This is a genomic window from Chryseobacterium sp. WX (genome assembly GCF_029542485.1).
Classification (GTDB): domain Bacteria; phylum Bacteroidota; class Bacteroidia; order Flavobacteriales; family Weeksellaceae; genus Chryseobacterium; species Chryseobacterium cucumeris.
On sequence record NZ_CP120710.1, the window covers coordinates 4,265,936 to 4,323,606 of the forward strand.

Sequence of the window (57,671 nt, forward strand, 5' to 3'; positions counted from 1 at the left end):
ATCATATTTAACAAATAACGTAAGTCCTTCTCTTGTTATACTTTCTGCTCTATGACTTTTGATCTCAAAAACATAACAAAAGTTGTTAACAAAAATATTTTTACTTTCTTTAATAATAACAGGTTCTCTTAATGTTGTATCATAAATCTTGGTGTGTATATTTCTTATTAAATGACTTTTTAGTTTACCAATTACAATTAAATCTATGTCTTTAATTTCTTGCCCATAAAGAGTTGCAGAGGGAATAATTATTATTTCTCCATTATCATTTTGATTGAAATATTCTTCAAATGTTTTTTTTAGTTTTTTAGCTTCAGCATATTCAGAGGTTTCCTGACTGCCCTTTATGGTTATTTTTACTGACATAAAAAATATTTTCAAATATAAATCTAATGTTTTCCTCTGAATAGTTAAATATTTGTTTGTCAATTTTTTAAAAAATTACTATACATTATCAAAATGGTTGAACTAATTTTTTTAAAATATTTTAAGAACATATTCTAATACGAATCTCCCCACATCAAACACCCTCATTTATTCCTAATACTCAGAAAAAATTTATACAAAATAAAATTTTAGAGGGTTTATTCTCTCGCAGAGGTCCTGTCAAAACAAGCCCCCTGTACATTTTCTTTCCCCAATATCCCGCACCCAATTCCAGAGAAATCTTTTTTCTGAGAGGAGATATTGATTTCAAAACAATTTAAGATAAATTTTATTCTTAAAGATTTGTTTTAAACACATTTAAACTTGGATGCTATTTTTAGTTTTTATGTCATGAGTTTCATAAATTTTTAAAATTGTTGACTTGTAAGACTTAAGTTTTTAATCAATCAGATGTTTTTTTATTTTAAAGCATAATACCTTTTTTCTCTATGTCACCCCCACCAAACACCTCCACTTATTCTTAGGTCTTAATAAATCAGGCTGTCCATTTAATATTTAACTCAAAAATCAAAAACAATGGTAAGAATTTTAGGCTACAAACAAAGACAAAAAGAAGATGGAACAGAGTTTTATCTTTTAGAAGTACAAGGTGGTATTGAAATGGTATTAAGTAAAGCCACAGGTCAATACTATGCTACAGCTAAGAAAGCTACTGTATCAACTACATTTGATGAAGAAACATGCAAAGCTTTGGTAGGAAGTCAGATGCCTGGCAAAGTTTCAAAAATTAAAACTGAACCATATCAGTATGTAATCAAAGAATCTGGGGAAACCATTTCTTTGGAACATAAATACATTTACCTTCCTGAAGGTGTAGAAAGTTCCGAAGAGAAACTGGCAAAGCAACTTGAAGAAGCTTTTGCATAAAAATAATCTGTCCATTTTTCCTAAATCCATATATTGGGTTTGAGAATTTTGGACGGATTTTTATGTTACTAAAATGTCCATTTTGTGTACCAGTATATAGTATTATCACATAAAATGGACATTTATTCAAAAATTATTTACTCACAAACACCCTTTTACCACATGAATCAAAATTTAAAAGTGGCAGAATTACTTGTTTCTTATTCTCCCAATATAATATCTGAACAAAAAATAAGTAATAGCAGAGAAACATACAGTTTAATCACAAACCATTGGAATCTTGATACAATGGAAATGTATGAGGAAGTTAAAATAATTCTTTTCAACAGAGCAAATAAGGCTTTAGGTGTCTATGATTTATCCAAAGGAGGTATGTCTTCTAGCATCATTGATGTGAAGATTATACTTTCAATTGTTCTGAAAACCTTAGCTAGTGGAATTATTTTAGTTCATAATCATCCAAGTGGAAATCTTGTCCCTAGCAAATTTGATATTGATGTAACCCAGAAATTAAAATCAGCTTGTGATTTGATGGATGTAGCATTTCTGGATCATTTAATTATTTCAAAAGAAAATTATTTCAGTTTTGCTGATGATGGATTGTTATAATTATATATTTAATTTTCTTTAGACCACTGTAAGGGAATTTAAATTTGGATGATTTTAGATATTTTTTATACTACATAAAAATATCACTACATATATATCATAGCCAAATCATAACTCTTTTTTAGCCATTAAGTTAATGGATTGAATAAACTCTACTAAGAATAATATTATTCTGAGCTACTAGATTAAAGTGGAAACAAACAGGATAAATAAGAAGTAAAGCTTAATATAATTAACAAATAGCCAAATTTTAAATTTCAGTAGATTCAAGATTTACTAAATCTGCAAGCTTCATATCCATTGCTTCTGCAATTCTGAAAAGTGTAATTACTGTAGGATTGGTTCTACCAGCTTCAATTCTTGAAATATTTGTAGGATCAATATTTCCATCCATTTTGCCAACTAAATCAGCTTGTGAGATTCCTTTCTGTAATCTCACCTCTTTAATTCTTTTACCAATTTTTTTAAGAATTTCAGATTTATCCAACTTGCCATATTTGTCAGGTCAAAGGAACTTAATATATTTACAGATTGTAATGCCATATATGGCAACATTGAATTTTATCTCGTTATGGATTCCCGTAATGTGTAAACATGAATTATAATTAATTTGCTAACTAAACTTAAAACAATGAAAAAAACTTTATTCCTAATCATTCTATTTTTCTCAACTTACCTATATTCTCAAACATCTCAATATGTTGAATTTCCGAATATAAATACAGAGGTTCTTCCTAATAAAGCAAGAATTTATGTTATTAGACCAACAGGGAAATTAAGCCATTATTATATAACCCTATCATCTAATGGAAATATGATAGGAAGGCTTGATTATAAAAACTATCTGTGTTGGGATGTAGATGCAGGTAAATACAATTTAGAAGGAGCTTTTGAGGGCAACAAGATTAGAAAGGATCAGACTGAAAATAAAGATTTCTTTACTGTAAATGCTAAAGAGGGAAAGACTTATTACATAAGGCTTAGTCCAGCTTATGGTCTAACAACAGGAAAAGCTTCATTTGATATTATTGAACCAGAAAAGGCTCAAGAATATATCAAAAAATTTCCTAAGCCAAAAGTGAAATATGTTGATTAACAAAGGTTACAATCTAAAATATTCAACTGATAACTAATTTTTAGCATGAAAAAATACTTTATTTCCTTAGAGGGTCAACAAACAGGACCATACACAATAGAAGAGCTAAAAGCTATGAACTTAACAAACAAATATTTGGTATGGACTGATGGATTTAATGGATGGAAAAATATTCAATCTGTTCAAGAGCTGAGAGAAAGTATTACAAAGCTTCCTCCCAAAATTGAAAATCAAAAACTGCCCCAAATAAGCAATTCTATTCTTAGCAGGATAGTATTATTTTCTTTTTTGATTTCAGCGAGTTTATTTTATTATTTAGGAGGGTTTACAGAAAAGAATGAACTGATGGAATTATATTTTGGAGAAAACTATCTATATAACACAAATTTAAATTCTTATGAGTCAGCACCACAAGTAAGGATGATAATTGCAGGTTTTTCTCTACTTCAAGGCTTGTTGATAGGACTTTTGATTTACTATGTAATTAAGATTAATATGTACAAAAAATTATATCTGAAGCTGTAAAATGAAACCACCTCGAAGCAGGTGGTTTTTTTAATCTCAAATGTAAATGAAAGATCTATTTCTATCTTTAGAAATAGGAGAGGATTATGAAAAATATGAATGGAATCTGGAAATATTAATTTGTGAAGAGGTACCAATGTGTGATAAGTATTTATGGGTTGGATCTAAAGTGAATAAGATTTTTAACTTAAAGCCAAGCATAACAAAAGTAATATTTTATTGGGATAGGCTTGAAGTAGTCATTCATGAATTTGATAATAAACACAGAACTGCCTACAATAAACTTAATGCTAATTTATCAAAGAATTTTTCAACATTAAGTAATGAAAATCTAAAATATGGTATTATCATAAATAAATTTTTTATGGGTAAAATAGATTTTTGGAGTCTATATCTGCCCTCTACTAATCAGATTAAACTAATATCTTTTTCAAACTCTTTTCCTTACACAAACAACTTAATTGGTTCAATTTTAAAAATCTAAAAAATATAAATACAAATGGGAAGAATACTTATCACAACTGACAATCATGGAAACTTAAAAGCTGTAAAACAAGTCTTAGAAAGATGCAAATTCAATCCAAATGAAGACCTATTAATAAATTTAGGAGATGTAGTTGATAGAGGTATTGAAAGTGCTGAATTAGTTCAATTCTACATTGACTTAGCAGAAAAATGCTTGTACAAACCTTTATTCATTAAAGGAAACCATGATAATTACTGCCACAAATGGCTTAAATCAGGAGAAATCAGTATGGAGTGGTTAATGAATGGAGGTACGGCAACTATTGATTCTTATATAAGAACAGCCTATTTGGATAGTGAAGCACATTTAAATTTCTTTAATGAAATGTTTGATTTCTACATTGATACTAAGAACAGAGGGTATGTTCATGCAGGTTTTACATCTCCTAATGGTTTAGGAAATGATAATTCTGAAACATACTATTGGGATAGAAGCCTTTGGGAATTAGCTTTGTTAAGTAATGAAACTAATGAACTTCCTGAAGAATTGAGAATATTTGAATCACATAAGGAAATATTTATAGGACATACCCCAACATTAAATTGGAATGAAACAAAACCTATGAATAACTATAATATATGGAATTTAGATACAGGGGCTGGTTATGGAGAAGGAAAGGTCACAATCCTTGAAGCTAACTCTAAAATATTTTGGCAGAGTGATATAATAGATGAACTAAACAAATAATTAAACATATTGAAATATATATCTTCCCCTATTATGATAGTATAATTTGTATAAACACAATTAATTGAAAGATTATCTTTTGTAAATAGTGTATTCAGACAGATAACTATAATTAACAATATAATCCAGACATTTCCCTATTATGATAGTAAAAAGGTACACTTTCAGGCACACCTTTTAAAGAAATAATATATAAAATACTCAATCTCAATTTGAAACATTGTCATATTCGAGCCCAGGTGGGACCACAGAAAATCAAGCACTTACAAAAATGTAGGTGCTTTTTTTTTGTCTTAAAACTATATACTGAAATACAGGTTCAGGTTTAAATGATAATACTGTATTGGTGCAGGGCTATAAAAAAGTAGGACATACTGCCCTACATATAGATTTTTTATTAAATAACTTTATTATTCTTTTTCAATAGGATTATTGTTAAGCTTGTAAGATTCTTTTATTTCCTTCCCTTGTTTCTCAATAAAGTCCTTTACCTTCATGTCAGTTCCAGGCATTGTCATACTTAATAATTGAGGAGTTAGCTCATTTCTCATGGCAGCTAAAGGATCCTGTTTGTAATTTTCAAAGGTTTTTATAAATTTTGCTTTTTCTACTATTTTCACATTACCATTGGTGAACTTTTTAACAAGTGAATCCTCACTGTTATCTTTCGCTTTTTTATTTCCTTTTAAGGTAAATGAATAATTGTGTTGATCATCTTCTATTTTTACAATTAATCCAGGTAAACCATTAAATTTATAAGGACCCTCATTAAAAGGAAGATCAGGACAAAACCAGGCAACCCATTTTCTTCCCGCAAAATTTACTATAGCTTTTTGGGCATTATATTCGCCGATTTTTTGCTTTTCTTTCTGAACTTTCCAATCAAAATTTATTTTTTCCTGATAGCCAAAGGTAAGAGGAGTCAATCCGTTCATAATATCTTCAGTATATTGAACTTCCATGTCCGGATATTTTTTTGTTACAGAATAGGTAAATCTGACATTCGGAGGTGCTGACTGATTTTCGTAAATGCCTGTTTTTTGCATTTTTTTAAATACTTCGTTGGAGATTGAATCTGAAACAATTAATTGATAATCTTTAAAAATCGATTGATCTTTTTTAATATCTAAAACCATCATTGCAGTTTCATTTCTTGTAGAATCTTTTTTAGGTTTATATTGTACTTCATAGAAAAAACGATTGATCTCCTGAGCTTTGATTTTGATAGTGGTTAAAAAGAATAACGGTAGTATCAATAAGTATTTCATGGGTTAATTTTTAAAATTTGTATCTGTATTTTGCAAAAATTTTATACCAAAAATCCGTGAAGGGAGTAGGTAAAAAAGAGAAAAAAGAAATAATTCTCCAGGGAGAAGTAAAGTGGGCAAATATTTCAAATATTGCCTTCGAACGTACCCAGACTTCATTATCATTCACAAAATAGATGGTCTGAAGATCTATAAACTTAATTCCTTTATCACGAAGAATTTTCCTTGCTTCTTTGTTTCTTACGGAAATGATTTCCAGTGTTTTAACGTTAGATTGGCTCCATTTGGAAAACCTTGTGCAAAACTTACATTCAGAATCATAAATAATAACTTTCATTTTGTAAATTTTTAAATAGATTGCAAGTCTGGCTGCGTTTTTATGTTTTTATATTGTGATAAAATGAATAACGAAGAAAATGACCCTGCCAAAAGCCCTGTAAATATCATGACTCCACTTTGAAGAATAAATGGAATTTTTTTCATGTAATCAATATTTTTTGAGGTTACCGCATATTGTCTGGATATCATCTGCAATGTTTCAGCATATTTTAAAGACAATGTTTTATCAATTAAAGCATACACGAAAACATCAATCAAAAAAATCATGATGGCGCTAAGAATGAACGTACAAATCACATAATAAAAATTGGCGATATGATTTACCTGTTTTACCTTCTTATATTTCTTTAGTGACAGAAACAAAATAATTGCAGCGATCATAAAAGCAATAAACAATGATAGAATAGGGAAAAAAGCAACTGCAGTCATACTAAAATTATCATAAGAAAGATAGTATGCAATGCCATAAATACATCCTGTAAAGGATAAAGCGATCACTATTGAAGTAATAAAAATATACTCCAATGAAATAAGGTTATTGTCCATAGAAATTAGTTTTTAAATGCTAAATGTTGATGTAAGAGACCCAATCTTTCTGAATATCTTCTGTAAGATGTGTCCTTATTAAATGGTATTCTTCTGATAGGTAAATTTTAGCGAATTTTCCATTTTGTAAATGTCCGATATAATCACAACAATTTGTAAGAGTTTCCATAATATGAGAGCTTATCAAAACGATCTTATTTCTTTTTTTGAGGTCATCAATGATAAAATAAAACTTTTCGACACTTTCAAAATCGAGTCCGTTAAATGGTTCATCAAATAAGTATATGGGTCTGTCAATTAAAATATTACAAAGGATTGCAAGTTTCTTCTTGGTTCCTAATGAAAGTTTTTCAACAATAGCGTCTGTTGGAATATTAAAGAAATTTGTCAGTCTTGTTATCTTTTCATCCTCGTTATCATGAATAAACAGGTTTAAAATATCGTTAACCGACAGATAAGGATAAAAGTAATTTTCAGATTCCAAATATGAAATATCTCTTTTATATATGGGTTGGTCTTGTAATACTATTTTTCCATGGTATCTTGTATTTTGAAAAATAGATTCAAATAAAGTTGTTTTTCCCGCACCATTCCTTCCAAGAACACCGAATATGCTTCCTTCATTTATATTTAAACTTAGGTTATCCAAAATTTTTTTGGAGTTATAACTCAAGGTGATATTTTGTATACTAAACATACTTTGTAATTTTCTTTAAGGCTGATTTTCTATTGTTTATAATGTAAATTATTGCTGGAATTAGTAGCCCAATAATAAGTGTAAATTTGAAAAATTCAGCATCATTGATATGAGTTACCTTTATTTTTTCATTATAATTTACGTACTTATTAATAATAATAACATAATTTGAAAGAAAAAGATAAAAACTGAAATAAATTATATAATCTTTTTGTAGAGGATTTAAAAATGCAAAGCTGATTATAGCAGGAATGGAGATCATCAAGCAAATCAGAAAAGAGTATATGATTTTTTTTTCTAATCTGAATTTTGAGAATTGCAGAATGAGAATTTCTTTATTTTCCTGGAGTGAATAAACATGCAAAAGAATATGTAGCCAGCATAATCCTAATATTATCAAAGTTGCAGGATGATATCCTAAGAAAACGGAAAGTAATACAAAGGAAAAGAAAATTATAATATTCTTTCGTATATAGGCTTTCCACTCTAATAATGCATTAGGGAGTTTATTGATAAACCTTGGGTTTGCAAAATATTTTTTAAGCTTTAATAATGGTAAAATGAAGCATATAAAACCATTTCCCAAAAAGGCAAAGTTATTTTCTTTGAAAACGAAAAATAAATTTATAAATATCCAAATTATCAAATATTCTAATGCAAGGCTTATATAGAATTGCTTTCCTAAAATATTTTTTAAAAAATTAATATCCTTTCGAGTAAAATGAATGATAAATAAAACAGTTGATGAAATTAATGCATAATAGCCATTATGATTCGTTTTAAAAAAAAGTAAAAATAAAAGTATTATACTTACTAAAACACCAATATCCATACTTTGGTTTGACGCTTTAAGTAATAATTTTAATCTCAGTTTCAGATATCTCTTAAGCATATTCTTTAATAAATATTTTTCTTTTGAATAGCGATACAATTTTTTGAAAATATACTCCAGCCTTTTTCCATTCTTCATCACTTATGAAAAAACCATAACACATCATAAATAGGATTTCAAAATCATGGATCATCATAAAAATGTATATTCCCAGATGGATCATTATTCCAAGAGCAAACACAACGTATTTACCGGTTTTATGCCATGCAAGAAAAGGAAATGCTAACTCCCACATTAAAGTAATATAGGTAGAAAGTGTCACAAAAATCCCATTTTTTGCTAGTATATTATTCATTTCTGTTCCCTTAAATCTTTCTAATTGTAATGTATAATAAGTGGCAACACCGCTGAACCATACTTTAGCATTAAGTTTGAATACGGCAGAAACGAAATAAATCAAAGATAAATGAATTTTTATAGATAAAACGGATATTTGATTGACAAAATAGCTGATACTATCTTTTTTTTGTCCGGTACTGTTATTTAATGTGAAATACCTGTAGCAATCCGTAAAAATCATGTACAGTAAAAGAAATTTCAATAAATTATCACCACCATTTAATATAAAAGGATATGCTCTTTGAACAATTTCTACGGAAATATATAACAATAAGGGAGTGACATACCTGAAAATTCCAAAGGCAAATAAAATACTTAGCAACATTATAGCACTAAGAATAATATTAATATTTTGAAAAATAGAGGATTGCTGAATTCCAAATAACTGAAATATTGGATTAACAGGTGCTCCTTTCAAAAATGTAGCATCAGTGATGAGATCCTTATTAAAAAATAATTGTAAATATTTTTTAAACACGTGTATTGATATCAATATCCTGAAAATCGAAAGATATATATAGTGATTTGAATGGAATAGTTTTTTCATTTTAAAAAGGATAAGGATTGAAAGCAATTATTTTAGATTCTACATTTGGCTTTTTACTTTCTCTATTAGCAAATTTTTTAATTTCCTCAGAATTTATGTTTATCGTTACATATTTTACTGTCTTTAACTTTTCGGCAGACATTTTATCTTTTCCAACAATCTTCGCATAGTCTTTTAAAAGGAGAAAACCTTGAACTTGTTCAGGATTTTCATTGAGTCTTTGTACTGCCAGAAGATTGGCATTGTGAAGATTTAGCTCGGGTTGTGTAGTATTTATTTCAGTTCTTTCTTTCACTATTGTATTAACGATACCTTCGATAGATCCATAAATTGTATAGTCTACCATCTCGGCTCTGCCATTAAATGGCCTTGTATTTCGTTTTGATTCTATAATTGAAGAATAGACTTCGAAAGCAGCAATTTCATTTTTATTCTCATCCAGATAGGTAAAATAAAGTTTGTAGTTAAATTGTGGTGGAGGGGCAAAAAAACTCCATTTTTGAGCAAAAAAAGTAGAAAATAGTTTCATTTCTTTTTGATACTCAATTTTTATAAAATTATTGGGTGAATTGTATAAAAATGTAAAAAGCCAATAAATTGATACACAGGTAACGATAAATATTTTAATTGCTTTTTTCATAACTGTCAGGAATAAAAATGGCTCATTGTATTAATGAGCCATTAAATCATTATTAGTCTAAGTTCTGGATGTTTGCTGAAACATCATCTGTTGCGTGAAGACCATCTACTAGAGCTGAAACAACCATTACAGCAAGAAGAACGGTGCCGGCAACAGCAGATACACTTGAACCTGGAGGAAGCGCCTGGCGTGAAGTGTTAGAAGACTGTACTTGATCTCCATAGGCGATACCTTGTGCTTTAACTACATTAGGTACTAAAAAATTTAATGCAAATACGAATGCCATTCCACCTGCGAAAACTGAGTTTCTGATTTTTTTGTTCATGATAATTTTGTTTTTTTTATGATAATTAATTTTGTCATATAATCCCTGACATGGGTTTTCTGCTGATCAGGCTTGTTTCATTTTTATATTGCGCAGATATAAAAAGGTTAAGATTATTTGTGTTTCTAACCAAGGCAAAGATGCGTGTGCTTTTTCGATGATACAAGAAAAGTATAGTGGGATTTATAAATTTTGGATGAAAATCCTTATGGATTTATAAATTTAAATGAGAATTGAATGTTGTGTAAATTATTGTTTGCTAGTCTGTTGTGTTTTCAATAGTATCCTGCATAAGAATTTATAGGATACTATTGGAAAGTGTTTTTTTTTTCGGCGAATAATATCAGGAAACTGAGGAAAAAGAATGGGGTATTTTGAAAAATTCTTTATAAGAATGATTCATAAGCAAGCGTTTTATAATATCTCACTAGATAATCATAAATAACCATTTCAAATAATCTTTGCTGGGAAACAAATATTCTGTTGATATTCATATGGAAAATACTCTGAAATAAGAATTGCAGAGGCATTTCTAAAGATTGATTTTTATGTTTATGAAGAATGTTTTGTAGCGCAGTGTTCTTTTCTTCAATATTAGAAATAATAGAGCTTCTTTCTTCCAAAAATTCTTTAGAATTAATAAAGTCTACAAATTTAGGCTTAAACTCGCGGTATTTTTTGTCTAACTGGCTATTGAGTTTTTTATCGGCATTAAATTCCTGTTTAAAAGTATGATTAAAATATTTGATCCACTCCAGCTTTTCTTGGATGGGAAGATTAAGTTTATTCAACATCTCATCCATATAAAACAAGCTGACTATGATCTTTTCCTCATCATCATAATGTAAACACTCCAACGTGAACTCACTATTTTTGTGAAATAGGGTTTCTATTTCTTCCATGGTATTCTTTCCATACCTTTCAATTTCCCGTTTATAGGTGTCGACCATAATGGTAAAAATCTCTCCACTATCTATATATGGCTGAAAAATATTTTGAGCAGTGTTAAGAATTTCATGATAGTATTGGGGATCATTTAATTTTAATCTTATCCTCAAATGAGATTTAGGATCATAATACCGTATAAAAAACCATTCGGAAATATAGCCGTTCTTCTGAAATAGCTCTATTAAAGGATGTATGGCTTCTTCCAGGATTATATCAGAAGTTTTTATACCTGTATATATTTTCAAGTATAACCAATTACTTCCGGGGATAAAAGTTCGTTGCATTATTAAATATCTTACTTATTTTTTTCTTTTACGGCTTTATACAGTGGAAAAATAAACTCCTGTCTGAAATGATCGTTTTCATTCGATAAAAATTCTTCTATAATGATTGATTTTTGGCTTTTAACAGTTTCAATAAAAAGCTTTGCCATATCATAATTTTCAAGAGCCAGGGTTAAAGTATTGTCAAATTTGGACCATTGAATCCAGTCCGGAATTTTTCTTTTGTTTCTCCAGTTTTTTAGTTCCTGTAAAAAATCTTTTTTGTTCAATTTTAATTGATCTAACAAAAAAATATCTTTTTCTGTAATCTTCCACCGCGCTTTTGAAAGAATTATATTACGATATTCTACCCTTGGCAAAAATGTATAAATATATTCTAAGTCGCCCCAATTAAAATAAAGCCCGGGTTTGATATTCTGTGTATGTAAATCTGATAAGAAATGATAGACAGGTAATGTATTGGTATAGTAATTATGGGCGTTTGTGAGATAAGGAATAACCCTCCTATTTAGTTTTTTTGAACGTAAAATAATCTCATCATTTTTTAAAGAAATATATAGATCCTCTGTAGATATCTGATTTTCTTGAGGCAATAAAGATTGAGCTAAATAAGGAATTTCATACGTTCTCAAAGTAGGTCTTCTTATTATATTTCCTATCCTTGCTTCAGGTAAGTGAATGATTTCAGCTAAGATCACATCAGAGTTGAGTTCTTTTTCCTTTTCAGCAATGTTTTTGATAAGATTCTGTACTTTTGATTTTTCAGAACAGAATCGCCCCAAAAGAGTACCGGCACTAGTTCCTGTGCTTGCATTTAAGAATATTTTTTCATGATTATTTTCAGAAATTATTTCTGCCATGATAGAAGTGGTATCAGGCATATTATCCCAGTTTTCCTGGAAATCTTCAAAATCCGGATCAGTTAGTTCTATACTATATTGGTTATCTAGTAGAGCTTCCTGTAACTTTTCATTAAGTATTATCTGGATCGGAGTAAGCTCAATATTTTTATTTTGTTTTTCCTGTGAAATAGGGAGTATTAAATCTTCTATATAAGGATGAATGCCTTTTGAAGATGTATTTTGCTTATATCCTATACCTATTTCAGTATCTAAGACATATAGCAGAGGCATTTCCTGAGTATCAAACTTTTCGACAAAAGCTTTTTTAAATCTGGAAAATTGATTTTCCTTTTGTGTTAAAGTGATTTTATTCAGAAAACTTATTCCTGTTTTTAATTGTTTTTTCCAACTTGGGGATAAGTAAAAAGGAGAGATATTATAGAGATCCGTCTGAAAAAGATATTTTTGTTCATACTCCATAGTGAACGATTGTATCAGATCTCTGATTTCATCGTATAATATAGTAGGATTACCAATATTTAAATCCAGTTTCTCCAAGTTATTCTTTAAAGAAAGTAAAATATCAGTTTCATTTTTTATTTTTAATCTATTTAGAACAGTAATAATAGTATTTAAAAAATCAGTTCCTGATACATTAGGTTCAAGCTCACTTACCAGAACCTGATTAGCAATCAATTCTTCTACAAATTCTCTTGCATCATCTTCTGTTATCTCTTTATTAAGCAGGATATGAGAAATTTCACTAATGGTTTTACCTTGTTTTGAAAAATTTATTATTTGCTGTAACTCTGCAGATATTGGAGCCGAGGAAATAATGTATTCTCTTTTTCCTCCTGTATATTGATATTCTATATATCGAATTCTATTACCTATTTTATAGATGCTGTTATTAGGAAAAAATAAAAGCTTATTCTTTACTATGGGTAGTTGTGTAAAGTATTGTGCAAGAGAAACAAGAAAATGCATATCTAATCTGGTATCCCGTACTAATTGATCAGTAGGTAGTTGGTATCCTGTTGTGTTGTCGGAAAATTTTGATGCTTCTAAAGAAAATTCTCCTAATCCTATACCAGAAAATAAGCCGAATGGAGTACAACGGGTACTCATTCGGCTATAATATTTTAGAAGGGTATTTTTGAGTTTATGAAACTCTTTGGATGATAATGGTTTTTCTGAGCTAAGCCATTTGTCAAACTTTTCATATAGATGAGAGGAGGCAAGATAGATAGCCTCCCTAAAAACAGGATTGTTAAAAATCTCTTTTAAGTTTTTATCTGAAATTTCATCTTGACTAAGTTGTTCCTGAAAGCTCTTTAGTGAGAATAAAGGGGTTCGTACTATATACTCATTAAAAAAATGATAAGGGAAGCGTGACATCTAATTTTTTATTTGTTCTTTTGGTCGGTAGTCGGGATGGCCTAATTGCCAAAATGCAAAAGTAAATATATCATCAATATTAGTATATCTTTGATCTACTGCAACATTATTTCCATGACCTCCTTCAAAATCTATTTTTAATAACTGAGGATTGGAAGAAGCATCATTAAACATTAGTTTAGCAGCATATTTTACGGGTTCCCAGACTATAACCCGCTGGTCGTTTATTCCTCCGGTTATAAAAGTAGCAGGATACTTTTCTCCTTTTTTAATATGCTGATAAGCATCCATTTCCAGCAAACTTTTGAATTCTTTTGGATCGTTAACCGTTCCGAATTCTTTGGGCTGGCCATTAGGGGTTATTTCATCTCTTAACGGATTCATTACTCCTACTTCTGCAATAACTACTTTAAAGAGGTCAGGTCTCTCCGTCATGGCTCTCCCTACAGTAATTCCTCCGGCACTGGAACCCCAAATCGCTACTTTTTCTTGTGAGGTATATTTTTCTTTTATCAGATATTCTGTACAATCTATTAGATCCCTCCAGGTATTGGGTTTAGTTTCTTTATATCCTCCTAAGCGCCATTCTTCTCCTTTTTCTCCTCCTCCTCTTACATGAGCTATTGCAACTACACCACCTTGTTGAACCCATAATAAATAGGTGGGGGAAAAATAGGGATTATTAGAAATACCATAAGAACCATAGCTGCTAATAAGAGTCATATTCTTACCATCTTTTTTGATGTTTTTATTATATAGTAAGGATACCGGGATTTCTTGTCCATCTCTTGATTTCACGATGATTTCATTAACAATAATATCCTGAAACTCGGGATATTTAGTAATAGGGGTAAGATTTTCTGGCTTGAAAGAATTGGTCTTTAGGTCATATTTAAATCTTTGCTCATCATTGGCCCAGCCGGAGCAAGTTATCCAGATATCAGAATGATTTTCTCCTTTGCCTCTTAAATTAATATCTCCGGATGGATAGGGAAGCTCAATAGAATGATTTTGTCCGTTTTTATATAAGTATAGTTTAGCTTCTACTCCGTTTTTTGTAGTGGTATAATAAATACCATCTTTTGTGATGGTATAGCTTTTAATAATTTCGTCTTTTTTTTCAGGAATCAAAACTTCACCATTCTTAAAGTCAGGATTGATAATACTGGTTTTACATAGCTTATTGAGAGAAGTATTGTAACCTGATATAAAAAATATTTTATCTTTTTGAAAAGTTAAACTTTTAGCTTTATCGTCCGAATTGGAAAATAATCTCCAATTTTTTTTACCTGATAATAAATCCTGTTTACGAATGATAAATGTTTTTCTATAAGACTGGAAATCAACCAACATGCCAATATAGTATTGATCATCAGCACTAAAGTCTAAAATGATAGGAAATTGATCTTCGGTAATATGTAGATCAGGATTGTTTTTAGCAGAAAAAACGTCAACCGATTTATTAGGATCAGTTCCAATTTTATAGAATACAGTTCTTGTATTTTTATAAAAGTTTTGAGATGTTGGGTCAGTTGTAGAAAACTCGACATAGATAAACCCCGTATTATCATCTATCCATTTTATTCCATCGAAAGTAGCGGGTGCAGAGTTGGTAATAATCTCAGGATGTACATATTTCGTTTTTACATCCAGGATAATTATTTCTGATAATTCTTTTCCTTTTTCAGACATGGAAACAGCTATTTTACTGCCATCCGAAGATGGACTTATATAATTGATAACAAAAGAATGACTTCCGTTATTCTCTTTATACATAGCAGGATCATATAGCAATACTTCTTGGCCTAAAAAGCCTTCCTTATAATATAATCTTGCAATCTTTTCATCACCATTTTTCTTTAAATAAAAATATTTGTCATTATCGGTAATTTCAAAATCTGATATAGAGTACCCCTGCCTTCTGTCAAATTCTAACCTTTTTTCAACATAATAGTTTTTTTTAGGAATTTGATTTAATATAGAATTGGTATAATTGGTTTGAGACTGCATCCAATTTATAGTTCCTGCATTTTGAAGATCCTCAAGGTTTCTATATTCATCTATTATTTTAGTTCCAAAATAATTTTCTGTAACAGGTTTTGAAGGTGCTAAATTGTTTTTTTGAGCCTTTACGGGAAGTACGTATAAAATAGCAATAATGACAAATATTAAGTTTTTCATATTTATTTAAGGCTTGATTGTATGTTTAATGGGAGTGTTTGGATCAACTTCGCCATTTTCATCTAAAGATACCTGATTACCATTCCCTCCATATCCTCCATGGATTCTCTTTAAATCATTAATCTTCATAATCTGTACTTTTTTTAAAGACAATTTCTTTTGCGCGTTGTTTTCTTTTTTCATGATTGTTATTGTTTATAAAAATTAATTTTACAAAGAAAGCAATATTTCTTTGACCCCACTGAAAATATATCTATAGATTTATAAATACATATTTGTAAAATGTCAATAAAATAATAATGATCAATTAGTTAAAATCAAAATACAGATTATGTATTTTCTTGAAAAAATGAATATTTTTGTACGGTATAGAAAAATTAATGAAAAAGATATTCCTGCTTTTATTAGCATTCTTTTGTAGTCTATTTTTTGCTCAAAATAAAATTGATAGTTTAAAATTATTGAATTATGAGGAGTTAAGAAATAAATTTAATGTTTATGATGAATCTAATAAAAAGTTAGAAGCACAAGTTATTTCTCAATATTACTTAGCAAAAGCAAAAAAAGAAAAAAATATCCTTGAAATTGCAGAAGGATATAATCTTATGCATTCAACTGAGGACTTCCCTGTGGCCTTAAAGTATATTGATAGTCTGGCTATGATTACAAAAAATGCGAAAGGAGATGTATATCCAGCCAGAACATTTATTATAAAAGGAAATTTATACTATAAATATGACAATTTAAAAGCTGCCCTTGATAACTATATTTTAGGTTTGGAATATTCTAAAAAGCAAAAGAATTTGAAGCAAATAGCTTATGCTAATATGAACATTGCCTATTTAAATAGCTATATGGGGAAAAATAAAGAGGCAGCAAAAACATTTAGATATTATTTATTGAATTCCCACGATATAACAGATGAATATCAGCATGATCAGATGCGGGTAAGTCTTGCGTACTGCTATATTAAAATAAATAAAATTGATTCTGCCAGTTTTTTCATTCAGGAAGGATTGAATTCTCCCTTTGTACAAAAGAATATATATAATAGGAATCAGTATTTATATTTATCTGGACAGCTGCATCTTAAAACCAAAAATTATCAAGCTGCAATTGCTGAGTTAACAAAGGCGTATACTTATTTTTCAAGTATTAATGATAACAATCAAAATTTTGTATTATATAGTCTGGGAAAATGTTATGAAGAATTGAATAACAAACAAGAGGCGATAAAATATTTTACTCAGATAGATTCCAATGTAAAAAAAACGGAGATTACTTTTCCAGAGTTAGGAGATGTATATACTTTTCTAATAGATTATTATAGGGAAAACGGCGATAAAGAAAAGCAACTCTATTATATTGACCGTTTTCTAAAAGTTGATAAAAAGCTTGATGAACAATTTCGATACTTATCAACGGAGTTGCACCAAAAATATGATACGCCCAATCTTTTACAAGAAAAAGAAGTTATAATAAATGAATTAAAAAATAAAAAAACATTTTTGTATGTTTCTGTTAGTATTTTAACTTTAATATTACTTTTACTTACCTATTTTTATTATAAAACTAAGAAAGCTGAGAAAGAACATCGAAAAATTGCTCAGGACTTAATTCATTTGATTGAAAAAAGAAATCTTGAAGCAGCTCAAAATAAAAATGATAAACCAGTAGAAATATACGAACCGGTAAAGGTTGAAAGTGAAACCAAAACAATTAAAACGGTTCCCGAAGATGTTGCTCAATCTATCTTAAGGGATCTGGACAATTTCGAAAACAAACTTCATTTTTTGAAAAATGGGATTACATTAACAAGTCTTGCAAAAAATATTAAAACCAATACTGCTTACTTATCGGAGATTATTAATAATCATAAAGGTAAAAATTTCACAACTTATCTTAATGATTTACGTATTGATTATGCTTTAGATCAGCTTGTAAAAGATAAGAAATTTCGTTCTTATAAATTACCTGCTATTGCAGAAGAAATAGGTTATAATAACGTTCAGGCATTTTCGATTGCTTTTAAGAAAAAGACAGGAACTACTCCGTCTATTTATATTAAAGAGATTGAAAAATCAATTTCGAATTAAAATAAAACAAATAGGATTTTAGCATAAAACTTACTATGCATAACATTAAACATTTGTTTAAAAAACCATAAAATACATTTAAAATTTAGTTAACAATTTTCTTCTTCATATACCGTTGCTTTGCAAAAAAAGTAATGATGGAAAACAACCACCAATTCAACAGAAGAAGATTTCTTAAAAATTCACTATTGGCAGCCGGAGGAATTTTTCTTGCTCCTCTTATCGAAAGTTGCAGTGACGATTTTACTGAAAATGGAAATGCTCCCGATAATCTCCAAAACGGAGGTTTTGAATCCGGGGTCGCAAGTTTTGATCCGAGTGCAACAGGAATTATTATCTGGACCCGATATTCAAAGGGAACGGATGCAGAAATTACATGGGAAATTAGCAAAAACAATACTTTTTCGGAGGTGGTAAGAAGAGGGCAGGCCAATGCTATGGCAGTAAATGACTTTACTATAGCTGTAGATGTACAGAATATCTCTTCTAACACAAAATATTATTATAGATTCTATAACAGTAAGACCAAAGAAGTGAGTGTGACAGGAGAAACCCTTACTTTACCTTCAAAATCGGATGCTGTAAGTGAAGTGAAAATGGCAGTGGTGTCTTGTTCCAACTTTCCTGCAGGACTTTTTAATGTATACGGTGCAATTGCAAAATCTGAAGCTGATGTTGTAGTACACCTTGGAGACTATATTTATGAATATGCTCCGGGACAATACGGAACAAATCCTTACACCAATCAGTTAGGAAGAGCTCATCAGCCGGCGAAGGAAATTCTTAACCTCAGCGATTACAGAGAAAGATACAGGCAGTACAGAGGAGATAAAAATCTTCAGCTTCTTCATCAGAAAAAACCGTTCATCTGTGTTTGGGATGATCATGAATTTGCTAATGATACCTATAAATCCGGAGCAGAAAATCATCAGCCCAACGAAGGCGATTTCCAGGCAAGAAAAATGGCGGCTTTCCAGGCATATAGCGAATATATTCCTCTTAAAACGGGAAAAGATATGAGAATTTACAGAAGTTTCAATTTCGGGAATATCCTTTCACTATACATGATGGATACAAGGGTGATTGCAAGAGATAAGCAAATGGAATATTCCGATTATATTGATAGCACTGGGAATTTTAATCAAATACAGTTTAAAACAGATTTTTTAAGCACAAACAGAAAACTAATCGGAAATGAGCAGATGGCATGGCTGGGCTCTCAGATCAATAGCGATACTGCAAAATGGAAAGTGCTGGGCCAGCAGATTTTAATGACTAAAATGATGGTTCCAGCAGAGTTATTGATGCTGCTGAATCAGATTCTTGCAGAAATTAAGCAACACGGAAGTGCACAGCCGGCTACCATGCAGGCCCTTCAGAATACCATCACTCAACTGATTATTCTTAAAACAAGACACCAGCAGCAGGATCCAACACTGACTCCGCAGGAAATTGCAAGAATCACAACTACTTTACCATACAATCTGGATGCATGGGATGGATATTTTATGGAGAGGGAACAACTTTATTCTGTTCTTGCAGGGAAAAATGTAGTGGTATTAGCGGGAGATACCCACAATGCATGGTTAGGAAAACTGAACGATGCACAAGGGAAGTTTATCGGAACAGAATTGGCTTGCAGCTCCGTTTCTTCTCCTGGCTTGGAAGGATATCTGGGAATAACTTCAGATCCTGCAAAAGCGATAGAACTGGCCCAGGCATTTTCATTACTGATTGATGATCTGGATTATGCCAATCTTTATAAAAGAGGATATCTGCATGTGAAATTTACCACTGGAAGTTCTACTGCAGAATGGAGGTTTGTAGACAATGTCATCTCTGATACTTATAATGTAAGTACAGAAAAGACCTATACGATATTATAGTTTCGATAATCATATCTTATTTTCAATTAAGTAAAAAGAGTCACGGTGTACTGCGGTGGCTCTTTTGTATTATAGTTTGGAAGCTGGAAGCAGGAGGAGGGAAGCTATTAAGATCATAACTGCTTACTGAAGGTTATTTACTTTTTTTGTATCTTGAACAGATGCAAGAGGATGTAAGAAAAGATTTTTTGCCATTAGTTTCTAAAACATGGTGGTTCATGACCTGGCTGACCAGGACTTTTGGGGGGCTTTTATTGTTGGCAGCGTTTCTGATCATAATAGGATTGCCTGTTGTGATGAGTGATAAACCGGTTATATTTGTTATTGTAGCCATACTATACTATCCGGCACTTGCTTTCGGTTTATATCGTTTTTTTCTTTACCAAAGGAGAATCAGAAAAAGAATTGTCAGAAAGATAGAGGTTGATGATAAAGGAGTTCACTATGAGAGAGCCGATGGAACAATAGATAAAATTTTGTACAATAGCCTGAAAAAATATTCCTTTTCTGATGAATATGATGTGAGTATCAGTCCAAGGCATAAAACTTATATATTGACAGTAAATAACAATGGCTCGGTAGCAGACGTTGATTTTAATGGAATGGATGCAGGCTACACTACTTATATTGGAAATTTGAGAGCTTTACGAAGAAGATACATCCAGGGAATTGTGTATTTTCGACCAGATTTGCGAATAAATCCTTTGGTTTATGAGGTCTATTATATTAATCCTGCAGATTTTACTTTCGATCATAAAAAGTTTTGGACAGAATTTGGGGAGATTTTTGCGGTAATGATCCTATTCTGTTTAATATTAGGAATTATCATGCTCGGATTGGTTAAATGGCTTTTTTAAGAATCTTTCATTGATTAACGAAGAATTTAAATTTCATATCCTTTAATTTTATTTTTATATCTCAAAATCTTATGCTTATATTTATTTTATATTAAGGTTTTCCGGTTAATAAAACAGGGTGTATTCTCTGGAAAGTATGACTGGATTTAAAATTAAATGAATGAAAAGTTTAAAAAAGCAGCTCGGACAGTTTCCGGATGAAAAAAGGAAAGAATATTTCAGTACACTACCGAATTATCTCAACGGGCGATTTCAGAATATATTAACAACCCCGGCGCTGTTAGAAGGAGAAAGCATGACTAAGTTGCTCCTTCAAAGCTTGTGCAAAGTAGAAAATACATCACCAAAAACCGCTCTCCCGTTTATAGAGACTGACCTTAAGAATCTTCGTCCGGATGAAAATGTGTTGGTATGGTTTGGGCACAGCTCCTATTTTATACAGCTGGATGGAAAGAAATTTCTTATAGATCCTGTTTTCAGTGGAAATGCTTCTCCAATGCCCGGTTCTATAAAAGCTTTTCAGGGGGCAGATTATTACAAACCGGAACATATGCCGGAAATAGACTTTCTGCTTATTTCCCACGACCATTGGGATCATCTTGATTATAAAACCGTTCATGAATTAAAAGATAAGGTAGGTAAAGTTATTTGTGGTTTGGGAACCGGACAGCATTTCGAATATTGGGGCTGGAGCTTTGATAAAATTATCGAAAAAAACTGGTGGGAAAGTATAGACATTGCAGAAGGCTTCAGAATTACACTCACTCCGGCAAGACATTTTTCCGGCAGATTGCTGAACCGTAATATCTCACTCTGGACTTCCTTTGTTTTAAAAACACCTGCGAAAAATCTGTTTTTAGGCGGTGATAGCGGTTATGGAAATCATTTTACAGAAATAGGGGAAAAATATGGACCATTTGATTTAGCCGTAATGGAAAATGGGCAGTATAATGAAAAATGGCCCTATATTCATACGCTGCCAGATCAGTTGATCACAGAAATAAAAGAACTGAAAGCCAAAAATTTTATCCCGGTACACAATTCTAAATTCAAACTTGCCCAGCACATCTGGTATGAACCTTTGGAGCTCGCTTCGAAACATGCAGAAGAAAATAATATACCTATAACCCTTCCGATGATTGGAGAAAAAGTAGATCTGGATCAGTTGGGAACTACAGTCTGGAAAAAATGGTGGGAAGACTATATATAATTAAAACCCTTTATGTACTACTATAAAAAACTAATAACATTATTAATTTTGCTTTACAGTATTTTATCATACGCTCAATCCTATGAAAAAGATACTTTGCAGGGAGATTTTACATACCGCTTAAAAGGCAGGTTAAATAGACAAACAGATTACATTCATGAGGAGCTGTTCTCATTACAGGTAAGTAATAACCGGGCATTTTTTACAAGTGTTCAATCTCTTAAAAGAGATTCGGTGATAGAAAACTCTCTGCAGACAACAAAGAATCCGGATGGAAGCATTAGTCTTAGCCTTGCAGGAGTATCAGTACCCAAAACAAGATTTCTCTCCACCATATTACAGACCAATGAAAATATACAATATTTCCAGTTAGCCGGAATGTCATTGCTTACGTATAAGCAACCCGTTATGAACGGCTGGAAACTTATTAATGAATCAAAAATAATTAATACACTACACTGCAAAAAAGCCGAACTCAGCTATAGAGGAAGAATCTGGGTGGCATGGTATTCCACTGAAATTCCATTTCCCTATGGTCCCTATAAATTTGGTGGATTGCCGGGACTGATCATCAAAATAGCCGATGAAACAGGAGATTTTGATTTTGAACTTGTAAAATCCGTACCCACTGCTGAACTAAAAGGTAAGCCTGTTAAGATTAATAAAAGAAGATATACAGAAGCCATAGAAACTACACAGCCAAAACTGGAACAGGCATTAAAGACTGCCAGAGAAAATGCCGCTGCTGTACTGGCAAGCTATGGAACGACAATTTTAAAAGGGCAGGAAATTGTACGACAAAAGCAAAGAGAGCAACAACAAAATCTTGCATATGATAATCCGATAGAACTGGAAAAATAAAAACCGGTCCATTATTGGCCCGGTTTCTTCCTTCTTATCAAAAAAATAATCACTACAAAGGTTCTTTATGATTGACCTTGGAATGAATAATATCGTAAAATACAGATGGATTTGCAGCATCAGGTGTAATTCTGTAAGTAAATGTTGTTTCGTTCAGTACCAGAATATCTACAACACGGGTAAAAGTAGGAGTGGTAAGTGTTCTTTTCTTTCCATCCGGAGAGATAGACCATGTTCCTTCGGATCTTAATACATCATTTAACCCAAAAATTTTAAAAGTTCCGTTGGCCTTGAAGTAAGAATATCCCACAAATCCGGCTACACTGGCATCATTTAATGCAATATTATTTCCGCTTTTATCCTTAGCTCCAGTAGTTTCCCATGGAGTAGAAGCCAGGGTAAGCTGCCCGTTCGTTGGCTCCGCATGAGAGGTTCTTGTATGGATGATATCATAGTAAACTGACTGATCGCTGGAGTTAGGACGAATTCTGTAGGTGAACTCATTTCTGTTCAAAACAAGAATTTCAACATCACGGGTGAAAATAGTAGTCCCATCCGGGTTTAATGCTGCAATAGTTCTTGTTTTACCCTGAGCATCTACAGACCATGTTCCCATAGATCTTAATATGTCAGTCAGATTATAAATTGCAAACTTTCCATCTGCTTTGAAGTAAGCAAAACCTACATATCCGGCTACGCTGGCATCGGTAAGGGCTACATTATTTCCATTTTTATCTTTGGCTGCTGTAGTTTCCCATGGAGTGGAAGACAATAGCTGTGAGGGAGTCTGTTGTTCAATACTTATTTCATTGTCATCACTTGAGCATGAAACAAAAGATGCTGATAACAGTATAGCAGCAGACAGATAACATAATTTTTTCAGTGTATTCATAAGGGTATTTTTAAGTCTTTGCAAACTTATCCCTAATCAATGTTAATATGTTGTATAAAATATCTCTTTTGTTGTAAAAAACATAACAGATCCCAGTACAGAATGAGAAAAATGGTATTATGTCCAAAATTTGCATCAAAAGTACCCAATTCCCATCCTTTGGAGGGGTGGCAAAAATTCAAAGAATTTTTGACGGGGTGGTTTTTAGCATTATTTATTAAAATCAATTTCTTACCATAAAAATTCACCAAAAACTCTATTTTTGAATATGAATAACAGAAACCGCGGAAAAAATACTGGTGATGATACCTTATTTGGCTCAGAAAATCAGATCTCCAAACTGAGACTGGCTGTTGAAGACATGCAGTATCTGTTGAGCAGAGAGTATCCGGAAAAAGCGGCTTCTGATCTTGTGGGTAACAGGTATCGACTGAAAACCCGTCAGATACAAGCATTGAGGGGAGCGTCAGCATCCATTCAACAGCTTGATAACAGACAGTTGAAGCATGTTGGTACTTCAGATTTGAAAGATAAAACGGTATATCTTGATGGGTTCAATGTTCTTATTTTACTGGAAAGTCTGCTTTCCGAAGCTTATGTTTTTGAAGGATTGGATGGCTGTATCCGTGATCTTTCAGGTGTGCATGGAACTTATAAAAGAGTGAATCAAACCTTAAGAGCAGTAGAATTGGTAGCTTCTTTTTACCGGAAAAGTCAGATTGATCAATTGGTATGGATCTTTGATAAGCCGGTTTCCAACAGTGGAAGAATCAAACAGATTATTCTGGAATTTGCCGAAGAGCATCAGCTCAATTGGGATGCAGATCTGCAATACAATCCCGATAAATTCCTGGCAGAAAGTTCAGCCATCGTTATTTCCTCAGATGCCTGGATTCTGGACCACTGTAAAGAATGGTTTAATCTGATCGGATATTTGATTACAGAAGAAAGTATTCCTGTTAATCTGATCAAAATGAAGTAAAATATGAATCCGTTCGAACCTTATATTGCCCTGTTCTCCGAAACATGGAAAAGCCAATACAAAGCCATTTTAGCACAAGAACATCTGAAATATCTGGAAAAAAATATCCAGAAGTTTAAGGACAATACTTTAGAATTGCACCTTCCTTATTTTAATGAAGAAATAATTATTGACAGGAAAGAAAGCTTTGAAAAATTGATGAAGATTCTTGATAATAATGATTCAGATGATGTAAAAGCTCAACTTCTGGAAGAAATTCCTTTTGAACATTGGCTGAATGTTTTAGGACAAAGGCTCACCTCTGCCAGCATCCGTGATGAAAATGCTATTCCGCCTTTGAAAGCAACGTTGATCAATGCCTGCAAAGAACCATTCAACAATGAAATTACCATTGCACAAAGAGCCTGGGAAAAGCATATTGGAAGAATGGATGATGATTTCTGGGGAGAGATAAAAGGAAATAACCAACAGAAGCAGGAAAAAGTAATGGCAAAAATCAATGACATCCTTGATCATAAAACCTGGTGGAATGTTTTCTTCCATTACAAGCATGAGCTGGTTTTTGAAGTCCGGGAAAAAGAAGGTCATGGAATCCGTTGGAGTCACGGAGGAACAAAGCTGATCGGTTTTCTCGAAAAATTTATCAACGAATAAATAAATACAAACATCTGTGCATTTGCGAAATCTGTGGGAAAAAAAGTTCCCGCAGATTATGCTGCTTTTACTCATAAAACTATTGCACCTTTTCGTTTTTCGTCTTTTTTATCTTAATTTTTAACTGCGTAAAAACATTGCGTACCATGCTTCTAGTTTTGCAGACATAAAACAGAAGCTATGAATCAATCAGAACAAAAATTTTCAGCCGACGAATGGGAAATATGTCTCAAGGTACTTAATTCCTTGAAAGAAACCCCTTTCCTGAACCCTGATAATAAAACATTTTCAGGACTGATTACCAAAATTCATAAAAATGCCAAAAGACAAAGCCGTCATGAAAACTATTCTGAGATGAGGTCTCATGATCTGGCGATAAATTCCAATGCGGTACTGATGCAGAAAGCATTGGCTGGTATTTCTGCTTTTTATGATGATGAAAAGGAAGAAGTGAGACTTACAAAGCTTCAGATTCCCAAAAACTGCTACTGCTGTAACCAAAGTTATCAGTATGCTCATTCTTTCTATTCCAGATTGTGTCCCGTATGTGCCGGAGAAAACTATGAAAAGCGTTTTGAAACAGCTGATCTTACGGGAAGAAATTTAATCCTGACAGGAGGAAGAGTGAAGGTGGGTTTTGCTACTGCATTGAAGGTGTTGAGAAGCGGGGCCAATTTGGTTTTGACAACCCGTTTTCCGGCATTGGCAATGGAGCTTATGCAGCAGGAGGCAGATTATGAAAACTGGAAAGACAGACTTTGGATCTATGGCCTGGATCTTAGAAATCTGAAGGCAATCCAGGATTTTATTGATTTTTATAAGTTGAATTTTGATACGCTGGATATTCTGATCAATAATGCAGCCCAGACCATTAAATATCCCGACGAATACTATCTGCCAATTATAAAACGCGAAAAAGAAAAACTGATAGCATTTAAAGATATTCATACCCTGATTCCAAACCACACGGAAATTTCAAATGAAACAGCAAAACTGGAATATGCTCAAAATGAAGAAACGCAGGTTGCACTTACCCGTTTTGGACAGCCGGTAGATAACAGAGAAAAAACAAGTTGGAATTCTACGCTGGAAGAAGTTTCTATGTTTGAATTGGTAGAGGTGAACCTCATCAATCATATTGCCCCTTATTTTCTGATCAAAGAGTTGAAACCATTGATGAAAAACTCTGCTTTTAAAGAAAAATTTATCATCAATGTCACTTCATCAGAAGGAATTTTCAGCTACGAAAATAAGACGATTTTTCATCCGCACACCAATATGACAAAAGCAGCTCTGAATATGATGACCCTCACTTCTGCAAAAGAATTTGAAAATGATCAGATTTATATGAGTGCCGTAGATGTGGGGTGGATTTCTACAGGAGCCAAAGAAAGTCTTAGAAAGAAACAGTTTGAGATGGGATATATTCCCCCGCTGGATTCTGTGGATGGGGCGGCCAGAATTATGCACCCTGTGATAGAAGGAATAAAAGGAAATTACTTCAGTGGAGTTTTATTGAAAAACTATAAAGTTCATACCTGGTAAAATCCATACGGAGATAATAGTAATAATGGAAAAATACATTTTGCTAAAATGAGTTGCAGGTTCGATTCCTGCTTATCTCCCAACTATTGAAACGGTAGCTCAACGGAAGAGCTTTGACCATCCACGTCAACGGCTGCGGGTTCGATTCCCGTCCGTTTCACAGGAGTACATAGTTCAAAAGGAGAAGAATACGTCCTCAGCAGGGACGAGCTGCAGGTTCAAATCCTGCGGTACTTCCAATGCAAACAATGGAGATAATAGTTTAGCGGAAAAATGATTCCCTGCCCGGAATTGATGCACATTCGAATCGTGCTTATCTCCCTAATCAGAAAGTCAGAGCAGTAGCTTAATCTGGAAAAGCATATCCATGGAGGATAGGTTGCCGGTTCGATCCCGGTCTCTTTGGCTTTCATTTTAAAATATAATACCATGCTTAAAAAACTATTGATTTATCTGAACATTATTGATGAAATTCAGGTTCCGGTACCTATACAGAGGAGGGATAGAACTCCAATGGAAAAAGCGTTGGAGCGTTCGAGAACTGAAATGCTGAAAGAAAGAAGCAGGACTGTACAGGAACAAAAAAGAGAAGCCTCAGAAAGTTTAGTGAAAGGAAAGAAAGTGACAGAATCTATTCTGCCCGTAAGAGAAAGGAAAACCAACAGAAACTATTTGAACAGAATTAATAATCTGGCAGAATATACAAAGGATTATAAAGAATATTGTCTTGAGAAAACAAGCAACCAGCATATGTTGAAAACAGAACAATATCATATTTATGCTAAAAGCGGAACTACAGAAGCATTTCAGATTTCTGAAGATGCCTTTATCACCCATAATGAACATAAGATGCTGCGGATAGAAAGTGATTACTTTGTAAAGTATATCCAGCAGGAATATAACCCGATAACTCAAATCATAGAAAATGCATACGACTGATACCATAAGAAAATATAAAATATTCTCCGAAGAAGACTGGGCGGATATTGTTTTTGATAAATATGCTTTGATAGAAGTTTATGCTAAAAACATCACCTTTCATTGTACAGAAATAGAAGGAAGCTTGTATTTGCGTGGTGAAGGCTGCCGCTTTCCGGAGTTGAAATATATCGCTGGAAATCTTTCTATTGATGCAAAATATTGTGAACTTCCGGTACTTGAAACAGTAGAACGTCATTTTACCATGCATTGCCATACCATGATGAATGAGCTTAGAAAAGTCAGAGGTAATTTTAAGTGTATTGTGGATGCCACTTTTAAAAACCTGGAAACGATCGGAGGATGTATTGCTGTAAAGAATGCCACAGTACATACCAGAAATGGAAAGTTGCTGAAAACAAGAGATGTTATTCCTGTTCAGTACCAGTTTCAGGCAGATGAGCTTTTGAAAGATGGTATTTTTGATATCAATATTCTTGGAGATAATATTATAATTCCTCACCGGGAAATACGTGGTAAAATTACCATTGTAGGGAAAAATGTTTCATTCCCGAATCTGGAATTTGTTCATGGTACGCTTAGAATAACGAGTGAATATCATATCGGGCATAAATTTACCCATCATTTTCCCATGCTGAAGAAGTTGATTGGTAACCTGAAATTTGAAAATACCGGTGTCTCATTTCCGGTACTTCAGGAAACCAGCGGAAGTATTCATATGGAAAACGGTTCTTATGTCACTTTTCCGGCACTTGAAAAATCCGGTAATATAATGCTCAATGGAGGAAGTAGAGGGGCATTTCCGGTTTTGACTGATATTATTGGAAATTTCATGTATAATGGTTCTGAAAAGTGTGAGCTGAATGCTCTTCGATATGTGAAAGGCTTTTTCAATACCTATAATACGTTCGCTCCTAACATTGCTGAAGTGGGAGATCTGATTATCCATGAAACCCATCGTTTTGAACACCTTCAAAAAGTGAACGGGAAAATTCAGTTTTTGTATAATGTGAACCCTGCAACAGATTTTAAATCGTTGGAGTATCTTGGGGAATGGGGAGATTCCAGAATGAAAGACCTGAAGTTTCCTGCGTTGGAATGTATCAACAATTATTTGTACGGTACCTATGATGGCTTTGAACATATCGCAAAGAATATTTATTTTAAAATAAATAATAATTTGCATCTTACGAAAGATTATTTTATTATTTCACGGACATCTTTTCCTTATATTTTCCAGGAAAAGCGTTATCCTTTGAGAAAACTGGTTGCGATCTTAAAGTTAAGACACAGCAGCTTTCAGAATTTCAAAACCCGTGAGTATGAAAGACAATGGGAGTCTTTTAATACTCCATTTTTTACAAAGGTTTTAGGAAAAATTGAAAGTCTCTGGACAGAAGTGGAGCCGATGAAATATGAGGAATTCTTTAAAGCAGAAGACAGGAACTTTAAACTGTTTTGTTTCAGTTATTATGGCGTAGGAAATCTGATGAAAAAACTTGAATCCAGAAAGATCAATGAAAAAGAAATTGAAATTGCCTACGAGGAGTATGATGAAAACGGAAACGAAAAACTAATCCAAAAAGTTAACCGTTATGAAGTACATGAAATTGAAAACCGTAAATTGGGAGTGTTCATCTGGGGGAGCAGAGCAGAATATTCTTATGCAGTGAAATGTTGGTGCCCATCTACGGAAAAAGAACACTGGCTGTGGATAGAATCCGATTATAAATCCGATGCTTTAACGGCCATTGCATCTACCTTCAGAATACACAGTAATCTGATTCCTTATATAAAATGCTTGAAGAGACAGGGAGATCTGCTCATCTGCGAATTGAAAGAAAAAGTAACTCCTACCGGAGAAATACGACCTCTTACAGCTTCAGAATACTTTAATCTTCTGAGAGCAGAAACATAAACAAGAAACAGTAGTTTAACTGGAAAAATATTCCATTCAAAGGAAGGTCATCGGTTCGAACCCGGTCTGTTTCTATTTTTTTTAACTAAAATAACATTTAATAAAAAAGTAAAAAACAAATGAACACTTACATTGATATTGGCATTAATCTGACCAATAAACAGTTCTACAATGAACACGAAGAAATTATTAACCGTGCTTTGGACGAGGGGGTTGAACATATGATTCTCACCGGAACCAGCATACGTGGAAGCAAAGAATCTGCGGAAATTGCACAAGAATATCCCGAAATTTTATTTTCAACAGCCGGAATTCATCCCCACGATGCCAAATCTTTTAATGGACAAAGTATTGATGAGCTCAGAAAACTATTAAAGCAGGATCATGTGATTTCAGTAGGAGAGTGCGGATTGGATTTTGACCGTGATTTCTCTCCCAGACCTTTGCAGGAAAAATGTTATCAGGCACAGCTTGAACTCGCCATTGAAGTAAACAAACCCCTTTTTCTTCATGAAAGATCTGCATTTAAAAGATTTAATGAAATCACAGATGACTATCTTTCAAAGTTACCTGAAGCCGTTGTACACTGCTTTACCGGAACATTGAATGAAGCAAAAACTTATCTGGATAAAGGATTTTATTTAGGATTTACAGGAGCCATCAGTGATGAGAAAAGATTTAAACACCTTGAAGACGTTATAAAATATGTCCCTCTTGACAGGATGATGATTGAAACAGATGCCCCATTTATGCTTCCGAAGAATATGCCGAGAATGCAGAACAGAAGAAATGAACCTTCATTCTTACCTTATGTAGCACAAACCATTGCCCATCTGAAGAAGATCAGCATTTCCGAAGTGGCAGATGATACCACAGAAACTGCCAGAAATTTTTTCAGACTATAAAAAAGAGCTCTACTGAAGTAAAGCTCTTTTTTTATAATGAATTTAGTTCTTACAAACTCTTTATAGCTGATTCCAAAGCTAGTTCCATCATTGGATTCAAAGCTGTTTCTCTTTCATCAGCAGAGATTTTTTCGTGGGTAGGAATAATATCCGTTACCGTAAGAATAGTCGCTGCATTTTTTCCTAAATGCTGAGCATTGGCAAATAAACCAAAAGCTTCCATTTCTACTGCAGGACAGTTGTATTTGGTAGCAATTTCAGGAGTGTTAGGATCTTTTCTATAGAAAATATCGCTACTGTGGATATTGATGGCTTTAGCATTTAAAGATAAATCTTTAGCCGTTTCGTTGATGGTATTAAAGATATTCCCCTGGTGAGAAAGGATTTCGTCTTCAATTCCCCATGCATATTTGGCATACGTACTTTCACTGGCAGCTTTGTCAATATTTAAGATATCAAAAAGTTGAAGATCTGTATTGTAAGCACCACAAGTTCCGATTCTGATGATCGTGTCCACATCATACTCTGTGAACAGTTCAAAAGAATAGATTCCGATACTTGGAAAACCCATTCCACTTGCTCCTACAGTGATTTCCTTCCCTTTATAAAGACCTGTATAATAAAAAATACCTCTGGTTTTGCTTACCAGTTTAGCATTTTCTAAATAATTTTCAGCAATATACTGTGCACGAAGCGGATCCCCCGGCTGCAATACTACTTTAGCAATTTCTCCTTTTTTTGCACTGATGTGAATACTCATAATGTTTTTTTGAATGGGACAAAGATAATAACTTTTAGTTTGTTTATATAATTACGAAAATGGAAACAATGAAACCTCTTCTTATTAATAGAATATATAAGATATTATTAATAAATGCTTTAAATAATATTTAAAATAAAGTCCTTTGTATAATCCAAAACCTAACCTTGTAAACAGAGAACAATAAAAGAATAACGAAGAGCAGGTATCGTGAAAGCAGACCGGCTACTTTTGCAGAAGTAAAACATTTAACATTTTAAAAGTGAAAATAGAGCATATTGCCATTTGGGTGAAAGATCTTGAACAATCCAGAGCATTTTATCAGAAATATTTTGGAGCAGTTTCCAATGAAAAATACCATAATCCGGTTAAAAACTTTCAATCCTATTTTTTAAGTTTTGAAAATGGCTGCCGTCTTGAAATCATGACCAGACCGGATATCAAAGAAAGCAAAAACTCTTATGAATCCCAGCAGTACGGAATTATTCATCTTGCATTTTCTGTAGACAATAAACAAAAAGTAGACGAACTTACAGAAATACTGAGAAAAGACGGATATAAAGTGGCTGGAGAACCGCGTACCACAGGAGACGGATATTACGAAAGCGTGATCCTTGATCCGGAAAATAATATTATTGAAATTGTATCACACTAAGTCATTACGAGGAGCTTTAGCGACGAAGCAATCTTTAGTATAGTAATAAATATGTAGTTTCAAACATTGTAGGTTTTTAAAACCTAAAAGGTTTAGATTGTAAGAATTACCTTGCTGAAAACCTCACATTCAGCGAATTCGAAATGTTCTCACGCCTTAAAAAGTATTACAATGCTTACTCACTAGCGCCTTTGCACTTTCCAACCTTAGGATAACTTCAAATAATCCATATTTAAAAAGAATCTTCTCCACAAAAATTTTATTCTCAACGAAATAATTTTATTTTTGTTAGATCATGGAAACCAAGTCACCGTTTTTAGACACGATATTTTTGCTTCGTAAGGAAGAATGTATTACTCTTTTTTCAAACTTACAGCAAATTTCCCCTCAGGAAGAGGCGGAAGCAGGAGATTATTTTGAAGCTGAATTCGAAAAAGAAAGACTTGAATTTTTATCTGATCAATTGACCTGCAGCAAAGAAACCGCTGTTTGGGCTGCCAAGGTGCTCTACCATAGCGCACAGCTTTATCTGATCAGAGAAAATACAGAAAAAAATATTGACAATCTTATTCCCCGGTTCAAAGGAACACGGGATATTCCTTCTATCTTATCTGCAGACTTGTCACTGAGATTTTTACCACAGGTTATGGTTGCTTTACATACAGTTGATCCCGAAGATGCTTTAATCCCTATGCTGGAAAATATTCTGACACAGTTTCACTATTCCGGAGTAGGGTATGATCTTGATCTGAAGAACGTGAACTGGACAGAAGAACTGCAAGACAATACCTACAGGAAACTTTATCTGGAAAGAATTGTTGAAAAAAGAGATTATAAACTTGCGGAAATTCCGTTCATTAATAAACTACTAATAGCCGAATTCGGAATGTACAAAGATGCATTCTGGCGAGAACTAAAAACTATAACCGAACACCATAATGAAAACGTATGAGAAAGTATTTGAATTTTTAACCGACCCTACAAAAGAAACATTCCTGAAATGCCGTGAACTGGTGATCAGTAATACGGAATATGATCCCTATTCCGAAGATATTGAAAACTTACAGGATTTACTTAATGAAGGGAAATTTGAAGAGGTTATACAATATGTCAATGTCAATATTTTACTGAGTCCCAGAGCGCATATCTGTAAATATTTTGCTTACAAAGAACTGGGGGACGAAAAAGGACGGAATATTGAAATGACCATAGCACAGCTTATCTTTGATTGCCTTGAAAAAACCGGAGACGGAACCAAAGATTCTCCTTATATGATCACAAGAATTTCCGACGAAAGAGATCTGATCAGACATCACTTCAATAAACAGGATGTTTCACAAAGTCTGGTCAAGGATGGAGATAAAATCATGGATGTACTTACACTGGATGACGGAACACAGCTGTATTTCGATATCAAAGTGCCTTATCAGAGACTGGCTTTTTCATTCAATAAAAGAAATGAACAGGCAGAAAATAAAGAAGAGAAAACCCCGAAGAAAAAGTGGTGGAAATTTTAATTTTTAAAATCAATGAACCAGAATATAAATCAGCTAAATACAGTCCTTAACTACGTAAAAGATACTTTTGTAGGTAAAAATGATGTCGTAGACCTTTTAGGAATATGCCTGTTGGCAAGAGAAAATGCATTTTTATACGGACCTCCGGGTACGGCAAAATCTGCGATTGTCAGAACACTGGCCAAAACAGTGAAGGACGGAAAGAATTTCGAATATTTGTTAACCCGTTTTACAGAACCGAACGAGATTTTCGGACCTTTTGATATCAGAAAACTGAAAGAAGGTGAACTTTTGACCAATACGGAAGGAATGATGCCCGAAGCTTCCTTGGTTTTTCTTGATGAGATCTTTAATGCGAACTCGGCTATTTTGAATTCCCTTCTGACAGCACTCAACGAAAAAATATTCAAAAGAGGAAAAGAAACCAAACATCTACCTGCACTGATGTTTGTAGGAGCAAGTAACGTTCTTCCGGAAGATGAAGCACTGAATGCATTATTTGACCGTTTTCTGGTAAGAATTAATGTAGACTATGTCAATCCCGAACTCTTACAACAGGTACTTTTGGCCGGAAGAAAACTGGAAAACGAAGAAAAAACAGAAGTTCCGGAAATCCATGCTGACGAAATCAGACAGCTTCAGAGTTTGTGTAGAACCATAGATCTTAAACCCATTTATGAAGTCTACCTGAACACAATTATGAGCCTCAGAAATACAGGGATTGCTATTTCAGACCGTAGAGCGGTGAAACTTCAGAATCTGATTGCAGCAAGCGCCCTGATCTGCGGAAGAAAAGAAGCCGTACTTTCTGATTTGTGGGTGTTAAAGCATATCTGGGATACCGAAGAACAGATTGAGATTCTGGAAGGAATTATCAACAGGACGATTGAGAAGGATGATCATCCGGATTCCCATCCACAGGCCATGCAGAACAAAACTCCCAATCCTGAAGAAGTTATGAAAGACGTAAAAATTCTTGTAGAAAAATGGAATGAAGGAACATTAAGTTTTGAAGAGCAGAATGTAATAAAAGATAAATTGAGATACCTGCAGACCCGTTGCGACTGGATCAGAAATCCGGAGCAAAAACAATATATCCAGCAAGAAATTGAAAGCTTATGGCAGAAGATTCTTCAAAGCGTTTAAAAGAATTCTGGGCGGAAATTCCCCGTGCTGATGAAGATTTTCTGGGTTCCATCAGAGACTGGAAGAATATTCAGATTGCTGTAGAGGATGAAACGATCTGGCTGAAAGGCTTTATCGAGGAACAGGCGGCAGCTCCGGAAATACAACAATTGCCGGACTTTATTCTGTATGAACTTCGTGATGGACTTTTATTCAGAAAAGAGGCTTTGGTTCCGAGTAAAAAAATGCGGACAGCTTTGCTCTGGATTCCGATAGACAAAGCATTGCAGCTTAGTCTTCCCCCTTCAAACCAAAACTATTTTGGGATTCATGAACAGGTTCGGATAGAACTAAAAGAAAGCAATGAAGAACATCCGGTTATCGCTTTGCTGAGCAACATTGCCGATATTAAAGAAAGTATCGCTGCACTACCGAAGTTTAAGCTTGAAAAAATAAAATGGACAGTTCTGGGCGATAAAGCCCTGTTTATGGGAACTCCATTATTGAGCTTTCCCGGAAAGACCTACTGGACAAAGGACAGACATTTATTGCCTGCAGGTCTGGATTTTGAATTTAAAAACCTAAGCACACTGTTGCAGCAAAAATATAATCAAGAGGAAGGATGGCTGCTGTGGGATGGAAATGGGAATTATCTTTCAATAAAAGAAACAGACTTCCGTCCATTATCCGTAAGCTCATTCCGCCTGACAGAAAAATCAAGAGAATGGAATTAAAGGCTTATTTCCAGTCCTATGAAAATTATTTTTGGGAATGGAAAACTGATGAAGATGTTCCCGGTGATTCCGGTTATCATGAAAACAATCTCCTCTCCATTCCCGGAGTAGGAGCCATAGCTTACAGGCCTTATCTAATGGAGATACTGAAAGAGCTTCAGCCGCAGGGATGGCCTCCGTTCGGGGCATTGCTTATGGTTTTGTATGCGATGCAGGATGGATATACGGACTTTGCAGGCCCGCTAAGACGTACAGCTGAGTTTTATAGCGGTGAAGATTTTGAGTTCAACGCGGAAAAGCAAATTGAATTCCTTGAAAAAATAAAATCACTACCCAAAGTTTATAAGGAGAAACAGAACAGAATTGTATTGCTCCAGACTTTGTTCAGCAATAGTCATAACAGGGTGGCCTCTCTTCATGCGGATATTTATTTAAAGATCTATTATAAACGACCGCAGGAACTAGCGATCAGTGCAGAAAAACAAGACGAAGGTTCAATAGCTTTAAACAAAGATCTGAGTGCTTTGAATCTGAATGAAAAATTTCCTACAGTACAGTCTGTCATTGACGCCATGAAAGGCCTGGTTGATGAGCCGGAACTGGATGATGAGGTAGTACAAGAAGAGACAACAGCAGATACGGATAAAGATTTTATCAAAGAATTGACTGATGAGCCAAAGACCTTTCAGATAGGAAGCCTGATCAAAAGAATATGGAGCGGGCTGAAAATTCCAATGCGCCATCTTTCTCCCGGTGAACAGCCTATCGGAGGGATTTCTGATATGACCAACAAAGGTGATTTCCACCGGATGCTTCTTTCCGAATTTGCCAATGAAGATGATGTCTTTATAAATCGTGTTGCCAATAACGAAGCACTTTATATTCAAAGAGAGATTCCGCCTGAAGAAAATATTTTTGAAAGAATTATCCTGATTGATACTTCCCTTAGAAACTGGGGAACACCAAAAGTATTGGCTTATGCCTCTGCAATAGCCATTATTAAACATCCCAAAGCTCATTCTGAATGTAAAGTTCTTGCTTTAGGGCAGGCAGCAATTCCGATTTCACTGAACAAAGTGGAAGAAGTGGTGGAAAATCTTAACCAGGTAAGTCCGGTTCTGGAAGTTTCGGAAGCACTGGAGAAGTTTTTTAACGAACATCATTCACAAAAAGATATTGAAGTGTTCTTCATTACCCATCAGGATAATATGGCTGATGAGGAAATTCAGCGGGTTGTACATCAGAATAGGGATAAATTGAAGTTTTTGGTAACAACGGCTTCAGATGGTGAAATCAATTTTTACAAACATCATAAAGGAGCAAGAAAGCATATCCAGAAAATAAAACTTCCATTGCAGGAGCTGTGGGCCAATCCGCCGCAACAAAAACAATCTGTTCAGAACTTCAATGGAAAGAAAACAGATCTTCCGCAAAACTATCCGATTTTATTTCCAGCGCCGGTTAATAAGATTGCTAAGTTCTTATATGAAGGAGAATTTTTCATTTTGAGTTCAAAAAAGCAATTACTGAAAACTTACCTTTCTGATAATTATTACGACAGACATTCATACGATTATTATAAAACATTTCATGGCTGTGAAGTTTTGTTTGATAAAATTTCCATAAAACCCAAAGGACAGTTTGCCTTGGCAAAAAACAGACAGCAACACTTTATTCTGTGTCAGTACCATCCTGAACAGAAACTTATTTTAAAACTTAATCTTAATACCGGAGAATATTCTGACCAGAATCTTACAGGGATGAACATTCTGGAGTCTTACCGGTTGATTTATTTTGGACGGAATTTTTATCTTCATCATCCGGACAACCCTACCCATTACAAAATCAATATTGATGGGAACATTTCTGTAGAGCCTATTACCGGAAAGGATAAAGAATTTGAAAAAAATAATATAAAAGCAGAAGCAGAAGTTGCCAGGTTGAAAGGAAGTGGACTGAAGGTGATCAATAATTTCAATAAAATAGGAATCAACAAGTATAATAACCTCGTTGTTTCTGGAAATGAACTATATAGTGCTACGGAAAATACACTTGATTTTTCCAAAAATAAATTTGATATCAAAATTTTCGCAGAACAGAATAAAAATAAATTTACATTTCCTGACGGAAGTGAAATCATCACCGACTCTCGGGGAATGCTGACGTTCCGAAGCAGTAATAAGAGTATCGAAGAATTCTTTATTCCATCTACATTGGGTGGTTTTCTCTCGTTAGCTACCTATACGGAATTCGGAGGATCAGAATATTATCTTCCGGAACATGCCCTGTTGAAAGTAAAAACAATGGATGATATGTGTGACAGGTTTTTAAAACCGTTTATAGAACAGATTTTGGATTATGGAGCTTAGAATAAAACCTTTCCCGAAAAATAATTATCCCAAAAAAGGACTTTTAATCAAAGGTTCTTCACCTGTGGTATGGCTTCAGGAAATGGAAATCCTTGGGATTAATTTAAGTCAGGTAAAATCTTTTGCCATTCCGGCAGACAGTCCCAATGTGCTGTACGGTTGTTTTCTCATTTTTAATGATCATGCTCCGCATGAAATAGGCAGGAATGCTTATTTTCAAAGTGTGGATGACAGGCTTTTTATCCCTGAAAATACAACCTTTTATCCCAAAATAAATCCTGAAGACTGGGCACAGCTTGATTCACGTTTTCTGATTATGCATCCCGAATTCGGGTTGGTAAAACTCTCTGAAGAAATCGACTGGATCTCATTAATTCAACAGCCTGAAACCATAAATGAAACCATCAGAAAGCCTCTGAGCGGAGTTTCAATCCCTCAGAAAATAGAAAGCTACACGGTGGAAATGGATGATGAAAAAGTAATGGAAGCATTACAACCAAAACAAACCGAAGAAGAATGGATGAACAACCTGCCGTTTGATCTTAAAAAAGTAATGGCCGGAAATAAAAAAGAAATAGAAAAATACTTAAAATATATTGAAAAATACCCTGAAAGAGCAGTAGATTTAGGTGTTTCCCTGGACGTAATGGGAACTTCCAGAGGTGATGGATTTGGTAAGTTTACCTGGCTGGAAGGATTATTTGGTGGCGGTGCAGGAGGCAAAAAGGAAAGTGCAGGAACCAGAAATTTTCGCAGAGTATTCTGGGCAGTCATTATTGCCGCTATCGTTTTAAAGATTGCATTACCTTCAGATAAAAATAGTTCGGAACAGGATGGAAATACTCCTTCTTCAGGAAAGATAGCAAATAATGCAGCAAAAGCACCTTCTGATATAATTGCTTTCCAGTCCGGGACGTCGGAAATTGATCTTAAAATAGATTCAATGTATCACCAGCAGAGAAAGGGATTATCCAAAGAGCTTATTCATGCAGGAATCATTGAATCCAAAACAAAAGAAGACAAAGAAAACTATAAAAAAGGTGGCGGAAGAGATGTAAGCGAAATAGGAAGAGATATCGAAAAGCTTGTTAATAAAGAAAAACAGAGCAGAGATTCACTCAAAACCATTTACACCCAAAAAATCACAAAACATCTTGAACAAAAAACTGAAAATCTGAAACGTAAAATTTCAGATTCTCTAAAGCAGTATACTAAAGGAAAACCGGTGAATGATGATGTTGTAAAATACCTTCTCAAAAAAAGGAAGGCATTGATGGCTGATTCACTAGGGAAACTTTACGGTACACTGGATATCGTAGATCCTTCTTCTGTGTCAATTGACAAGTCTAAAGTAAAAGGAGTGGGTTCAGAAGGAACTCCTTTAAAAAAAGAAACTCCCGTTTCAGATATTCTGTATATGGTAATCCTGATGATTGCTGGAGTGGGATTATACTCATTCCTGTTTAAAAATAAATCGTTAAACCTTGGCGGAGACAATGTACCAGGCTGGGTAAAGTTTGTTTTAATTGCCATTCTTGTAGCCATGCTTGTATATTTATTTTATCCGCTGGTTAAAATGTTTGGGTACAACTGGTTTGTGTGGATTCTGGTAATTGGTGTGCTGTTACTTCTTTACCGTCTTTTCAGAGAAGATAAAACCATTTTAAATTCCGATGATGATGAATAGACAGAAATTTATAGACAAATTTATGGCAGCATTCGTACTGTTGGCCATGTTTAAGGTTGTCGGAATTGTAGCCCAGCTGTTCCATGAAAGTTTCTGGAGCGTAGTGGGAACATTGGGTATTTTCTTAATTGTAGCCTTTATTATCCTTATTGTGATCACTTTTTTAAAAGATAAGGAGCAAAATAACAGAAACTTAGTTGGAAGAAAAGGCAGCGGAAGCAGTAATTTCTATGTGGAAAATTCACTCTTTGACAGAATCCGGAGCAAATATGAAGAACTTGCCGAAAAATACATAGCCGAAAAAGATTATAAAAAAGCAGCAAGAGTCTATATGAACCTGCTGCAGGATAATTACAGAGGTGCAAAAACACTTGAAAATGGAGGGCTTTATAATGAAGCAGCGGTAGTATATCTTAAAAAACTGAATAATAAATCCGATGCTGCAGCCTGCTATGAAAAGGCAAAACAGCATAAAAAAGCTATTGAGCTTTATAAAGAAATGGAGCAGAAAGAAAAAGTGGGAGATCTTTATAAAGAAATCAATGATCTTAAGAATGCCCATCACTATTACCAGCTGGTAGCAGATGATTATACAGGAAATAATCAGATGGTGAAAGCCTCTTTAGTCTACCGTAAAAAAATGGAAAAAACAGAAGAAGCACAGAAAGTGCTGTTGAAAGGATGGGAAGAAGATAAAGATGCTTTCAATTGTTTGAATAACTACTTCGCCAATATCTTTGATATTAAAAAGCTGGAATCAGAAATTATGAATTTATACGAAAAAACTCCAGACAATAAAAAGATTACTTATCTTGATGCTATGAAATATGAATTTAAAAAATCTCAGGAACTGCATGCCGTAACAAGAAATATAGCTTACGAAATCATTGCTGAAAAAGTAAATACCCGTTCTGAAATTGTCAATGAACTGAAATTTTTTAATCCCAATGATGAAGTGATTCTGAAAGATATTTCAAGGTTCAAAACAGCAAGAAATAAAATGTTCAGGAATTAAATTTTAAAGATTCAAGAATTTAAAAATTAAAGAAAATTCAGCTTTATCAAATCAAAATTTAATTGATTCCTTTATGTCCCTTTGCTTATCTAAAACTTTCCCAAAATTGTGAATATTATAAAATAATATCAAAAAAGATTTATCTTTGCAACAGAAAATTATGACAATACAAAGAGCACATATCAATGCAGAACTATGCGAAAGTCCTTCTAATAAAGGATTATTCGGGTATGATGAGGTGATATGGAATGAGGCGAAATGTGCTGACTTTGGAAATTATTTACTGTAAACTTGTAAAAAATTAATCAAAATACAACAGAAACGCCTCGGAAAACCGAGGCGTTTTTTGTTTTTTAGGTCAGAAATTATTTAGAATGAAAAAAAATAACCATAAACATGAAAAATTTTTAATTAACAATGAAACTTTAATACGATAAAATAGAGTGATAAGCAACCCGGTGAGAGACAGTCATTTAGGTAATTAAGACATCTGCAAAATATTGCGGACAGAAATTCTCTATGCTAAAAATAGGACATAACAAATTGATTATCAGTATTTTAATTTGAAAATTTATTTGCGGATTCCAAAAATTCATATTTACTTTGCAACCGAAAATTGAAAGCAACAGGTTTTCAGGATTCAGTTAAAAATAATTTAGAAACAAACAAAAATAAAATGAAACAGTTACACAACATATTCAATCAATATTCAAGACTATTCGGACAGAAGCCGACAGGTGTTGCATGTATTCTTGAAAGTGAAATTGTGGATAAAAGGTGCTTATATACGTGGGTCAGCTAATGATCTCTTACGTTTAAATATATGAAGCGCCTCCCGAAAAGAGGCGCTTTTTTTATGGTTTCTTTAGCTTATTTGGTAAAGCGTCGGTCTGTGGAACCGGAGAACAGGGTTCGATCCCCGGAGATACCCAAAGGAGAAAATCTCATGGCTCAATTGGATAGAGCGTCGGTTTACGGCACCGAAGGTTGAAGGTTCGAGTCCTTCTGAGATTACAAAGAATGTGAATTTTAAAATTGACAAGCGAAGCGAATTGATTATTGACTATTCACGACTTTAAAATAATCCCATAGCTCAAATGGTTAGAGCACCGGTCTTTTAAACCGGGGGTTGAAAGTTCAAATCTTTCTGGGATTACAAAAAACGGTTCCGTAGCTCAACTGGACAGAGCATGGGTTTTCTAAACCCAGGGTTAGAGGTTCGAGTCCTCTCGGAATCACCAAAGGTTCATGGAAGATTTCCCATCCGGCTGTCTCCCGGAAAAGAAACAGAAGTGAACCCCAAAGCTGGAAAGATAACGGTGGTTGTTTACCCGTCTTGGACGCGGGAGGTCGCAAGTTCGAATCTTGCTTTCCAGACAATTTGTTCCATTAGCATAGTGGCAAGTGCATCCGGCTTTCTACCGGACGACAAGGGTTCGATCCCCTTATGGAATACAAATGATTTCGTAGCTCAAGTGGTTAGAGTGTCGGTCTGATACACCGAAGGTTGAAGGTTCGAGTCCTTCCGGAATTACAGTAATTAATTGTTAATTGTTTCAGGAGAAAAAGTAAAAGTTTGTCGAGAGCAGAAGATCTTTACGCCAAACACGAAAAATAGAGACAGGCTTTGCTTCTCTCCAGATGAATTAAAATTAAAGAATATCATTTATAAATTTTTAGGTAAAATAAAGTGTGTCAAGCGCAGAAGTTCTTATATCAAACAAATGAAGACAGACTTTATTTTTAATCTGATGGTTCGCCGAAGTGGAAGAGTCGGGGTGGTCTGCAAAACCGTTGTGTAAACTGAGTGGGTTTGAATCCCATAGCCATCTCAAAGTAAAAACTATAGGAAATATAAGCATCTTTTATCAATGATCTTTTATCATCTATAGCAAAGAATATCCTTTATTAATAAAAGAAAAAGGCTGTCGAGCGCAGAAGATCTTTAACCAAACATTCAATATAAAGACAGACCTTTTCTTTTTAATGGTAAAATGAGGAATTACTTATGAATATGATTAATTGCTCAAAAAAATCCGGAAGTACGCCGAAGTTGGAGAGTCGGGGCAGACTGTAAATCTGTTGCTTCATTGCTGAGTAGGTTCGAATCCTACTACTTCCACCAACCACAAATAATGTAATGGCAGCATGCAGGAAATGTACTCTTGTTGTCCAGGTTCGATTCCTGGTTTGTGGATTAACGCTCTATTCGTCTAACGGTGAGGACGCCTGCCTTTCGAGCAGAAAACAAGGGTTCGATTCCCTTATAGAGTACTGGATGTGAATAGCTGGTCAATATTGAATTGATTTAATACCATGAAAGTTCAGATTTTATTGAAAAAATTGGCCAGTTACCATTCACGCAAAAAAATGAAGAAAAGAGAAAAAGGACTGTCGAGAGCAGAAGATCTTTAGTCAATAAAAACAGACAGCCTTTTACTTTTTTAAACAAAATACATTAGGAAATGAGAAAGGTTTGTCAAGCGCAGAAGATCTTTACAAACACTAACAGGCATAGTTTATTATCAGACAGAGCTTTCTCAAACCTAGATATACTATGAGTAATAAGTAATGAGCAATAAGTAAATACCCATGGATTTTCATTAAGAATTACCGATTACTCATTACTAATAAGATACGCCTCTCTATTCCAATTGGCAGAGAAAACGGCTTTAAACCCCGTAAAGTCCCAGTTCGAATCTGGGGAGAGGTACAGAATATAAGTAATTGAAGAACAGTGAGTAATAATGAAAATAGAAAATACTACTCATTACCAATTACTCATTACTTGTAAAAAACCTGCGGGAATGGTGGAATGGCAGACACTCTTGATTTAGGATCAAGCTTTTGAGGGTTCGAGTCCCTCTTCCCGTACAAAAACATAAACGATAAGAGATTAATGATCAATGATTGCTGAGCACTTCATCAATTATCAATCAACATTTATCAATTATAAAATTGATTCATAGTGTAATTGGCAGCACACAAGATTTTGATTCTTGGAGTTTAGGTTCGAGTCCTAATGAATCAACAATTTTACTCTGATAGTGTAATGGCAGCATCTCAGTCTCCAAAACTGATGGTATCGGTTCGAGTCCGGTTCGGAGTGCAAAGTGAATAGTCAATAGTGAATTTTGCTTTGCAAATGAATTTAAAAATATTGACGATTCACAATTCAGAAATTAATTTAAAACAAAATTTAAAACATGTAGAAAAAATGGAAACGCAACAACAAACATGGCAGAATATGAGTGGAAAAATTTTCCAGCACTCTATCACACAGCTGGTAGAAGAAGCCATCATTCGCGAACAGGCCAACGGACACCGTCTGAAAGTATGTGTGGGATCAGACTCTCATGTATACGGAGATGCCATCAACTATGCTACGGCAGTAGTGTTTATTCGTGAGGGAAAAGGAGCGTTTACCTTTATTAGAAAAGAAAGAGAAATACAGAGTATCAGTATCAAGGAGCGAATGCTGAATGAAGTCAACAAATCCGTTGAAATTGCATACGCGATCTGTTCTGTGCTAGATGCTTATGGTGTGGAAATGGAGGTACACGCAGACATTAATACCGATCCGGATTTTAAATCCAATTTAGCATTAAAAGATGCCATGGGTTATATTCTGGGAATGGGATATGTGTTTAAAGCAAAACCTTACGCTTTCGCAAGTTCCAACTGTGCTGATATGATGGTGTAATAAAGCTGGAAGCTTAAAAACTATAAAAATTAACTCATGGAAAAAACAAAAAGATTATTATTTCTGGATGATATAAGATACCCGATCGAGGCTTATCATTATACCCAACAGGATATTTTCCTCAGAAGTGACTGGCACATTGTTCGGAATTACGAACAGTTTGTCAACAGGATCTTGGAAAAAGGACTCCCGGAAATGATATCTTTTGACCATGATCTTGCAGACGAACACTATTTGAAACAGAATTCTCAGGAATTTGTTGAGAAAACAGGATACGACTGCGCCAAATGGCTGGTAGAATATTGTATGGATCATTATCTGGACCTTCCGAAATTCTATTGCCACTCCATGAATCCGGTAGGAAAGGAAAATATCCTAAACCTGCTGCAAAACTTTAAAGAATTGTAATGGACATTTTAAGATTTATTGAAGATATAAAAGCACATCTGAAGCTCACATTTGATAATGTAGACGGATGGTTTCAAAAAGATAAAAAAACGTTGAATCATCAGCCTTCAAACGGAGGCTGGACGATTCAGCAGATTTTAGAACACATTTATCTTACGAATTTTTATCTGCTCATCCTTATCGAAAAAGGGTCCAAAAAAGCAATGAAGAATTCTTTAGATCTTGATCTGGAATCTGAAATAAAAAACTACAGTTTCAATAAAGAAAATTTTGACAAAGTAGGGGAGCACGGTGCCTTTGAATGGATAAGACCAGAACATATGGAGCCGAAAGGAGAATTAAGCTTAGATGAAATAAGAAGCTTAATAAACCAACAATATCTTCAATGCGTACACTATCTTGAAGTAATGAAAAATGGCGAAGGACTCTTGTATAAAACGACAATGACAGTGAATGACCTGGGGAAAATTAATGTATATGAATATATTTATTTTCTGTCACTCCATGCTCGAAGACATATTACCCAGATGCAGCAAAACGAATCAGAAATGATTAAAAACTAAACAAAATGATTTTTAAAACATATAACGCTATAGAAAATGCTTACCAGGCCCGTGTGATCGAACAGATCAGAATGCAGGGTTTTGGGGATGAGGTTTTCATCGTACAGGAAAAAGTTCACGGAGCTAATTTCTCTTTCTTTACCGACGGAAAGGAAATTAAAATCGCAAAGAGAACTGCTTTCATCGAAAAAGATGAGAAATTTTTCAATGCCCATCAGATGTTGGAACGCTACAGAAAAAATGTAATAGAAGTGTTTCAAAAAGTGAAAGCCATTTACCCGAATGTAGAAACTGTAGTGATCTACGGTGAATTGTTCGGTGGTGGTTACCAACATAAAGAAGTAGAACCCGTAAAAGATGCTGTAAAAGTACAGAAAGGTATTGAATATGCCCCTCACAACGAATTTTACGCTTTCGATATTAAACTGAATGGAATTACCTATTTGGATACAGAAGTGGTCAATCAGATTTTTGAAGAGACAGGATTTTTCTATGCTAAAATTTTGTTTCAGGGAAGTCTTGAAGAAGCTTTGAAATTCCCTAATGTTTTCAATTCAAAAATTCCTGCTTGGCTGGGATTACCCGAATTGGAAGACAATAGGTGTGAAGGAACCATTGTAAAAACTTTGAAAACCAGATACTTTGGAAACGGAGCCAGAATTATTCTTAAAAATAAGAATGAAAAATGGGTAGAAAAATCCAAAATGGTTAAAAAAGAGGGTAAAACTGTTCAGAAACAGATTCACTTCAGCGAAAAAGCTCAGGAGATCTGGGAGGAAATCCAAAAATATGCTACAGCCAACAGATTGAATAATGTGATAAGCAAAATTGGCGAATTCGAACCTAAAATGATAGGTAAGGTAATAGGTCTTTTTTCACAGGATATTTTAGAGGATTTCCAGAAAGACTTCCCGGCAGCTTTTGCCACTATTGAAAAAGAAGAGCAGAAAAGAATCAACAAAAAGTTGAATTCTTTAGTCATTGATTTTATAAAAGAAGAGTTGATGACTCTTAAAGTATAGTTTCGGTAATTTTTTACCGAAACTTTTTTATGTATAAACTTAGCCGTAAAAACCATTTTAGAAAATCTTTGATTTTCATTAAGCAGTTAGGAATCTCAACAACCAAAAACGGAAAAATGAAATTTAGATTCTTTCAGAATGAAAAATGTTTATGGTTTTAAAAAGAAAAAAACTATGTTACAGGCAGAAATAAAAAGTCTTTTAAAAGAAGACATCAGTATATTAATTAAAGTTCCGAACTCAGGAAAACATTATTTATGTGATTGTGGTGAAGCAAGTTTGCTGACCGTGAAAGAAGTACAGGCCATATCGGCAGTATTCATCAGTCATACCCATATTGATCACTTTTCAAATTTCGATGGAATTTTCAGACATCAGATCGGAAGTGGTGAAAAAGTAGTGATTTGCGGACCGAAAAATATCCATCTACAGGTTGAAGCAAGATTAAAATCTTACACATGGAATTTGATTGATGAAAAAGCCATCGAATATGAAATCCGTGAGATTATTTCAAAAGAAGAAATTAATGTTTACACCCTTCGTCCACCACAATGGAATCTGGAATTGATGAACACTCAGAATTTCCTGTTTGAAGATGAATATGTCAACGTTGACTTTGCTATTCTGGATCACAAAACAGATTCTATTGCTTATTTGTTTAAAGAAAAAGACACGGTAAGCTTCAGTGAAAATGCTTCAGATTTCAAAAAAGGGAAGTGGATTGGTGAGCTGAAGACTGCATTTGAAAATAAGGATACAGAGAAAGAGATTGAAATCGAAGGGAATGTTTACAAAGCAACAGATCTGTTCCACTTATTAACCCTTAATGAAGGTTACAAATTAGGTGTTATCATGGATCATGCAGTAGCCGAGGACAATTATGACAAAATAAAAACAGTTTTCGGAAGAGCGGATTTGGTGTATATCGAAACATTCTACAAGGACTCTGATCAGGAATTTGCAAAGATCAACTATCATAGTTTTGCTTCAGCATCAGGAAAAATTATGATTGAATGTGAAGTAAAAGAAGCTGTCCCGATTCACTTTTCAAGAAGATATACGGAAAGCGATCAGGAAGAAATAGAAACTGCTTTTTATAAAGCGTTTCGCAAGAATTAATTAAAAATAATTATTAAACAAAAACTACTAAGTTAAACATTGAATGTGTCATTCTGAAGAAGGAAGAATCTGTTTAAAGTACTAGAGATTCTTCATTCCACTTCGTTTCATTCAGAATGACAGAAGGAATTTGTAGTTAAAAAAACAATTAAAAAAATGAAACCCAATATATTTTTTACAGCAGACCATCATTTTGGTCACGAGAATATTATAAAGTTTTCAGAAAGACCTTTTGAATCACTGGACCATATGAATGAAGAACTCATTAAAAGATGGAACGAGAAAGTTGAGCCCGGTGATACAGTCTACCACTTAGGAGACATGAGTTTAGGCAAACCGGATTTTACAAAAGAGGTTTTAGACCGGTTACATGGCAATATCCACCTGATCAAAGGCAATCATGAAGGAGCGGCTCTCACTTATCCCAAACGATTTGCTTCCATCAGAGATTACCACGAAGTGAGAATTGATGAAGCAGATCAAAGTAATGGTAAACAGAAAATCATTCTTTTCCATTACGCCATGCGTACCTGGAATGGTTCACACCGCGGGGTCTGGCAATTATACGGCCATTCACACGGAACTCTACCGGATGATGAGATGGCACTCAGTTTTGACGTTGGGGTAGATTGCCACAATTTTTATCCTGTTTCCTACGAGGAAGTCAAGGAAATAATGAAGAGGAAAAAATGGACGCCTCCATTTGCTCCCAGAAATTAACAATTAACGATGAAAATGAAGCTTGAGGATATGAGAAGTATAAACCTAACTAACTTCTAGCTTCTAATTTCTAATAAAATCATGAAAACAACCAATGAGATGATAATCATCGATCTGGAAGCTACATGTTGGGAAAACGACAGAATTCCCATTGGGCAACAGGTCGATATTATAGAAATAGGAATTTGCAAATTAAACTTAACATCAAAAGCAATTTCCCAGAAACAAAGCATCTATGTCATTCCAGAACGGTCAGAAATCAACAGATTCTGTACACAATTGACCGGAATTACGCCGCAACTGATAGAAGAAAAAGGAATCTATTTCGAAGAAGCCTGTGAATTAATCAGAGATCAATACCATTCCGCACCACTTACCTGGGCAGGATATGGAAACTTCGACGGAGAGCAGATCATAGAACAATGTGACTGGCTCGGGATAACCAATCCTTTTTCAGAAAATTATATGAATGTGATGCATGAATTTAAAAGACATTTCAAATTGCATAAACAAATAGGGCTTAAAAGAGCTTTACATTATTTGAATATGGATTTTGAAGGCACCCACCACAGCGGAGCAGACGATGCTTATAATACAGCCAGAATTTTAAGTAAGATTCTGTAAATAGTCAATTTCAAATACTGGAGGACAGATGCTGGAGGCTGGAAGTAAATGAGACAATAGTAAAAATTTCTTCTTTCTGCATCCTCTTCCAATCTTTAACAATTAAATTTTAGACAAGTGAAAACAACAGAAAATATATTAATAGTAGACCTTGAAGCAACGTGTTGGGATAACCGCCCGCCAAGAGGTCAGGAAAGTGAGATCATTGAAATCGGGGTATGCATCATGAATGCAAAAACAGGTAAGATCTCTAAAAATGAAGGAATTTTAGTAAAACCCCAGTATTCAAAAGTAAGTCCGTTCTGTACGGAATTGACTACTATTACCCAAAATATGCTGGATCATGAAGGCATTATGCTGGATGATGCTTTCGATATTCTAAGGGCAGAGTATGATTCGGAGGAACTGACTTGGGCGAGCTACGGAAACTACGATCTGAATATGCTTCAAAACCAGGCAAGAAGATTCTACACAGATTATCCAATGAGTGATGATCACATCAATGTGAAGACATTATTTGGTGAAATTCATCCTACGATCAGGAAAAGTGTCGGAATGAACAGAGCTTTGGGTGAATTGGGTATGACTTTAGAAGGTACCCACCATAGAGGAGTAGATGATGCCAAAAACATTGCAAAGATTCTGCATTGGTGTCTTCAAAAGTCCTTATAAAATTTTAAAAATTCATATATTTAAATATCTAGATTCTTAATATATGATTGAAGAATATAATGTGCTGGAGCATATCAGAATGCGGCCTGCAATGTATATAGGTTTTCTGAACCACTTAGGCTATAATGAATTAATAAGTTATTTTATTGAAGATTTCATTAAAGCAGAAATCTATGATATCACTTTCATCCTGAAAAAAGATAATAGATTGGTTATGAAATGGATCAGTCCTGAAAGAACGCTTTTTAATACAGAAGTCATAAAAACTATTGATCAGTACAAACAGGGACAGTTTTATTTATCATTGGCAGGTATTATTGCATTGACAGAGTATTCTACGATTGAGATTAATAACTTACCTGTTTTGCAATCCGAAAAAGGGAACTTTAAGATTTTGGACAACATACAGCACATTGATAATGAAGAAACCTGCAGATGGACAATTGATTTCATTCCTGATAAAGATATTTTTAAGGACTTGATATTGAGTTACCGCGTTTTGAACAATTTGTTCAGAAGGTTTTCATTTTTGGATTCAAATATGAAAATAAAAAGTATTGATGAATCTGGAGATGAACAGCAGATTAATATTTTTCATTACCCAGCTGGTTTAGCTGAAATCATAGATGATGAAGTGCAAAAGAGATTGCCATATAATTCCTATTTTTTTACATTGAATTTTCGGAAAAAAACAGAGTTTTCATATTCGGTAGCATTTGCCTTTGCAGATTACCAGATCTTTACACCTAAAATCAAGATGTACGCCAATTATAAAGAAACCATTTTGGGAGGATCTTTACTGGATGGAATTATACAAGGATTCAAGATGTTTTTGAAAGAGGAAGCCGTAAAGAGAAATATAGAATTAAATATAAGTACAGCAAGACTTAAAAAATACCTGTTGCTTTATGCTTCTGTACAAGGAGAACTTACTTTTTTGGGTTCAACCAGATGGAAGCTTGGAACTCCGAAAGTGCAGACGGAAATTAAGAACTTTATGTATGAAGAACTGAAACTTTATTTTGCCAATAATGAAGATAAGACAATTCATATTATACAAACTTTACAGGATGAATAGTAAAAGGCTCCCTTTAATATGGGAGCTTTTTGTTGATAATACTGACCATACTTTCACTGATTGTATCAAATAATTCCCTCGGAATAAAATGTCCCATTCCTTCAATAAGCAGCCATTTGGCACCCGGAATAGAATCCGCAATATCTTTTCCGCAATCAGGATGAAAGATCAGATCGTCTGTTCCATGAATGATTAAAGCCGGAGCAGTTATTTTCTTCAACACTTCAGGATTATACTGAAAGGAACCCATTGCTAAAAGCTGGCGGATGATTCCGTTTTTGGTTCTGGAGCGTATAAGTTCCTCTTCAAGTAAAGCTTTTTCCTGATTCGAATCAAAAACATATCCAGAGCCCGATATTTTCTTTGCAAAATGGATCTTTTCTCTCAGATATTCTTCTTTCTGAAGAATAGGATCAGCAGACACCCGTGTCAACATAGCCATCACTTCCGGATCAGGCTTGGGAAGGGAAGGATTCATAGAAGTAGACATGATGATCGTCAATGATAAAACTCTTTCAGGATAATAGGAACCTAAAAGCTGTGCAATAATTCCTCCCATGGAACGTCCTGCAATATGAGCTTTTTCAATATTTAAATGATTAAGAAGGCCAATAACATCATTCGCCATATCCATTAAAGAATAAGAAATCCCTTCTTTACTGAGCATTGCAAAAATCTCTTCAATCCTTTTATCAGAAGGTATTTCCCTTTTTGAATTAAAAACAGAACTCCCCGAATCTCTGTTATCAAACCGAATCACCCTGAACCCTTTTTCAACCAACAGATCACAGAATGTGGTATCCCAACGGATCATCTGACTTCCTAATCCGGGAATTAATACAATGACATCAGAATTTTTTTCGCCAAATACCTCATAGCATAATTCCACATCATTCATTTTGACTGTTTTCATTTAATCCCTTTGTGTATTTAATAATACTTCTTCCAATGGTAAAAGTCTGGAATCTTCTACCGCAGCCATTCTATGTCCCATAATTTTCATATAAGCTTCATTTTTTTCGAAACCGAAAAAATCATTAACACTTTTTTGTTTGATTAAGAGACACAGATCCCAATATTCACTTTCAGGACCTATCAGAAACTGGTCTCCCTTTCCAATAAATAAAATTTCTCCACCGCTTTCCTTTAAATAAGGTTCCGTTTCCCTGATATAAGTAAGATAGGCATCCCAACCAGTTGTTTGCTCATTGGGTTTCAGATCCGGATATTCTGAATAATTTGCTTCCTTCTTTAATTTGATGAGGTTAAGATTAATGATGGCTCCTTTTATATTTTTAGTAAACAGATGTTTACCTGCCTCAAAAGTTGGAGATAGATATTTTTTTGACATCACTTTAATATAATTCTGTAATGAGTCCGGAAATATAAGACTGTTCAGCCTTTTGAACCTCTTTACGATAGTTGATAAATTCATTGTTTTGATCCGGAACAATAACGACAAACTCAAAAGTAAAAGAATCATTTCCCAACTCAGTCCATTCTTTCTGTAATTGTGGATGGGTAAATAATCCTCCGTTTAAAAGAAATTTCATCTTATTCACCAGAGCTTCCAGGTTTAAAGAACCCTGAACGTATTTTTTCCCGTTTGAAATGTTGGTAACAGCAAGTACTCCCATTGTTGTTGTATGGTCTTTTGCCCTTTCTCTTAGTTGTTTTTTTAATGCATTTTTCATCTTTTCATTATTGTATATTTCCTCCTAAATCAAATAAAAGCTCATTGACCATGCGTAGAGATTTACCTTTTTTGGAAGAAAGAATTTCTTTGGTAATATTTTCTGCGCTTAGCTTAGCTTCTTCAAATACTTTTTTACCGTTAGGAGTGATGACCACATAACTTACACGGGCATCTCTTTCGTTGCTTTCTCTGGATACAAGTCCGATTTTCTCCAATGGATTCAATAATCGGGTAACTCCTGATGCGGTAAGACCTATTTTTTCGGCAAGATCTATTCTTCTCATTTTGCTCTCAGGGGAAGAATAGAGCACATAAAGAATAACAAAGTCATTGAATCCCAGGCCATGAACGCTCAGAGAATCAAATTTTCTGGCAATTACAGACTGTAGCTTATTGATGTTTATTAAGAATAATAATTCTGTGCTTATCATTGAAAAGTATTTGAGTTGTCAAGTATTTTATTTTGCAAATATATAAAATTTAGCGAATTACAATCCTGTTTTTATTATTTTAAAAAAAATTAACGTATTAGTAAGCTAACATAATTGGTTATAAGGTATCTTAAATTCTGGAATTAAGACACCAAATGTTGTGTAAATATCATTATATAACGCTTTTAACCACTTTTTTATTAATATATCTTTAAACAGGGAATTGTTTTTATGTTATCAACGGCTTTGATAGCCATTGTTTTAATTAACTTAATATTTGTTAAAAAAATCACTTTTATGGGATAATTTACTGTCTGTCAGTCATTTTTTTTTATTTTAGCCGATAAGAATGAGTTTATGCTTATTGATAAAGGTTTTCAGGTGAAAAATTTAAACTGTTGACGTATTGTAAAACAGGAAACGATTACAAATAACAGAATTCCGGATATGGCAAGACACCTGTTGATATTGTCAGTGAATTCTTTGATCGTTATATTCCTGATAATACTTCTTTTTTTAAATACTTCATTCAATTTTATCAAGGTGTTTATGATAATAATCAGATGAGAATTTTATATGTGGTATCCTGTTTTTCAGACTCTGCTTTTACAGGAAAAAAATAGTAAAACTTATTAAGTGTTGTATATCAGTGTTTTTATGTAAATAAATATTGTGTTTCCGAATGTTTGGATGAAACAGAATGCGCTTCCCTGAAGAGGCTTTGTTTATTCATGCTTTTGGGACTGTTTAATACTATGAAACGCTCTGTGGTACGGCTTTTGAAGCCCTATAAACAGGATGTTTTTGAATAATTTTAAAGAAATGAAGTGGGGAATAATAATCGGTAAAAAGTTAAGTTTTGAATGGAATCAGATAAAAGGATTTATCTACAAAATTCCCAAACTTATCCGTGTGATTACCAGTTGGAATGCTGCTTCCGGAAAACTGCTGATGCCCATTCTTTCAACAGTTGAAAAGACAGTTTTGAATGCTGAAAATTTCCTTAGGCTTTATCATGAACTGTTAAAACAAAATCAGTCTGGGATGAAAAAAATCTTGTCAGACAACCTAAAGAATGGAAAAAATGAATAACCTGAAACAAATTTATACATCAAATTAAAGCACCATGAAAGAAAGACTTTATGAGATCCTTAATGAGGAAAAAATACATGAGATTATTCCCTTTCTAAAAGAGCTTAGTATTGAAGAAAGGAAAACACTGGTACCTTCTATAAAGAAAATGGACCGCGAGATCAGTAAAATTGTAATGACTAAAAACTCCTACCATACGGCAGGATCTGTGAATCAGCATTCCATCATAGATATTGCTTCATTTGTCTGTATGGATAAAAAGAATTTTGGTAAAAACTATTGGAGTCTTTTCCGTAATGTAGAACAGACTGATCAGATACTTGAATGGGGATGCCCGGATTGGTTTTCAGACTTTATCAATGAATCTGTTGAAGCTGAATTTACAGCATTTAATTATAAAGATATTTTAGGATGGACGGAGAAAGGATATGTACAGCCCAAACCAGAATTGCTGGGACATCATCTGAGCAATTATCCCGCAGATCTTGACCGCCACCCTGAAACACTCAATACTCATTTTTGGTATTTGTGTGAATTTCCTTCCAAATCTTTACCTTTCCGTAAAGAATGGTTTCCTATTGTTCAAAAACTGATTGCAGATAAGAAAATTGAAAGAAAAAGATTTCTGAAAGAATGCCTTTTGGCTGCCAACAGGAATTTTAATAAAAATGTCACGGGTTGGTTTATGGATGCGTTTACCTCATTAAAACCAACGGAAGAAGAATTATCTGATCTACAGGATGAACTACTGGCAGGGCTTGTTTCTTCACAGTCAAAAGCCGTGAATACAATATTATCTCACTTGAAAAAAATTGTGGGAACTTCAGAATTTAAGAATGAAGAATTTTCAAATTATCTTCCGAATCTATTAAGCTCTGAGGTAAAAACAGTAGTGGTTTCCAGTCTAGGCCTTACTGAAAAAATATTCCAGAGAAAGAAAATGGATCCGGATATGCTTGGGATGGCTTTAAGTACAGCATTTGTCAGTAAAGATGATGGAATACAATCAAAAGCAGCGAAGATCATCCTTAAATACATTCCGGCTTCAGAAAATATGATGGTGGCGCTTTCTCATTATTCAGATAATATATTAACCAATGTACGTCCTCTTTTGGTAAAGTACATTGAAGAAAAACAGCCGGAACTTGAGGCGATAGCATCAGAAAAACTATTGCTGACTTCAGATGAAAATGCAGTGCAGGTACTTCAGAACTTTGAAGATCTCATGTTCTATCTGCCTTTAGCAATGGACAATCCTTATAGCTACCATTGTGATATTGCTTTGACTGGATTTATCAGATTTGCAGGAGATGTAGATGAAGAATCTGTAAAATTGATGGAACCTGTGTTTTTGAAAGCCTGTAAAACCATTGCAAAATGGGAAGTTCCTTATCTGAACGTTTTATTGTGCAATGCAATCATCAATTATGGGCTGGCTTTAATGGAAAAATATCCGATTCAGTTAAAGAATCTGGAAAAAATATACCAGAAAACCAAAGAAGAGGAAGCTACGAGAGAGTCTTACTCCAATTATCAGAAAAAATTGGGACCTATAGAAGATGTAGGGGCAGATTGCCCGGCAAGACAGGCATTTAAGGAAATCGCCATCTATGCTGTTGAAAAAATAGAATCCGGTGATAAACTTCCTTTGTTGTTTCCTATCACCCATGCGCCATGCTGGATTTCTCCCGTAACGCTGGTTGAGAGATTGGAGAATTACCAGAATAACAATGCAGAGCCTCATCATCTGGATATTCAGCTGGCCCTTCAACGTTGTGCTTTAGACGATACTTCTAAAGCTATTGAAGAAACAGAGAAAAGATTAAAAGGTGAATATAAAGACTTACTACTTTTCTTCTTTGGAGAAAATGCAAAGCCGGAAGGTAAGTTTATACATCCTTCATGGTGGATGACCGCTGGAATTACCCGCTCACCGGAAACGGCTTTTGAGGAATTTAAAAATTTCGGATATGATAATATTCCTGCAGAATTCTTTTCGGGAGATTATCAATGGAAAACCATTGACAATAAGAAAAACTCATACTATCCGGTAGAGCTGAATATTACGATTCCAAAATACCATCTTGAAAAAAGAAAAGAACCTTTATTCATGGAATATTTTGTTGCTGAGCAGAAAGAACTTAATGAAATTCCTGCGCTGATGCTTTGCTTCCCCAATACACCTGCAAATGCCCTGGCGAAGGTAATTAAGTACTGTCTTTTCTATTCAGGAATTGCAGAAGTTTTTGAAAGAAGCCTTGTTCTGAATACTGCCAATACGCTGTATCAGATCAAAAAACCTCTGGATGAAATTGGATATCTGTTTCTTGGGACTATTTTCCTGGATAGTGATAAAACCATTCGTGGAACAGCTGCTGAGATCTGGCTTGAACATGTTTCTGGTCAGATGATGGATAATGCAAGACTTGGAAGAGTGATTGGTCTGCACGAAAAATTAGAATGGGCACCAGTGAAAAGATTGACCGATCTTATACAGCACCACATGCTTAATATAAGTAAAAATCACAATATAGCTCTTGAAGAATTGATTTTCAGTGTTTTACTTCAAATGGAGAAGCCAGTTACCAATCTGAAAAGAATTCTGGAGATCTACCATGAAGTATTGGCTTTGAACCATTCCTCAGTACATCAGGAAGTCGTTGAAAAATTAAACAGTTGGAAGGAAAACTCGAGCCTTAAAAAAATATGTAATCTTCTTCTGAAAAAATAGAACATGGAAGATACGCTTATTTACAGCTATTCAGGAGTATCCTCTTTAGTCAGGAGAGGTACACTTGAAGAGTTATTTCTTGCCAAATACAGTGAGATTGATAAAAATACTGATATTCCCTGTTTTTTCTGGGGAAATGTAAGGCAGCCTTTTATTTTGGCCCGATGTCTGATCACACTTTCAAACATCGTGAAATCCAGTTTTAACCTGTCACCTTTTCAGATGGCACTTCTTAAAGATCCTATAGTGACAGCAGGAAATGAAAGATTAAGGTTTGAAGGTTTTTCTCATTGTGCAGGAGTGTATGCAAGAATAGATGTACTTCCTGAGGGATTGGATGGAGAGTTTCTTGAAAATGGAACAACGAATGTGGATTTCAATCAACCTATGATAACAGCGCTGGGAAGTATACTTCCGAATGAAGAAATTATGCTTTCTGTAGGGCAAAAAGAAGTAGGATTATACAAGGGGGAAAGCAAAATAATAGAAAGGAAAGTACCATTGCCTGCTAAATGGATCAAAGGACTGGGAACTGTTCAGGTGTATTTATCAGAATCCGAAAAGCGTCATACATTCAATAAGATTCAGACACAGCAATTGTTCAGAGGAATGCCCAAAGGAGTGGTGAAATCAGATTATTATTTAATTGTGAGAGGAAATAAACCAGTTTTTTCTCCGGTAAAATCTGCAGATTATGTTTGTATAGGAGGACTTCACAGACTACGCCTATTAGAACCTCTTCTTCCTTATATTGATGGTTTGCAGGTTTTTGCACATGCTAATATGCAGTCTACAACATGGCAACTCAATATGGGAAATATCCGGTTAAGTTTTTCTTTATCGAGAGAATGCTGGAGAGGTTTTTCAGGTGAAGGTGCGGTGTTGGATAGCCTGATTTCAGATGTTCCTGATGAGTGGATTGATGCGCTGGATAAATATGCCTATGCCAATCAGTCTTTTAATCCTGGCAGACTTGCCTTGGAAGAGAACATCCGTTTTGACAATGTTAAAAATAGTACAGGCAGGCTTGCTGCAATGGGATTGCTTGGTTATGATCTTAATGACAGAGAATTTTTCTATCGTAGACTTCCATTTAAATTAAGCCGGATTATCGGGCTTAATCCCCGCATAAAAAATGCGGAAAAATTAATTGAAGACGGAAAAGTAGAAATCTTGAATAATAATAAAGAAAGAACAGAAGC

The 57,671-nt window shown here is 34.1% G+C and carries 58 protein-coding genes and 17 tRNA genes (2 of these 75 running past the window's edge); 55 read left to right on the forward strand and 20 right to left on the reverse strand.

The window, feature by feature from the left end:
- A protein-coding gene (locus PZ898_RS19330; protein WP_277693988.1) for an AAA family ATPase crosses the window boundary here: on the reverse strand, positions 1–366 show its 5' end (the start). 1,707 nt of this gene lie to the left of the window's left edge; the window shows 366 of its 2,073 coding nt (coding positions 1–366); its start codon is at positions 364–366; the stop codon falls past the left edge of the window.
- Between the two features lie 597 nt (positions 367–963).
- On the opposite strand from PZ898_RS19330, the gene PZ898_RS19335 reads away from it, so the two are divergent.
- Both PZ898_RS19335 and PZ898_RS19340 read left to right on the forward strand, forming a co-directional pair.
- The gene (locus PZ898_RS19335; protein ID WP_089856756.1) at positions 964–1,314 is read left to right on the forward strand and encodes a hypothetical protein; all 351 of its coding nucleotides are present in this window, start codon (positions 964–966) and stop codon (positions 1,312–1,314) included.
- A gap of 162 nt (positions 1,315–1,476) precedes the next feature.
- Positions 1,477–1,923 carry a JAB domain-containing protein gene (locus PZ898_RS19340; RefSeq protein WP_089857171.1) on the forward strand — a complete coding sequence of 149 codons (447 nt, stop codon included), beginning with the start codon at positions 1,477–1,479 and terminating at the stop codon, positions 1,921–1,923.
- 250 nt (positions 1,924–2,173) lie between these two features.
- On the opposite strand, the gene PZ898_RS19345 is transcribed toward PZ898_RS19340, so the two are convergent.
- Entirely contained in the window at positions 2,174–2,410 is a 237-nt protein-coding gene (locus PZ898_RS19345) for a helix-turn-helix transcriptional regulator (RefSeq protein WP_089856759.1), read from the reverse strand.
- 144 nt (positions 2,411–2,554) lie between these two features.
- On the opposite strand from PZ898_RS19345, the gene PZ898_RS19350 reads away from it, so the two are divergent.
- From PZ898_RS19350 to PZ898_RS19365, 4 genes are read left to right on the forward strand one after another with little or no spacing between them, the layout of a single operon-like run.
- Positions 2,555–3,019 (forward strand): hypothetical protein, encoded by a 465-nt coding sequence (locus tag PZ898_RS19350; protein WP_089856761.1) that lies wholly within the window; start codon positions 2,555–2,557, stop codon positions 3,017–3,019.
- 45 nt (positions 3,020–3,064) lie between these two features.
- On the forward strand, positions 3,065–3,544 hold the full coding sequence (locus PZ898_RS19355; protein WP_277693989.1) for a DUF4339 domain-containing protein: 480 nt from the start codon (positions 3,065–3,067) through the stop codon (positions 3,542–3,544).
- A 46-nt stretch (positions 3,545–3,590) separates the two neighbouring features.
- Positions 3,591–4,028, forward strand: coding sequence for a hypothetical protein (locus PZ898_RS19360; protein WP_089856765.1), 438 nt, complete (start codon positions 3,591–3,593; stop codon positions 4,026–4,028).
- A 15-nt stretch (positions 4,029–4,043) separates the two neighbouring features.
- A complete protein-coding gene (locus PZ898_RS19365; RefSeq protein ID WP_089856767.1) occupies positions 4,044–4,757 on the forward strand; it encodes a metallophosphoesterase in 714 nt (237 codons plus the stop codon).
- A 410-nt stretch (positions 4,758–5,167) separates the two neighbouring features.
- Here the strand turns inward: PZ898_RS19365 and PZ898_RS19370 are convergent, their stop codons facing one another.
- The 12 genes from PZ898_RS19370 to PZ898_RS19425 all read right to left on the reverse strand — a co-directional run bounded on the left by PZ898_RS19370 (position 5,168) and on the right by PZ898_RS19425 (position 16,186).
- Complete coding sequence (locus PZ898_RS19370; protein WP_277693990.1) at positions 5,168–6,025, reverse strand: GLPGLI family protein; 858 nt, start codon at positions 6,023–6,025, stop codon at positions 5,168–5,170.
- 10 nt (positions 6,026–6,035) lie between these two features.
- Complete coding sequence (locus tag PZ898_RS19375) at positions 6,036–6,362, reverse strand: DCC1-like thiol-disulfide oxidoreductase family protein (RefSeq protein ID WP_062675574.1); 327 nt, start codon at positions 6,360–6,362, stop codon at positions 6,036–6,038.
- An 11-nt stretch (positions 6,363–6,373) separates the two neighbouring features.
- Entirely contained in the window at positions 6,374–6,910 is a 537-nt protein-coding gene (locus tag PZ898_RS19380; protein ID WP_062675573.1) for a hypothetical protein, read from the reverse strand.
- Between the two features lie 19 nt (positions 6,911–6,929).
- Entirely contained in the window at positions 6,930–7,607 is a 678-nt protein-coding gene (locus PZ898_RS19385; protein WP_120233379.1) for an ATP-binding cassette domain-containing protein, read from the reverse strand.
- Positions 7,600–8,439, reverse strand: coding sequence for a hypothetical protein (locus PZ898_RS19390; protein WP_131797543.1), 840 nt, complete (start codon positions 8,437–8,439; stop codon positions 7,600–7,602). Before PZ898_RS19390 ends, PZ898_RS19385 begins: the two co-directional genes overlap by 8 nt.
- Before the next feature lie 52 nt (positions 8,440–8,491).
- Entirely contained in the window at positions 8,492–9,385 is an 894-nt protein-coding gene (locus PZ898_RS19395) for a hypothetical protein (protein ID WP_277693991.1), read from the reverse strand.
- Between the two features lies 1 nt (position 9,386).
- Positions 9,387–10,025, reverse strand: coding sequence for a hypothetical protein (locus PZ898_RS19400; RefSeq protein WP_277693992.1), 639 nt, complete (start codon positions 10,023–10,025; stop codon positions 9,387–9,389).
- Positions 10,026–10,077: 52 nt separating this feature from the next.
- Positions 10,078–10,350 carry a hypothetical protein gene (locus tag PZ898_RS19405; RefSeq protein WP_062675569.1) on the reverse strand — a complete coding sequence of 91 codons (273 nt, stop codon included), beginning with the start codon at positions 10,348–10,350 and terminating at the stop codon, positions 10,078–10,080.
- A gap of 386 nt (positions 10,351–10,736) precedes the next feature.
- Positions 10,737–11,543 carry a thiopeptide-type bacteriocin biosynthesis protein gene (locus PZ898_RS19410; RefSeq protein WP_277693993.1) on the reverse strand — a complete coding sequence of 269 codons (807 nt, stop codon included), beginning with the start codon at positions 11,541–11,543 and terminating at the stop codon, positions 10,737–10,739.
- Between the two features lie 50 nt (positions 11,544–11,593).
- Positions 11,594–13,822, reverse strand: coding sequence for a lantibiotic dehydratase family protein (locus tag PZ898_RS19415; RefSeq protein ID WP_277693994.1), 2,229 nt, complete (start codon positions 13,820–13,822; stop codon positions 11,594–11,596).
- Entirely contained in the window at positions 13,823–16,003 is a 2,181-nt protein-coding gene (locus tag PZ898_RS19420) for a prolyl oligopeptidase family serine peptidase (RefSeq protein WP_062675566.1), read from the reverse strand. It abuts the gene before it with no gap.
- Between the two features lie 6 nt (positions 16,004–16,009).
- Positions 16,010–16,186, reverse strand: a complete 177-nt coding sequence (locus PZ898_RS19425; RefSeq protein ID WP_157885784.1) for a hypothetical protein — start codon at positions 16,184–16,186, stop codon at positions 16,010–16,012.
- Positions 16,187–16,383: 197 nt separating this feature from the next.
- Here PZ898_RS19425 and PZ898_RS19430 point away from each other — a divergent pair, with 197 nt between their 5' ends.
- From PZ898_RS19430 to PZ898_RS19450, 5 genes are all read left to right on the forward strand, one after another.
- Positions 16,384–18,099: an AraC family transcriptional regulator gene (locus PZ898_RS19430; RefSeq protein ID WP_277693995.1), complete on the forward strand. Its 1,716-nt coding sequence runs from the start codon at positions 16,384–16,386 to the stop codon at positions 18,097–18,099.
- Positions 18,100–18,233: 134 nt separating this feature from the next.
- Complete coding sequence (locus tag PZ898_RS19435; protein WP_062675564.1) at positions 18,234–19,985, forward strand: alkaline phosphatase D family protein; 1,752 nt, start codon at positions 18,234–18,236, stop codon at positions 19,983–19,985.
- 161 nt (positions 19,986–20,146) lie between these two features.
- Positions 20,147–20,842, forward strand: coding sequence for a hypothetical protein (locus PZ898_RS19440; protein WP_277693996.1), 696 nt, complete (start codon positions 20,147–20,149; stop codon positions 20,840–20,842).
- A gap of 160 nt (positions 20,843–21,002) precedes the next feature.
- The gene (locus PZ898_RS19445; RefSeq protein ID WP_277693997.1) at positions 21,003–22,052 is read left to right on the forward strand and encodes an MBL fold metallo-hydrolase; all 1,050 of its coding nucleotides are present in this window, start codon (positions 21,003–21,005) and stop codon (positions 22,050–22,052) included.
- A 12-nt stretch (positions 22,053–22,064) separates the two neighbouring features.
- Positions 22,065–22,913, forward strand: coding sequence for a GLPGLI family protein (locus tag PZ898_RS19450; protein ID WP_120233387.1), 849 nt, complete (start codon positions 22,065–22,067; stop codon positions 22,911–22,913).
- Positions 22,914–22,965: 52 nt separating this feature from the next.
- Here the strand turns inward: PZ898_RS19450 and PZ898_RS19455 are convergent, their stop codons facing one another.
- The gene (locus tag PZ898_RS19455) at positions 22,966–23,805 is read right to left on the reverse strand and encodes a DUF4822 domain-containing protein (RefSeq protein WP_184935590.1); all 840 of its coding nucleotides are present in this window, start codon (positions 23,803–23,805) and stop codon (positions 22,966–22,968) included.
- A 268-nt stretch (positions 23,806–24,073) separates the two neighbouring features.
- Here PZ898_RS19455 and PZ898_RS19460 point away from each other — a divergent pair, with 268 nt between their 5' ends.
- The 9 genes from PZ898_RS19460 to PZ898_RS19500 all read left to right on the forward strand — a co-directional run bounded on the left by PZ898_RS19460 (position 24,074) and on the right by PZ898_RS19500 (position 30,748).
- Complete coding sequence (locus tag PZ898_RS19460; protein ID WP_062675560.1) at positions 24,074–24,787, forward strand: DUF434 domain-containing protein; 714 nt, start codon at positions 24,074–24,076, stop codon at positions 24,785–24,787.
- Between the two features lie 3 nt (positions 24,788–24,790).
- Complete coding sequence (locus tag PZ898_RS19465; RefSeq protein WP_277693998.1) at positions 24,791–25,441, forward strand: hypothetical protein; 651 nt, start codon at positions 24,791–24,793, stop codon at positions 25,439–25,441.
- A gap of 180 nt (positions 25,442–25,621) precedes the next feature.
- Positions 25,622–26,986, forward strand: a complete 1,365-nt coding sequence (locus tag PZ898_RS19470; protein ID WP_062675558.1) for an SDR family NAD(P)-dependent oxidoreductase — start codon at positions 25,622–25,624, stop codon at positions 26,984–26,986.
- An 88-nt stretch (positions 26,987–27,074) separates the two neighbouring features.
- Positions 27,075–27,146: transfer RNA gene (locus PZ898_RS19475), tRNA-Gly, on the forward strand.
- 2 nt (positions 27,147–27,148) lie between these two features.
- Positions 27,149–27,224: transfer RNA gene (locus PZ898_RS19480), tRNA-Ala, on the forward strand.
- 96 nt (positions 27,225–27,320) lie between these two features.
- A tRNA-Pro gene (locus tag PZ898_RS19485) sits at positions 27,321–27,392 on the forward strand.
- A gap of 23 nt (positions 27,393–27,415) precedes the next feature.
- Entirely contained in the window at positions 27,416–27,925 is a 510-nt protein-coding gene (locus tag PZ898_RS19490) for a hypothetical protein (RefSeq protein ID WP_277693999.1), read from the forward strand.
- On the forward strand, positions 27,912–29,843 hold the full coding sequence (locus PZ898_RS19495; protein WP_277694000.1) for a hypothetical protein: 1,932 nt from the start codon (positions 27,912–27,914) through the stop codon (positions 29,841–29,843). Before PZ898_RS19490 ends, PZ898_RS19495 begins: the two co-directional genes overlap by 14 nt.
- 119 nt (positions 29,844–29,962) lie before the next feature.
- Positions 29,963–30,748 (forward strand): TatD family hydrolase, encoded by a 786-nt coding sequence (locus tag PZ898_RS19500; protein WP_277694001.1) that lies wholly within the window; start codon positions 29,963–29,965, stop codon positions 30,746–30,748.
- A 49-nt stretch (positions 30,749–30,797) separates the two neighbouring features.
- Here the strand turns inward: PZ898_RS19500 and deoD are convergent, their stop codons facing one another.
- Positions 30,798–31,508 carry a purine-nucleoside phosphorylase gene (deoD, locus tag PZ898_RS19505; protein WP_277694002.1) on the reverse strand — a complete coding sequence of 237 codons (711 nt, stop codon included), beginning with the start codon at positions 31,506–31,508 and terminating at the stop codon, positions 30,798–30,800.
- A gap of 262 nt (positions 31,509–31,770) precedes the next feature.
- On the opposite strand from deoD, the gene PZ898_RS19510 reads away from it, so the two are divergent.
- The 32 genes from PZ898_RS19510 to PZ898_RS19665 all read left to right on the forward strand — a co-directional run bounded on the left by PZ898_RS19510 (position 31,771) and on the right by PZ898_RS19665 (position 50,519).
- Positions 31,771–32,163 (forward strand): VOC family protein, encoded by a 393-nt coding sequence (locus PZ898_RS19510; protein WP_216445365.1) that lies wholly within the window; start codon positions 31,771–31,773, stop codon positions 32,161–32,163.
- Between the two features lie 295 nt (positions 32,164–32,458).
- Positions 32,459–33,115: a hypothetical protein gene (locus PZ898_RS19515; protein ID WP_277694003.1), complete on the forward strand. Its 657-nt coding sequence runs from the start codon at positions 32,459–32,461 to the stop codon at positions 33,113–33,115.
- Positions 33,102–33,680: a DUF4919 domain-containing protein gene (locus PZ898_RS19520; RefSeq protein WP_062675552.1), complete on the forward strand. Its 579-nt coding sequence runs from the start codon at positions 33,102–33,104 to the stop codon at positions 33,678–33,680. The genes PZ898_RS19515 and PZ898_RS19520 overlap by 14 nt, the downstream gene beginning before the upstream one ends.
- A 12-nt stretch (positions 33,681–33,692) precedes the next feature.
- Positions 33,693–34,826 carry an AAA family ATPase gene (locus PZ898_RS19525; RefSeq protein ID WP_062675551.1) on the forward strand — a complete coding sequence of 378 codons (1,134 nt, stop codon included), beginning with the start codon at positions 33,693–33,695 and terminating at the stop codon, positions 34,824–34,826.
- Complete coding sequence (locus tag PZ898_RS19530; RefSeq protein WP_277694004.1) at positions 34,799–35,539, forward strand: hypothetical protein; 741 nt, start codon at positions 34,799–34,801, stop codon at positions 35,537–35,539. The genes PZ898_RS19525 and PZ898_RS19530 overlap by 28 nt, the downstream gene beginning before the upstream one ends.
- Positions 35,530–37,908: a hypothetical protein gene (locus PZ898_RS19535; protein WP_277694005.1), complete on the forward strand. Its 2,379-nt coding sequence runs from the start codon at positions 35,530–35,532 to the stop codon at positions 37,906–37,908. The genes PZ898_RS19530 and PZ898_RS19535 overlap by 10 nt, the downstream gene beginning before the upstream one ends.
- Positions 37,898–39,595 carry an APC family permease gene (locus PZ898_RS19540; protein ID WP_277694006.1) on the forward strand — a complete coding sequence of 566 codons (1,698 nt, stop codon included), beginning with the start codon at positions 37,898–37,900 and terminating at the stop codon, positions 39,593–39,595. The genes PZ898_RS19535 and PZ898_RS19540 overlap by 11 nt, the downstream gene beginning before the upstream one ends.
- A complete protein-coding gene (locus PZ898_RS19545; protein WP_277694007.1) occupies positions 39,582–40,610 on the forward strand; it encodes a hypothetical protein in 1,029 nt (342 codons plus the stop codon). The genes PZ898_RS19540 and PZ898_RS19545 overlap by 14 nt, the downstream gene beginning before the upstream one ends.
- 160 nt (positions 40,611–40,770) lie before the next feature.
- Positions 40,771–40,899 (forward strand): penicillin-binding protein, encoded by a 129-nt coding sequence (locus PZ898_RS19550; protein ID WP_120233400.1) that lies wholly within the window; start codon positions 40,771–40,773, stop codon positions 40,897–40,899.
- Between the two features lie 575 nt (positions 40,900–41,474).
- Positions 41,475–41,542, forward strand: a tRNA-His gene (locus PZ898_RS19555).
- A gap of 8 nt (positions 41,543–41,550) precedes the next feature.
- Positions 41,551–41,624 (forward strand) — tRNA-Arg (locus PZ898_RS19560).
- 68 nt (positions 41,625–41,692) lie between these two features.
- Positions 41,693–41,766, forward strand: a tRNA-Lys gene (locus PZ898_RS19565).
- Between the two features lie 8 nt (positions 41,767–41,774).
- Positions 41,775–41,851, forward strand: a tRNA-Arg gene (locus PZ898_RS19570).
- 64 nt (positions 41,852–41,915) lie between these two features.
- Positions 41,916–41,987, forward strand: a tRNA-Pro gene (locus PZ898_RS19575).
- Between the two features lie 6 nt (positions 41,988–41,993).
- Positions 41,994–42,065: transfer RNA gene (locus PZ898_RS19580), tRNA-Glu, on the forward strand.
- Positions 42,066–42,070: 5 nt separating this feature from the next.
- A tRNA-Ile gene (locus tag PZ898_RS19585) sits at positions 42,071–42,144 on the forward strand.
- Between the two features lie 216 nt (positions 42,145–42,360).
- Positions 42,361–42,442 (forward strand) — tRNA-Cys (locus tag PZ898_RS19590).
- A 206-nt stretch (positions 42,443–42,648) separates the two neighbouring features.
- Positions 42,649–42,735: transfer RNA gene (locus PZ898_RS19595), tRNA-Tyr, on the forward strand.
- 77 nt (positions 42,736–42,812) lie between these two features.
- Positions 42,813–42,884 (forward strand) — tRNA-Glu (locus PZ898_RS19600).
- A 365-nt stretch (positions 42,885–43,249) separates the two neighbouring features.
- Positions 43,250–43,323 (forward strand) — tRNA-Leu (locus PZ898_RS19605).
- A gap of 88 nt (positions 43,324–43,411) precedes the next feature.
- Positions 43,412–43,484, forward strand: a tRNA-Leu gene (locus PZ898_RS19610).
- Positions 43,485–43,569: 85 nt separating this feature from the next.
- Positions 43,570–43,641: transfer RNA gene (locus PZ898_RS19615), tRNA-Gln, on the forward strand.
- A 7-nt stretch (positions 43,642–43,648) separates the two neighbouring features.
- Positions 43,649–43,719 (forward strand) — tRNA-Trp (locus PZ898_RS19620).
- A 108-nt stretch (positions 43,720–43,827) separates the two neighbouring features.
- On the forward strand, positions 43,828–44,313 hold the full coding sequence (locus PZ898_RS19625; RefSeq protein ID WP_277694008.1) for a ribonuclease H-like YkuK family protein: 486 nt from the start codon (positions 43,828–43,830) through the stop codon (positions 44,311–44,313).
- A gap of 36 nt (positions 44,314–44,349) precedes the next feature.
- Entirely contained in the window at positions 44,350–44,721 is a 372-nt protein-coding gene (locus tag PZ898_RS19630) for a cyclic-phosphate processing receiver domain-containing protein (RefSeq protein ID WP_120233401.1), read from the forward strand.
- The gene (locus PZ898_RS19635) at positions 44,721–45,284 is read left to right on the forward strand and encodes a DinB family protein (protein ID WP_123278938.1); all 564 of its coding nucleotides are present in this window, start codon (positions 44,721–44,723) and stop codon (positions 45,282–45,284) included. Before PZ898_RS19630 ends, PZ898_RS19635 begins: the two co-directional genes overlap by 1 nt.
- 5 nt (positions 45,285–45,289) lie before the next feature.
- The gene (locus PZ898_RS19640) at positions 45,290–46,306 is read left to right on the forward strand and encodes an RNA ligase, Rnl2 family (protein ID WP_123278937.1); all 1,017 of its coding nucleotides are present in this window, start codon (positions 45,290–45,292) and stop codon (positions 46,304–46,306) included.
- A gap of 174 nt (positions 46,307–46,480) precedes the next feature.
- Positions 46,481–47,425, forward strand: a complete 945-nt coding sequence (locus PZ898_RS19645; RefSeq protein ID WP_277694009.1) for a peptidase — start codon at positions 46,481–46,483, stop codon at positions 47,423–47,425.
- A 156-nt stretch (positions 47,426–47,581) separates the two neighbouring features.
- Entirely contained in the window at positions 47,582–48,145 is a 564-nt protein-coding gene (locus PZ898_RS19650; RefSeq protein WP_277694010.1) for a metallophosphoesterase family protein, read from the forward strand.
- A gap of 81 nt (positions 48,146–48,226) precedes the next feature.
- On the forward strand, positions 48,227–48,769 hold the full coding sequence (locus PZ898_RS19655) for a 3'-5' exonuclease (protein WP_120233404.1): 543 nt from the start codon (positions 48,227–48,229) through the stop codon (positions 48,767–48,769).
- A gap of 117 nt (positions 48,770–48,886) precedes the next feature.
- Positions 48,887–49,441 carry a 3'-5' exonuclease gene (locus PZ898_RS19660; RefSeq protein WP_277694011.1) on the forward strand — a complete coding sequence of 185 codons (555 nt, stop codon included), beginning with the start codon at positions 48,887–48,889 and terminating at the stop codon, positions 49,439–49,441.
- A 43-nt stretch (positions 49,442–49,484) separates the two neighbouring features.
- The gene (locus PZ898_RS19665) at positions 49,485–50,519 is read left to right on the forward strand and encodes a hypothetical protein (RefSeq protein ID WP_277694012.1); all 1,035 of its coding nucleotides are present in this window, start codon (positions 49,485–49,487) and stop codon (positions 50,517–50,519) included.
- A gap of 13 nt (positions 50,520–50,532) precedes the next feature.
- Here the strand turns inward: PZ898_RS19665 and PZ898_RS19670 are convergent, their stop codons facing one another.
- The 4 genes from PZ898_RS19670 to PZ898_RS19685 are packed head-to-tail and all read right to left on the reverse strand — an operon-like array spanning position 50,533 to position 52,646.
- Positions 50,533–51,432 carry an alpha/beta hydrolase gene (locus tag PZ898_RS19670; protein WP_277694013.1) on the reverse strand — a complete coding sequence of 300 codons (900 nt, stop codon included), beginning with the start codon at positions 51,430–51,432 and terminating at the stop codon, positions 50,533–50,535.
- Positions 51,433–51,870 carry a DUF1330 domain-containing protein gene (locus PZ898_RS19675; RefSeq protein ID WP_277694014.1) on the reverse strand — a complete coding sequence of 146 codons (438 nt, stop codon included), beginning with the start codon at positions 51,868–51,870 and terminating at the stop codon, positions 51,433–51,435. It abuts the gene before it with no gap.
- Between the two features lie 4 nt (positions 51,871–51,874).
- Positions 51,875–52,213 carry a GIY-YIG nuclease family protein gene (locus PZ898_RS19680; RefSeq protein ID WP_277694015.1) on the reverse strand — a complete coding sequence of 113 codons (339 nt, stop codon included), beginning with the start codon at positions 52,211–52,213 and terminating at the stop codon, positions 51,875–51,877.
- A gap of 7 nt (positions 52,214–52,220) precedes the next feature.
- Positions 52,221–52,646, reverse strand: a complete 426-nt coding sequence (locus tag PZ898_RS19685; RefSeq protein WP_277694016.1) for a MarR family transcriptional regulator — start codon at positions 52,644–52,646, stop codon at positions 52,221–52,223.
- Positions 52,647–53,450: 804 nt separating this feature from the next.
- Here PZ898_RS19685 and PZ898_RS19690 point away from each other — a divergent pair.
- The 3 genes in view from PZ898_RS19690 to PZ898_RS19700 are tightly spaced (at most 34 nt apart) and all read left to right on the forward strand, a layout consistent with a single transcriptional unit that may run on beyond the window.
- Positions 53,451–53,738 (forward strand): hypothetical protein, encoded by a 288-nt coding sequence (locus tag PZ898_RS19690; RefSeq protein ID WP_131797541.1) that lies wholly within the window; start codon positions 53,451–53,453, stop codon positions 53,736–53,738.
- Between the two features lie 34 nt (positions 53,739–53,772).
- On the forward strand, positions 53,773–56,469 hold the full coding sequence (locus PZ898_RS19695; RefSeq protein WP_277694017.1) for a DUF6493 family protein: 2,697 nt from the start codon (positions 53,773–53,775) through the stop codon (positions 56,467–56,469).
- 3 nt (positions 56,470–56,472) lie between these two features.
- A protein-coding gene (locus PZ898_RS19700) for an SWIM zinc finger family protein (protein WP_277694018.1) crosses the window boundary here: on the forward strand, positions 56,473–57,671 show its 5' portion. 145 nt of this gene lie beyond the right edge of the window; the window shows 1,199 of its 1,344 coding nt (coding positions 1–1,199); the start codon lies at positions 56,473–56,475; the stop codon falls past the right edge of the window.

Coding starts and splice junctions, on each gene's coding strand:
- PZ898_RS19335 (WP_089856756.1), top strand. CDS start 964: ATGGTAAGAATTTTAGGCTACAAACAAAGACAAAAAGAAGATGGAACA.
- PZ898_RS19340 (WP_089857171.1), top strand. CDS start 1,477: ATGAATCAAAATTTAAAAGTGGCAGAATTACTTGTTTCTTATTCTCCC.
- PZ898_RS19350 (WP_089856761.1), top strand. CDS start 2,555: ATGAAAAAAACTTTATTCCTAATCATTCTATTTTTCTCAACTTACCTA.
- PZ898_RS19355 (WP_277693989.1), top strand. CDS start 3,065: ATGAAAAAATACTTTATTTCCTTAGAGGGTCAACAAACAGGACCATAC.
- PZ898_RS19360 (WP_089856765.1), top strand. CDS start 3,591: ATGAAAGATCTATTTCTATCTTTAGAAATAGGAGAGGATTATGAAAAA.
- PZ898_RS19365 (WP_089856767.1), top strand. CDS start 4,044: ATGGGAAGAATACTTATCACAACTGACAATCATGGAAACTTAAAAGCT.
- PZ898_RS19370 (WP_277693990.1), bottom strand. CDS start 6,025: ATGAAATACTTATTGATACTACCGTTATTCTTTTTAACCACTATCAAA.
- PZ898_RS19375 (WP_062675574.1), bottom strand. CDS start 6,362: ATGAAAGTTATTATTTATGATTCTGAATGTAAGTTTTGCACAAGGTTT.
- PZ898_RS19380 (WP_062675573.1), bottom strand. CDS start 6,910: ATGGACAATAACCTTATTTCATTGGAGTATATTTTTATTACTTCAATA.
- PZ898_RS19385 (WP_120233379.1), bottom strand. CDS start 7,607: ATGTTTAGTATACAAAATATCACCTTGAGTTATAACTCCAAAAAAATT.
- PZ898_RS19390 (WP_131797543.1), bottom strand. CDS start 8,439: ATGGATATTGGTGTTTTAGTAAGTATAATACTTTTATTTTTACTTTTT.
- PZ898_RS19395 (WP_277693991.1), bottom strand. CDS start 9,385: ATGAAAAAACTATTCCATTCAAATCACTATATATATCTTTCGATTTTC.
- PZ898_RS19400 (WP_277693992.1), bottom strand. CDS start 10,025: ATGAAAAAAGCAATTAAAATATTTATCGTTACCTGTGTATCAATTTAT.
- PZ898_RS19405 (WP_062675569.1), bottom strand. CDS start 10,350: ATGAACAAAAAAATCAGAAACTCAGTTTTCGCAGGTGGAATGGCATTC.
- PZ898_RS19415 (WP_277693994.1), bottom strand. CDS start 13,822: ATGTCACGCTTCCCTTATCATTTTTTTAATGAGTATATAGTACGAACC.
- PZ898_RS19420 (WP_062675566.1), bottom strand. CDS start 16,003: ATGAAAAACTTAATATTTGTCATTATTGCTATTTTATACGTACTTCCC.
- PZ898_RS19425 (WP_157885784.1), bottom strand. CDS start 16,186: ATGAAAAAAGAAAACAACGCGCAAAAGAAATTGTCTTTAAAAAAAGTA.
- PZ898_RS19430 (WP_277693995.1), top strand. CDS start 16,384: ATGAAAAAGATATTCCTGCTTTTATTAGCATTCTTTTGTAGTCTATTT.
- PZ898_RS19435 (WP_062675564.1), top strand. CDS start 18,234: ATGATGGAAAACAACCACCAATTCAACAGAAGAAGATTTCTTAAAAAT.
- PZ898_RS19440 (WP_277693996.1), top strand. CDS start 20,147: ATGCAAGAGGATGTAAGAAAAGATTTTTTGCCATTAGTTTCTAAAACA.
- PZ898_RS19445 (WP_277693997.1), top strand. CDS start 21,003: ATGAAAAGTTTAAAAAAGCAGCTCGGACAGTTTCCGGATGAAAAAAGG.
- PZ898_RS19450 (WP_120233387.1), top strand. CDS start 22,065: ATGTACTACTATAAAAAACTAATAACATTATTAATTTTGCTTTACAGT.
- PZ898_RS19455 (WP_184935590.1), bottom strand. CDS start 23,805: ATGAATACACTGAAAAAATTATGTTATCTGTCTGCTGCTATACTGTTA.
- PZ898_RS19460 (WP_062675560.1), top strand. CDS start 24,074: ATGAATAACAGAAACCGCGGAAAAAATACTGGTGATGATACCTTATTT.
- PZ898_RS19465 (WP_277693998.1), top strand. CDS start 24,791: ATGAATCCGTTCGAACCTTATATTGCCCTGTTCTCCGAAACATGGAAA.
- PZ898_RS19470 (WP_062675558.1), top strand. CDS start 25,622: ATGAATCAATCAGAACAAAAATTTTCAGCCGACGAATGGGAAATATGT.
- PZ898_RS19490 (WP_277693999.1), top strand. CDS start 27,416: ATGCTTAAAAAACTATTGATTTATCTGAACATTATTGATGAAATTCAG.
- PZ898_RS19495 (WP_277694000.1), top strand. CDS start 27,912: ATGCATACGACTGATACCATAAGAAAATATAAAATATTCTCCGAAGAA.
- PZ898_RS19500 (WP_277694001.1), top strand. CDS start 29,963: ATGAACACTTACATTGATATTGGCATTAATCTGACCAATAAACAGTTC.
- deoD (WP_277694002.1), bottom strand. CDS start 31,508: ATGAGTATTCACATCAGTGCAAAAAAAGGAGAAATTGCTAAAGTAGTA.
- PZ898_RS19515 (WP_277694003.1), top strand. CDS start 32,459: ATGGAAACCAAGTCACCGTTTTTAGACACGATATTTTTGCTTCGTAAG.
- PZ898_RS19520 (WP_062675552.1), top strand. CDS start 33,102: ATGAAAACGTATGAGAAAGTATTTGAATTTTTAACCGACCCTACAAAA.
- PZ898_RS19525 (WP_062675551.1), top strand. CDS start 33,693: ATGAACCAGAATATAAATCAGCTAAATACAGTCCTTAACTACGTAAAA.
- PZ898_RS19530 (WP_277694004.1), top strand. CDS start 34,799: ATGGCAGAAGATTCTTCAAAGCGTTTAAAAGAATTCTGGGCGGAAATT.
- PZ898_RS19535 (WP_277694005.1), top strand. CDS start 35,530: ATGGAATTAAAGGCTTATTTCCAGTCCTATGAAAATTATTTTTGGGAA.
- PZ898_RS19540 (WP_277694006.1), top strand. CDS start 37,898: ATGGAGCTTAGAATAAAACCTTTCCCGAAAAATAATTATCCCAAAAAA.
- PZ898_RS19545 (WP_277694007.1), top strand. CDS start 39,582: ATGATGATGAATAGACAGAAATTTATAGACAAATTTATGGCAGCATTC.
- PZ898_RS19550 (WP_120233400.1), top strand. CDS start 40,771: ATGACAATACAAAGAGCACATATCAATGCAGAACTATGCGAAAGTCCT.
- PZ898_RS19625 (WP_277694008.1), top strand. CDS start 43,828: ATGGAAACGCAACAACAAACATGGCAGAATATGAGTGGAAAAATTTTC.
- PZ898_RS19630 (WP_120233401.1), top strand. CDS start 44,350: ATGGAAAAAACAAAAAGATTATTATTTCTGGATGATATAAGATACCCG.
- PZ898_RS19635 (WP_123278938.1), top strand. CDS start 44,721: ATGGACATTTTAAGATTTATTGAAGATATAAAAGCACATCTGAAGCTC.
- PZ898_RS19640 (WP_123278937.1), top strand. CDS start 45,290: ATGATTTTTAAAACATATAACGCTATAGAAAATGCTTACCAGGCCCGT.
- PZ898_RS19645 (WP_277694009.1), top strand. CDS start 46,481: ATGTTACAGGCAGAAATAAAAAGTCTTTTAAAAGAAGACATCAGTATA.
- PZ898_RS19650 (WP_277694010.1), top strand. CDS start 47,582: ATGAAACCCAATATATTTTTTACAGCAGACCATCATTTTGGTCACGAG.
- PZ898_RS19655 (WP_120233404.1), top strand. CDS start 48,227: ATGAAAACAACCAATGAGATGATAATCATCGATCTGGAAGCTACATGT.
- PZ898_RS19665 (WP_277694012.1), top strand. CDS start 49,485: ATGATTGAAGAATATAATGTGCTGGAGCATATCAGAATGCGGCCTGCA.
- PZ898_RS19670 (WP_277694013.1), bottom strand. CDS start 51,432: ATGAAAACAGTCAAAATGAATGATGTGGAATTATGCTATGAGGTATTT.
- PZ898_RS19675 (WP_277694014.1), bottom strand. CDS start 51,870: ATGTCAAAAAAATATCTATCTCCAACTTTTGAGGCAGGTAAACATCTG.
- PZ898_RS19680 (WP_277694015.1), bottom strand. CDS start 52,213: ATGAAAAATGCATTAAAAAAACAACTAAGAGAAAGGGCAAAAGACCAT.
- PZ898_RS19685 (WP_277694016.1), bottom strand. CDS start 52,646: ATGATAAGCACAGAATTATTATTCTTAATAAACATCAATAAGCTACAG.
- PZ898_RS19695 (WP_277694017.1), top strand. CDS start 53,773: ATGAAAGAAAGACTTTATGAGATCCTTAATGAGGAAAAAATACATGAG.